47 protein-coding genes, 1 tRNA gene and 1 pseudogene (1 of these 49 running past the window's edge) are annotated in these 57,671 nt (G+C 55.0%); 35 read left to right on the forward strand and 14 right to left on the reverse strand.

The annotated features are described in order from the left end of the window. Positions 1–381 precede the first annotated feature (381 nt). Positions 382–1,116: a murein L,D-transpeptidase family protein gene (locus tag ACIQ20_RS05345; protein WP_395778112.1), complete on the reverse strand. Its 735-nt coding sequence runs from the start codon at positions 1,114–1,116 to the stop codon at positions 382–384. 326 nt (positions 1,117–1,442) lie between these two features. On the opposite strand from ACIQ20_RS05345, the gene ACIQ20_RS05350 reads away from it, so the two are divergent. From ACIQ20_RS05350 to hfaD, 5 genes are all read left to right on the forward strand, one after another. After that, positions 1,443–2,213, forward strand: coding sequence for a hypothetical protein (locus ACIQ20_RS05350; protein WP_395778114.1), 771 nt, complete (start codon positions 1,443–1,445; stop codon positions 2,211–2,213). A gap of 428 nt (positions 2,214–2,641) precedes the next feature. After that, positions 2,642–3,214, forward strand: a complete 573-nt coding sequence (gene hfaA / locus ACIQ20_RS05355; protein WP_395778116.1) for a holdfast anchoring protein HfaA — start codon at positions 2,642–2,644, stop codon at positions 3,212–3,214. Next, positions 3,214–4,224: a holdfast anchoring protein HfaB gene (gene hfaB / locus ACIQ20_RS05360; protein WP_395778118.1), complete on the forward strand. Its 1,011-nt coding sequence runs from the start codon at positions 3,214–3,216 to the stop codon at positions 4,222–4,224. Before hfaA ends, hfaB begins: the two co-directional genes overlap by 1 nt. A gap of 97 nt (positions 4,225–4,321) precedes the next feature. Beyond that, complete coding sequence (locus ACIQ20_RS05365) at positions 4,322–5,353, forward strand: cupin-like domain-containing protein (RefSeq protein WP_395778120.1); 1,032 nt, start codon at positions 4,322–4,324, stop codon at positions 5,351–5,353. Positions 5,354–5,488: 135 nt separating this feature from the next. Continuing rightward, complete coding sequence (hfaD, locus tag ACIQ20_RS05370; RefSeq protein WP_395778122.1) at positions 5,489–6,718, forward strand: holdfast anchor protein HfaD; 1,230 nt, start codon at positions 5,489–5,491, stop codon at positions 6,716–6,718. A 70-nt stretch (positions 6,719–6,788) separates the two neighbouring features. On the opposite strand, the gene ACIQ20_RS05375 is transcribed toward hfaD, so the two are convergent. The 4 genes from ACIQ20_RS05375 to ACIQ20_RS05390 all read right to left on the reverse strand — a co-directional run bounded on the left by ACIQ20_RS05375 (position 6,789) and on the right by ACIQ20_RS05390 (position 10,803). After that, positions 6,789–7,739 (reverse strand): Hsp33 family molecular chaperone, encoded by a 951-nt coding sequence (locus ACIQ20_RS05375; RefSeq protein WP_395778124.1) that lies wholly within the window; start codon positions 7,737–7,739, stop codon positions 6,789–6,791. Further along, positions 7,736–8,668: an ornithine carbamoyltransferase gene (gene argF, locus ACIQ20_RS05380; protein ID WP_395778126.1), complete on the reverse strand. Its 933-nt coding sequence runs from the start codon at positions 8,666–8,668 to the stop codon at positions 7,736–7,738. Before argF ends, ACIQ20_RS05375 begins: the two co-directional genes overlap by 4 nt. Positions 8,669–8,692: 24 nt before the next feature. Next, on the reverse strand, positions 8,693–9,868 hold the full coding sequence (locus tag ACIQ20_RS05385; protein ID WP_395778201.1) for an aspartate aminotransferase family protein: 1,176 nt from the start codon (positions 9,866–9,868) through the stop codon (positions 8,693–8,695). Positions 9,869–9,996: 128 nt separating this feature from the next. Further along, a complete protein-coding gene (locus tag ACIQ20_RS05390; protein ID WP_395778128.1) occupies positions 9,997–10,803 on the reverse strand; it encodes an ABC transporter permease in 807 nt (268 codons plus the stop codon). A 92-nt stretch (positions 10,804–10,895) separates the two neighbouring features. On the opposite strand from ACIQ20_RS05390, the gene folP reads away from it, so the two are divergent. The 5 genes from folP to ACIQ20_RS05415 are packed head-to-tail and all read left to right on the forward strand — an operon-like array spanning position 10,896 to position 14,252. After that, the gene (folP, locus tag ACIQ20_RS05395) at positions 10,896–11,726 is read left to right on the forward strand and encodes a dihydropteroate synthase (protein WP_395778130.1); all 831 of its coding nucleotides are present in this window, start codon (positions 10,896–10,898) and stop codon (positions 11,724–11,726) included. A 54-nt stretch (positions 11,727–11,780) separates the two neighbouring features. Next, positions 11,781–12,587 (forward strand): bifunctional hydroxymethylpyrimidine kinase/phosphomethylpyrimidine kinase, encoded by an 807-nt coding sequence (gene thiD, locus ACIQ20_RS05400; RefSeq protein ID WP_395778132.1) that lies wholly within the window; start codon positions 11,781–11,783, stop codon positions 12,585–12,587. Next, the gene (locus ACIQ20_RS05405) at positions 12,584–13,159 is read left to right on the forward strand and encodes a nucleotidyltransferase family protein (RefSeq protein WP_395778134.1); all 576 of its coding nucleotides are present in this window, start codon (positions 12,584–12,586) and stop codon (positions 13,157–13,159) included. Before thiD ends, ACIQ20_RS05405 begins: the two co-directional genes overlap by 4 nt. Position 13,160: 1 nt before the next feature. Further along, positions 13,161–13,979, forward strand: a complete 819-nt coding sequence (locus ACIQ20_RS05410) for a PhzF family phenazine biosynthesis protein (RefSeq protein WP_395778136.1) — start codon at positions 13,161–13,163, stop codon at positions 13,977–13,979. Between the two features lie 60 nt (positions 13,980–14,039). Then, on the forward strand, positions 14,040–14,252 hold the full coding sequence (locus tag ACIQ20_RS05415) for a DUF3126 family protein (protein ID WP_395778138.1): 213 nt from the start codon (positions 14,040–14,042) through the stop codon (positions 14,250–14,252). Positions 14,253–14,318: 66 nt separating this feature from the next. On the opposite strand, the gene ACIQ20_RS05420 is transcribed toward ACIQ20_RS05415, so the two are convergent. Further along, complete coding sequence (locus tag ACIQ20_RS05420; RefSeq protein WP_395778140.1) at positions 14,319–15,113, reverse strand: PhoH family protein; 795 nt, start codon at positions 15,111–15,113, stop codon at positions 14,319–14,321. 285 nt (positions 15,114–15,398) lie between these two features. Here ACIQ20_RS05420 and ACIQ20_RS05425 point away from each other — a divergent pair, with 285 nt between their 5' ends. Continuing rightward, a complete protein-coding gene (locus tag ACIQ20_RS05425; protein WP_395778142.1) occupies positions 15,399–15,947 on the forward strand; it encodes a gamma carbonic anhydrase family protein in 549 nt (182 codons plus the stop codon). A 76-nt stretch (positions 15,948–16,023) separates the two neighbouring features. Then, positions 16,024–17,094 carry a phytase gene (locus tag ACIQ20_RS05430; protein ID WP_395778144.1) on the forward strand — a complete coding sequence of 357 codons (1,071 nt, stop codon included), beginning with the start codon at positions 16,024–16,026 and terminating at the stop codon, positions 17,092–17,094. 80 nt (positions 17,095–17,174) lie between these two features. On the opposite strand, the gene secA is transcribed toward ACIQ20_RS05430, so the two are convergent. Next, the gene (gene secA, locus ACIQ20_RS05435; RefSeq protein WP_395778146.1) at positions 17,175–19,946 is read right to left on the reverse strand and encodes a preprotein translocase subunit SecA; all 2,772 of its coding nucleotides are present in this window, start codon (positions 19,944–19,946) and stop codon (positions 17,175–17,177) included. A 239-nt stretch (positions 19,947–20,185) separates the two neighbouring features. On the opposite strand from secA, the gene ACIQ20_RS05440 reads away from it, so the two are divergent. Then, positions 20,186–20,965 carry an enoyl-CoA hydratase-related protein gene (locus tag ACIQ20_RS05440; RefSeq protein ID WP_395778148.1) on the forward strand — a complete coding sequence of 260 codons (780 nt, stop codon included), beginning with the start codon at positions 20,186–20,188 and terminating at the stop codon, positions 20,963–20,965. A gap of 84 nt (positions 20,966–21,049) precedes the next feature. Beyond that, the gene (locus ACIQ20_RS05445) at positions 21,050–22,696 is read left to right on the forward strand and encodes a choline dehydrogenase (protein ID WP_395778150.1); all 1,647 of its coding nucleotides are present in this window, start codon (positions 21,050–21,052) and stop codon (positions 22,694–22,696) included. Positions 22,697–22,828: 132 nt separating this feature from the next. On the opposite strand, the gene ACIQ20_RS05450 is transcribed toward ACIQ20_RS05445, so the two are convergent. Further along, complete coding sequence (locus ACIQ20_RS05450) at positions 22,829–24,130, reverse strand: amidohydrolase family protein (RefSeq protein WP_395778152.1); 1,302 nt, start codon at positions 24,128–24,130, stop codon at positions 22,829–22,831. A 212-nt stretch (positions 24,131–24,342) separates the two neighbouring features. Between ACIQ20_RS05450 and ACIQ20_RS05455 the strand changes: the two genes are divergently transcribed. The 4 genes from ACIQ20_RS05455 to ACIQ20_RS05470 all read left to right on the forward strand — a co-directional run bounded on the left by ACIQ20_RS05455 (position 24,343) and on the right by ACIQ20_RS05470 (position 29,439). Then, on the forward strand, positions 24,343–26,256 hold the full coding sequence (locus tag ACIQ20_RS05455) for an alpha/beta fold hydrolase (protein ID WP_395778154.1): 1,914 nt from the start codon (positions 24,343–24,345) through the stop codon (positions 26,254–26,256). After that, a complete protein-coding gene (locus ACIQ20_RS05460) occupies positions 26,257–26,616 on the forward strand; it encodes a hypothetical protein (RefSeq protein ID WP_395778156.1) in 360 nt (119 codons plus the stop codon). Between the two features lie 85 nt (positions 26,617–26,701). Next, positions 26,702–27,112, forward strand: a complete 411-nt coding sequence (locus tag ACIQ20_RS05465) for an MAPEG family protein (RefSeq protein ID WP_395778158.1) — start codon at positions 26,702–26,704, stop codon at positions 27,110–27,112. Between the two features lie 272 nt (positions 27,113–27,384). After that, positions 27,385–29,439, forward strand: a complete 2,055-nt coding sequence (locus ACIQ20_RS05470; protein WP_395778160.1) for a DEAD/DEAH box helicase — start codon at positions 27,385–27,387, stop codon at positions 29,437–29,439. 50 nt (positions 29,440–29,489) lie between these two features. Here the strand turns inward: ACIQ20_RS05470 and ACIQ20_RS05475 are convergent, their stop codons facing one another. Continuing rightward, positions 29,490–30,332 carry an SDR family NAD(P)-dependent oxidoreductase gene (locus ACIQ20_RS05475; RefSeq protein WP_395778162.1) on the reverse strand — a complete coding sequence of 281 codons (843 nt, stop codon included), beginning with the start codon at positions 30,330–30,332 and terminating at the stop codon, positions 29,490–29,492. A 168-nt stretch (positions 30,333–30,500) separates the two neighbouring features. Between ACIQ20_RS05475 and ACIQ20_RS05480 the strand changes: the two genes are divergently transcribed. From ACIQ20_RS05480 to ACIQ20_RS05490, 3 genes are all read left to right on the forward strand, one after another. Continuing rightward, the gene (locus ACIQ20_RS05480) at positions 30,501–32,558 is read left to right on the forward strand and encodes a M13 family metallopeptidase (RefSeq protein WP_395778164.1); all 2,058 of its coding nucleotides are present in this window, start codon (positions 30,501–30,503) and stop codon (positions 32,556–32,558) included. Positions 32,559–32,993: 435 nt separating this feature from the next. After that, positions 32,994–33,836: a MaoC family dehydratase N-terminal domain-containing protein gene (locus ACIQ20_RS05485; protein WP_395778166.1), complete on the forward strand. Its 843-nt coding sequence runs from the start codon at positions 32,994–32,996 to the stop codon at positions 33,834–33,836. Positions 33,837–33,908: 72 nt separating this feature from the next. Continuing rightward, positions 33,909–35,123, forward strand: a complete 1,215-nt coding sequence (locus ACIQ20_RS05490; RefSeq protein WP_395778168.1) for a CoA transferase — start codon at positions 33,909–33,911, stop codon at positions 35,121–35,123. A gap of 54 nt (positions 35,124–35,177) precedes the next feature. Here the strand turns inward: ACIQ20_RS05490 and typA are convergent, their stop codons facing one another. Continuing rightward, positions 35,178–37,043, reverse strand: a complete 1,866-nt coding sequence (gene typA, locus ACIQ20_RS05495; RefSeq protein WP_395778170.1) for a translational GTPase TypA — start codon at positions 37,041–37,043, stop codon at positions 35,178–35,180. 208 nt (positions 37,044–37,251) lie between these two features. Between typA and ACIQ20_RS05500 the strand changes: the two genes are divergently transcribed. From ACIQ20_RS05500 to ACIQ20_RS05515, 4 genes are all read left to right on the forward strand, one after another. After that, positions 37,252–38,217: a complex I NDUFA9 subunit family protein gene (locus tag ACIQ20_RS05500; RefSeq protein ID WP_395778172.1), complete on the forward strand. Its 966-nt coding sequence runs from the start codon at positions 37,252–37,254 to the stop codon at positions 38,215–38,217. A 126-nt stretch (positions 38,218–38,343) separates the two neighbouring features. Beyond that, positions 38,344–38,793 carry a hypothetical protein gene (locus ACIQ20_RS05505; protein WP_395778174.1) on the forward strand — a complete coding sequence of 150 codons (450 nt, stop codon included), beginning with the start codon at positions 38,344–38,346 and terminating at the stop codon, positions 38,791–38,793. A 27-nt stretch (positions 38,794–38,820) separates the two neighbouring features. Continuing rightward, the gene (locus ACIQ20_RS05510; RefSeq protein ID WP_395778176.1) at positions 38,821–40,023 is read left to right on the forward strand and encodes a CsgG/HfaB family protein; all 1,203 of its coding nucleotides are present in this window, start codon (positions 38,821–38,823) and stop codon (positions 40,021–40,023) included. A gap of 120 nt (positions 40,024–40,143) precedes the next feature. Continuing rightward, complete coding sequence (locus ACIQ20_RS05515) at positions 40,144–41,094, forward strand: hypothetical protein (protein WP_395778178.1); 951 nt, start codon at positions 40,144–40,146, stop codon at positions 41,092–41,094. Positions 41,095–41,183: 89 nt separating this feature from the next. Here the strand turns inward: ACIQ20_RS05515 and ACIQ20_RS05520 are convergent, their stop codons facing one another. Both ACIQ20_RS05520 and ACIQ20_RS05525 read right to left on the reverse strand, forming a co-directional pair. After that, positions 41,184–42,377 (reverse strand): aspartyl/asparaginyl beta-hydroxylase domain-containing protein, encoded by a 1,194-nt coding sequence (locus ACIQ20_RS05520; RefSeq protein ID WP_395778180.1) that lies wholly within the window; start codon positions 42,375–42,377, stop codon positions 41,184–41,186. Positions 42,378–42,420: 43 nt separating this feature from the next. Then, positions 42,421–44,475: a prolyl oligopeptidase family serine peptidase gene (locus tag ACIQ20_RS05525; protein WP_395778182.1), complete on the reverse strand. Its 2,055-nt coding sequence runs from the start codon at positions 44,473–44,475 to the stop codon at positions 42,421–42,423. A 375-nt stretch (positions 44,476–44,850) separates the two neighbouring features. On the opposite strand from ACIQ20_RS05525, the gene ACIQ20_RS05530 reads away from it, so the two are divergent. Further along, complete coding sequence (locus ACIQ20_RS05530) at positions 44,851–47,019, forward strand: S8 family serine peptidase (protein WP_395778184.1); 2,169 nt, start codon at positions 44,851–44,853, stop codon at positions 47,017–47,019. 81 nt (positions 47,020–47,100) lie between these two features. Here ACIQ20_RS05530 and ACIQ20_RS05535 read toward each other — a convergent pair. After that, a tRNA-Leu gene (locus ACIQ20_RS05535) sits at positions 47,101–47,185 on the reverse strand. 204 nt (positions 47,186–47,389) lie between these two features. On the opposite strand from ACIQ20_RS05535, the gene ACIQ20_RS05540 reads away from it, so the two are divergent. From ACIQ20_RS05540 to ACIQ20_RS05565, 6 genes are all read left to right on the forward strand, one after another. After that, positions 47,390–48,643: a dicarboxylate/amino acid:cation symporter gene (locus ACIQ20_RS05540; protein ID WP_395778186.1), complete on the forward strand. Its 1,254-nt coding sequence runs from the start codon at positions 47,390–47,392 to the stop codon at positions 48,641–48,643. 18 nt (positions 48,644–48,661) lie between these two features. Next, a complete protein-coding gene (gene map / locus ACIQ20_RS05545) occupies positions 48,662–49,495 on the forward strand; it encodes a type I methionyl aminopeptidase (RefSeq protein WP_395778203.1) in 834 nt (277 codons plus the stop codon). A gap of 12 nt (positions 49,496–49,507) precedes the next feature. Further along, positions 49,508–50,194 (forward strand): DNA repair protein RadC, encoded by a 687-nt coding sequence (gene radC, locus ACIQ20_RS05550; RefSeq protein WP_395778205.1) that lies wholly within the window; start codon positions 49,508–49,510, stop codon positions 50,192–50,194. Positions 50,195–50,298: 104 nt separating this feature from the next. Beyond that, positions 50,299–51,057, forward strand: coding sequence for a hypothetical protein (locus ACIQ20_RS05555; protein WP_395778188.1), 759 nt, complete (start codon positions 50,299–50,301; stop codon positions 51,055–51,057). Positions 51,058–51,081: 24 nt separating this feature from the next. Beyond that, the gene (locus tag ACIQ20_RS05560; protein WP_395778190.1) at positions 51,082–51,438 is read left to right on the forward strand and encodes a hypothetical protein; all 357 of its coding nucleotides are present in this window, start codon (positions 51,082–51,084) and stop codon (positions 51,436–51,438) included. Between the two features lie 147 nt (positions 51,439–51,585). Further along, positions 51,586–52,704: a hypothetical protein gene (locus tag ACIQ20_RS05565; protein ID WP_395778192.1), complete on the forward strand. Its 1,119-nt coding sequence runs from the start codon at positions 51,586–51,588 to the stop codon at positions 52,702–52,704. Between the two features lie 91 nt (positions 52,705–52,795). Here ACIQ20_RS05565 and ACIQ20_RS05570 read toward each other — a convergent pair whose 3' ends face one another. Continuing rightward, positions 52,796–54,907 (reverse strand): ATP-binding protein, encoded by a 2,112-nt coding sequence (locus ACIQ20_RS05570; protein ID WP_395778194.1) that lies wholly within the window; start codon positions 54,905–54,907, stop codon positions 52,796–52,798. 285 nt (positions 54,908–55,192) lie between these two features. Between ACIQ20_RS05570 and ACIQ20_RS05575 the strand changes: the two genes are divergently transcribed. The 3 genes and pseudogenes from ACIQ20_RS05575 to ACIQ20_RS05585 form a co-directional block, all read left to right on the forward strand. Next, positions 55,193–57,022 (forward strand): response regulator, encoded by a 1,830-nt coding sequence (locus tag ACIQ20_RS05575; RefSeq protein WP_395778196.1) that lies wholly within the window; start codon positions 55,193–55,195, stop codon positions 57,020–57,022. A gap of 39 nt (positions 57,023–57,061) precedes the next feature. After that, positions 57,062–57,208 (forward strand): annotated as a pseudogene (locus ACIQ20_RS05580) (integrase core domain-containing protein); the annotation flags it as partial. 343 nt (positions 57,209–57,551) lie between these two features. Beyond that, positions 57,552–57,671, forward strand: partial view of a type II toxin-antitoxin system RelE/ParE family toxin gene (locus ACIQ20_RS05585; protein WP_395778198.1) — the 5' end (the start) only. 222 nt of this gene lie beyond the right edge of the window; the window shows 120 of its 342 coding nt (coding positions 1–120); the start codon lies at positions 57,552–57,554; its stop codon lies off the right edge, out of view.

Below are 57,671 nucleotides of genomic sequence, written 5' to 3' on the forward strand. Positions count from 1 at the left end.
CTCCTATCTTGTTAAAGGAGCATCCATCGTCAGAACCTAAACCCACTTCTTCAATCAAAATCGCAATCAACCCAAATCCATGCCCCCAGCCCATCACGCACAAACCTCCCGCGGAGCGGGTTCGTTCTTTGGTGCAAATCAGACCTAACATAAAAGGCACTCCGCCCTTAGAGTCCTTACTCTAACACCAGTAACTCAAGTCAAGACATGTTCGCCTCGCGGGACAGCAGATAGCGCTTTGCAACCGCCTCGACGACGTCTGTACCCGCATCAAGCCGCAAGTGCGCATAGCGCTCGGTTGTCTGAGGTTTTGTGTGGCCGAGAAGTTTACCGATTATGGCGAGGCTTGCACCATCCGCGACGGCCCAAGAGGCGAGTGTATTACCCTACCACCACATAGCGACTTGAGTTGACCGCCACGATTGGGGGCTTCCCCGTTCGATCAAAGGCGTTTTGGATCGCCATAAGATCGGTCCAGTAAAGCAAATGCTTGCTCTCAGCGAAGCCTGCTAGGGCTTTCTCGCTCAATACACATGGAAAAATATGCACGTCCACCTTGGCTTGGCCGGCTTGATGGGCGGCAGAGACGAGCGTCCAAATATCCTCAATAACCGGGTCGGTCATCGCCAAACAGCCAATGCTCTCGCAGCGGCCATGGATCATGATGAAACTGCCCGTTCGGCCAAGGGATTGGTCGAGCGCATTTGGATAACCGACATTCATTGAGAGATGATAAGAGGAGGCATTGTTCATCGCTTCAGGCGTCACACCATAGACGCCCTCTGGAACTTGCTTGTCCCCTTCAGCCTCCTTCGGACCCAGCAAACCTGAAGCAGCGCAAATCGGCCAACTCGCAAATTCGATAAACCTGCCTGTGCGACCGGGCTGAACATAAAGATAAAGTCGCTTTTCTTGCTTATAAGCCCGGATGAAAACTGGATCGCCCAGGCTGGCACCTAGCGCCCGAAGTCGTTCGGTGACCTTTGGGGCGGCCCGCTCGATGGCGACGGCCGCCCGTTGCGGGCCAGGCAACTCCAATGGCTGCTCACTGCAGGCCGCACCGACAGTGGGCAAGACACATGCGGGAGCCATCAGGGTTTTGCGTCGAGTGATCATATCGAGATGATATGACGTACCACCCAGCCGCGCCAGTACAAAAGTTCAATGCGGCAGGCGAACAATTTGTATTGAATTGAGAAAAAATCCCAAATGATTACGAAATATTTTATTAACTAATTTGTCAACAAAGAGGCCTTAAGATTCTTTATTGTTTATAGATAAAGAAACTCCTATATAGTTTATTTGAAAGTTCACAGATTTCCGATCAGTTACTTTCGCCTTATTTTGCCTTATTTCCCCTGCGGCATGAATTGGCCCTCAGATTGCTCCCCTACCTTCAGAAGCCACACAGGGTTTGAGCTTCAATTCAGCGGGAGTATATCATGAAAAAGGCAGCTATCATCTCGGCAATCGCTCTTGTCACCTCAATTGGTGGTCAAGCATTTGCTCAACAAGCCATCAACGTTTCTCAGTTTATGAACAGCAACATTTCGGCTAACACCGTGGGCATCGCACACAACGTTTGCTGCGCAGTTGGTTTCTCGGCTGTGGCAGGCGCAAACTCCGCCGAAGTCGCTGGTACCGCTTCCAGCGTCCATTGGAACAACAACCAGCAGTTCCGTGGCGATGCCATTGCAACCACTTCTGGCCATGTCGGCAACATTGGTGGCGATGTCACTTTGAGCTCTGCAGCATTCGCAAACAATGCAGCGGGTTCCTTCGCAGGTGCACATGAAGTTGGCATCAATAGCGTCCAGCACAACTGGATCGATCCATCAGCTTACACCACTGGCAATGTGTTCAACATTGGCGGCAATGCCACCGCTTCAGCTCAAGCCAACGGCAACATCTTGAGTGCTTCTGCACCAAACGCAGCAGTCTTCAATGTTGCCGCCCAGCAACATGGCGGCGCTGCAGTCAATGCGGGTGTCAGCCTGACCGCGCAGAACATCACCGGTGACGTAACTGGCAGCGCTCGCGGCTTCGGCAACTCCATGACCTTTGCTGGTGCCAGCAACATGAACATCTCTGGCCAACAAAACATGGTGGCCCCAATCAACACCAACACCTTCATCAGCGCCCACAATGTTGGCGGTTCGGTGTTCGGTTCGTCGGTCTCGATCGGGAACGTGTTCAGCGTTGGCAAGCCTTAAGCCCTAAGGCTTCTAGCCAGTAAAGAGGCCAGGTTCCTTTATCGGTTCCTGGCCTTTTGCCTCTCAAAACCTAGGCCGTTGTTGTGGATATTTTGAAGTGACCAAGTGATAGCCCTTTGGTCCTTATAGTGATCCGCAGACGTTTTCTACAAAAACACAAGTCAACACATTTCATTATTCATGAATTGTCCACGATTTATTGGTTAAGTTGATCTTGTGAGGGGCATCTCAGAACATGCTGGTTACGAAGAGAAACCGGCTCAAATTGAAACAATGACGAATTATCGCCGAAACGGGGAAATCCCGTTTGGCACGAAATGGTTCGCCAAACACGAGAATAGACCTGAATCGAAGGGGCGAATGCCAAATTTGGTTGGCGCCGTGATTGCAGCCCTTGGTGCAGTGTTCGTCCTAGAGGAGCGAAGAATATGAAGGAAGCTCATCCAACTAGCCCAGTAAAGCTTGATGTGAAGCTTGACGTGAAGCTTGATCGCTCTCGCTTTGCCCGTGCCGCTTTTGGATTGTCGGCTGCAACCTTGAGCGTTGCTGCGATGCTTGCCGCCATGCCAGCCCATGCGCAAAGCCGTGCTGGCTATGCCAATGAATTCAGCCGTCCCTATGGCACAAATCCCGGCGACCAAAACCGCCCCTATGATGCCAGCACCCGCGACCTTAACTCCAACCGCGTCATCATCGATGGCCGCATTGTCGTGGGCGATGATTTATCGTCTCTGCCACTTGGCCTCTATAATAGCGGCTCTTCAGGCATGGGCTTCTCCGGCACCGGGGCCGCCATCGGCAACCAGCTCAATGTCAACACCACCGGTAGCTTCAATACCGTGGTCGTCAATTCTACCCAGATCAATAACGGCAACCAAACCGTCATCATCAACGGACAATCCACCTCAACAACAGCGGGCAATACCACAACCGCTGCGGCTTCGGCTGTCCCTTCCACTAACAACGCCCAGCAGACGCTCAACGGGGGGCTCGATTTCTAATGACCCAAACCACTCTTTTCGCTCGCGCTAAATGGGCCAGCCTCGCCCTCGCCAGCACCCTCGCGCTCACCGGATGTATCTCGCCCACCGCCACACCGGCTGGCAATTATGCCCGCCCCATCGGCAATGCGCCTGTAACCGCCAACCCAACCCCTTACTCAGCCGCTCTGGTCTGCTTGGGCAATTATGCCCGAGGCCAGAACATCCGCGGCCCCCGCGTCGCGGTTGGTCGCATCCTTGACTATACCGGCAAGTCCGACTTCGAAGGCGGCCGCCAAGTCACCCAAGGCGCTTCCTTGATGGCTATCTCGGCCTTTGCCAAATCTGGCGCGCGTCTGGTTGAGCGCTTCGACACCTCCGTGTCCGAGCTTGAACTCAAATATGCCAACAACCGTCTGATCGGCGAAGAAGGCCAAGACTTCCGTCGCATCCTCGCCGGCCAAGTCCCAGGCTCTGACTTTTATCTCATCGGCGGCATCACCGAGCTTAATTACAACATCCGCTCCATGGGCACCGACACCTTCATCGGCGACCGTGACCCCACAAATGGCAAGGGCATCGTCAATGGTAAGCTCTATGTCATGAATGTCGGTCTCGACTTGCGCTTGATCGACACCAAGACCCTCGAAGTCGTCGATGTCATCTCTTACCAAAAGCAGATCATCGGGCGTGAAGTCGGTCTGGGTTATTTCCAATTCCTCGACAACATCACCCTCGACCTCGGCGTCGGTGGTCGTAGCCAAGAGCCTGTCCAACTCGCCGTCCGCTCGGTCGTTGAACGCGCCGTCGTTGAAATGATGTCCAACATCTACGGCGTCCCAGGCGCTAGTGCCTGCCAAGGTGCCTTCGGCCCAGGCGGCGACCCCATGGGCCCCATCGGCAACACCGGTGCCTTCGTCCCACGCTCCGACGCCACCGCAGCCGGCGCCGCCGCACGCACCAACCCCAATAACTGGAACGACACCCGCGACAAAAGCCTCTCACGCTCCCTACGCGGCACAAAGAACTAGTCGTACATTCCTAGAGTTATTGACACCATGATAGAGAGCGGCCCATCAAGGCCGCTCTTTTGCTGTGTTCAAAGCGAAACGGATGGGGAAAAGCACCATGGCTGTGGATTGGTCACATTGTAAGCCGGTCGCGACCTATGAAAAGGTTGATTTAGCCCTCTTCCAGAGCACAATCCAACCCGCTCAGAAGCCCGCTATCCTGCGCGGCCTTGTCAGCGACTGGCCGATTGTTAAAGCTGGGCTGATATCCGATCAGGAAGTTTGTGCTTATGTCGGCCGTCACGCTACAGACGCACCGGCCAATTGCTTTTTCGCGCCGCCGGAAATCAAAGGGCGCTTTGGCTACGGGGCGGACCTTCAAGAATTCAATTTTGACGTGCGCTCTGCCTCTGTTGAGACCCTGTTGAACATTCTCCTGCGACTGCGTGACGTTGAAAATCCGCCTAGCATGTATGCAGGTGCCCTGCCTTTCCCGCAATTCTTCCCCACTTTATCGATCGAATGCCCGATGCCTTTGCTTGAACCAAAGGTCGCCACAAAGGTTTCCTTGTGGGTTGGCAACCAGACCCGGACAGCCGCCCACTGGGATCTGCCGCAAAACTTGGCCTGTGTTGTTGCTGGCAAGCGCCGCTTTACGCTGTTCCCGATTGAACAACTCAACAACCTCTATATCGGCCCACTTGATCACACCTTAGCGGGACAACCGATTTCTTTGGTGAACATTACCGAACCAGACCTCACGACCCACCCGCGCTTTACTGATGCGATCAAGGCAGCCCAAATTGCAGACTTAGAGCCTGGGGACGTTTTGTATATGCCCAGCTTATGGATCCACCATGTGGAGTCGAAGACCCCCGTTGGCATGTTGGTGAATTTCTGGTGGCGCGACGGCCCGGAACATTTAGTGACCCCAAGCCTGACCCTTCAACATGCCCTCTTGACCTTGCGCGACCTACCCAAAGCCGAAAAGCAAGCTTGGAAGGTGGTCTTCGACCATTATATCTTCCAATCTGACGAAGACCCCATGGCTCATATCCCGGAATTGGCACGCGGTGTCTTTGGTCCAATCACGCCAGACAGCCTTGAAAAGATCAAGGCGCGCCTGCGTCAGTCGCTCGACCTCGATTAAGTCGACTTCCTATTTCCCGCTTTAGGAGAATTCTTAAGTTCAAACTCCCTTCGTTGGCACGAAACCCGCAATCCTACTCCCAACACCGGCCGAGTGTGCCGGAAAGAGACAGATCTCAAGATCGTGGAGTAGAACATGGCACAGGCAAAATATCTTATCGCAACTGCAGCCGCTTTGGCGTTCATCCCAGCAATCGCCAGCGCCCAGCATGCGTCTTACGAAGTCCTGAACGGTCAAGTTCAAATGAGCGATGTCGTTGCTACTCTGAACGTCGAGTTCCAAACCAGCCATGGCACTGCTTCCAACAATCTCGCTGCTGGTAATACCATGTCCGCGAAGGCAGTTGAGCAGAGCATGAATGTATCCAACACGCAAACATTGCGCGGCACCGTCTCAGCCATCAATTCGGTAACCGGCCAAAACGCACGAGGCGTGACCCAAAGCACTGCTGTAGCGCACGGCAATGCGGCCCAAGTTGAAGGTTGCTGCGCCTCTGTCGGGATCAATTCGACCCAAACCGCACAAGCTGGCACAAAGATCACGGCCAAATCGACGATCAATGTTGGCTCGGCTGACTTCATTGTTTCGGGTGCTCAAGCAACTGCGAACAGCTTCGGCAGCTTCACCAAGAATGGCTACACCCAAGGCAAAGTCACCCAAACCAGCGCTGCAAAAGTAGATGCATCCTCCAAAGTTACTGCGTGCTGCAATAACGGTGCGATCTCGTCCAATGCCATCGGTGCTGCAAACTCAGCGCGTTGGGAAGGTGAAGCTGCCACGATTTTTGCTGAAGTTGATCAAAAAAACTCTGGCGAGGTCGCTACGACTTCGACTGTTGATGTCAAAAGCGCAACCAACGTCTCGAGCGGCGCAGCTGCAGCAGGCAACTTGGCCGAAATCCAAAACAAATGGGGCTATGCTCAAATGAGTGGCTCGCAAAACAATAGCGGCAATGTTTCATCGAGCTCCGTTATCAATTTAGACAATTTCGAAGGCTTTGCCATGTCGGGTTCCAATTCGGTTGGTAACTCTGCTTTGCTGTCGAACTTGGGCTCAGACGTTTCGATGTTCATGGACCAAAACAACACGGGCAACGTCTCGGCGACAACCAGCTTCTCCGGCGCATCGGCTAATGGCGGCGTGGGCCAAGCGACGTCGTCGGCAGTCGGCAATTCAATCACCGCTTATTCCTGTGCTTCTTGCGGCAATGAGAGCGTGTTGGTTGAAGGTCGTACGAACCAGACCAACACCGGCAACGTGACCGCGACCACCAATTTCAACGGCGGCAACATGGGCATGATCTCTGCCAGTGCTTCGGCCATTGGCAACAGCGCGACCTTCGTTGCTCAACGTAGCAGCCACTAATTCAAACGCTCTCTCAGACGACAAAGGCGGCCTAAAAGGCCGCCTTTTTTGTGTCTAGATTTGCTCAAGCTCAGAGCAATTCTTCTGGGCGAACATCAAAGCTCTTGTTACAATACTCGCAACGGACCCGGATGAAGCCGTCGGCTTCAATCATGTCAGCCGCCGCCTCTGCCCCAAATTGCTTGAGCAAAGCAAGGATGCGATCACTGGAGCATGTGCAAGCTGTTTCGATCGGTCGCGCCTCAAACAAACGCACGCCATCTTCGTGGAACAATCGAAACAGCAAATCCCCCGCAGACAGTTCGGCATTGACTAGCTCTCGGTCTTCTAGGGTTTCAAACAGGATCGAGGCATGCTCCCAAGCCATCGACGTGTCGCCGCGCGCACTGTCACCGGCAACCTGCTGGATCAAAGCCCCACCTGCCCGCCATTGTGACCGGCCTGCTGGGCCATGGGTCTCTGCGCAAGCGATACGGATGCGGGTCGGGATTTGTTCGGACTGGGCGAAGTAAAGTGCCGCTGCCTCGGCCAAAGTATCACCTTCTAGCGCGACTGTGCCCTGATACCGGTCCATGTCATCGCCTTGATCGACCGTCATGGCGAAAAGCCCAGGTCCAATCAGCTCGGGCAAGGTCGGCTCAGAATTCTGCGCTAACAGCTTGGCCAATGCCACGCCATCCACATTGGCGTAGCCGCGCAAGGCACCATTGGTGCGATATTCAGCCACGATAAAACGGATCGGCCCTTCAAGGCCATTTTCGCCCTGCACTTGAATGATGAGCTTGCCATCGAATTTCAACGAAGCCCCGACCAAGGCTGCCAAAGTCAACATTTCGCCCAAAAGGCGCGCAACGCAATCGGGATATTTGTGGCGTTGCAGGATCTCATCGACCGTTGCGGGCCCCAGCCGCACAATACGTCCGCGTACAGGCTCACCATCAATTTGGAACGCCGCTACAATATCGTCGGCTGCGGCCATCAGGTCCGCATCGGGATCGGAAGGATTGGCATCATATGTCATTGGCCTGCCCCTTGCCCCAAGCACCAAGTCAGGACAGCTTTTTGCGCGTGAATTCGGTTCTCAGCTTCATCAAAAATACGACTCTGAGGGCCATCCATCACAGCATTGGTAACCTCTTCGCCGCGATGGGCCGGCAAGCAGTGTAGGAAAATCGCCTCCGGCTTAGCTTGTGCCATCAGCTCTTCGTTCACCTGATAGGGCCCCAGCGCCTGCATGCGCTCACCAACATTGGTATCGCCCATCGAAACCCAAGTATCTGTCACCACACAATCTGCGCCTGCAATAGCTTCTGCCGGGTTATCAAACACCTCAACAACAGCCCCTGCTGCGCGCCCAGCCGCTAATACTTCATCGGAAGGCCGGAAGCCTGCTGGGCATGCTGCAGCCACTTGGAAGCCCAGTTTTGAGGCCGCATGGATAAAGCTGGTCAGCACATTGTTCCCATCACCCGCCCAAGCGATCTTCGCACCCTTGAGCGCGATGCCAGCCTCTTCCAAGGTCATAAGATCGGCCAAAATCTGGCATGGATGGGAAAAATCCGTCAGTGCATTAATGACAGGGACAGTCGCATACTCGGCCAATTCCAACAGACTGGCGTGACTATTGGCGCGCAAAGAGATCACATCGACCATGCGTGATAACACCCGCGCGGTGTCTACAATCGACTCCCCACGACCCAATTGGCTGGTGGCAGCATCCATCATCAACGTCTGCCCACCCAATTGCCGCATGGCCGCATCGAAAGACACACGGGTGCGGGTTGAGTTTTTCTCGAAAATGGCGGCCAGCACATGGCCAGCCAGCGGTGCATCGGCATCGACCTTGCCTTTGGGCCAATTTTGGCGCGCGCGCTTGCGGGCATGAGCTTCATCAAGAATAGCCCGCACTTCCTCAGGCGCGAGGAGATCAATATCGATAAAATGGCGCATGATGAAACGTCCAGTCAGGCCGGCTTAGGCGGCTGCATTGACCTCTGCTTGGGCTGCAGCCAAGGCTGCGTCCAAAATCGAGATGGCTTCAGAAACATCGTCTGGCGACACGATCAAAGGTGGGGCCATCCGCAACACATTTTGGCCAGCAGTGCCAACCAACATACCGCGCTCAAAGCACAACTGACGCACTTTCAGGGGGTCAATTGTCAACTTCAATCCGGCCAACAACCCTTTGCCGCGCACATCGACCACGAGGTCTGGGTAGCGGTCTTTTAGGCCAGCCAAGGACTGGTGCAGCTGATTGGAGATATCGCGCACATGCTCAAGGAATTCAGGCTGGCTGATTTCGTCAAAGGTGGCATGGCCAACAGCCATCGCCAGCGGGTTGCCGCCAAAGGTCGATCCGTGAACGCCGCGAACCATCCCGGCGGCGGCTTCTGCCGTGGCCAGACAGGCACCCATGGGGAAACCGCCACCCATGCCTTTTGCAACAGCCATTACATCGGGGGTGATGCCAGCCCATTCGTGGGCAAAAAGCTTGCCAGTCCGCCCAGCGCCCGATTGCACTTCGTCAAAAATCAGCAAGATGTCATGTTCGTCGCACAAAGCGCGCAGGCCCTGCAAACATTCGTTTGGCACCGCGCGAACGCCACCTTCACCCTGGACAGGCTCCAGGATAATGCCAGCGGTTGTGGGGCCAATGGCCGCTTTTAGCGCTTCATGATCGCCGAATGGCAATTGGCGGTAGCCCGGCAGCGGCGGGCCAAAGCCCGCCAAATAATTTGGGTTAGCAGCCGCATTGATGGCACCATAAGAGCGGCCGTGGAAAGCCCCTTCAAAGCCCAAAATCTCAATCCGTTCCGGATTACCTTTGGCTGAATGATATTTGCGGGTCAGCTTCAAGCAGGCTTCAATCGCCTCAGTCCCGGAATTGGCGAAAAACACCACATCCGCGAAAGTAGCATCGGTGTATTTCTGCGCCAGCGAGCGTTGAAGTTCAGTTTGGTACATGTTGGACATGTGCCAGATTCTATTGGCCTGCTCCGTCAAAGCCGCCACCAGCTTAGGATGGCAATGCCCCAGACTGTTGGTGGCAATACCAGCAATGAAGTCGAGATAGCGCTTACCCTCAGCCGTAAAGACTTCAACGCCTCGCCCTTGCACGAAATCGGCTGGAGCGGGGGAATAGACGGGCATTAACGGGGCAGCGCTCACAGATCACTCTCCAAATCATGGGTTTCAACCGATAAGACCAAACGAAAAAGGGCCTAGCTGCTGCTAGGTCCCTCGTTCGAAACCAAGTCGGACTGGGTCCTTTTACAGCCTTATGCGCGCATGCGCCACCCCGTCTTGAACACCCGCCAACAGGCAAAAACCAACATGAGGCTGATCACACCGGTCGACACAGCGCTCGTCATGACATCAGCATCGGCATGGCCGGTAAATCCGTAACGGAAGCCATCAATCAGATGGAATACCGGGTTCCAAAGCGACAGCGTATGGAAGGGTTCAGGTAGCACTTTGATAGAATAGAAAGTACCCGACAGGAAGGTCAGCGGTGTGATCAAGAAGCTGGTCACAAAGGCCAGATTATCAAACTTATCCGCCCAAATGCCGCCCAAGACGCCAAAGGCGCCAAACATGATCGCCCCGGTCAAACCGAAATAAAGCGTCCAGCCGATATGCTTCGGCATCACATTGGCAAAGATCGTGATCGATACGGCCATCGCCAAAGCCACCAACAGCCCACGCGTTGTCGCTCCGGCAATAAAGCCCGCAGTGAGTTCGCCTGCTGACAAGGGCGGCATTAAAAAGTCCACCGTCGTGCCTTGGACCTTCGCAACGATCAAAGACGACGAAGAATTGGCAAAAGCATTTTGTATGATCGACAACATGATCAGCCCGGGGGCCAAGAAGTCCGCGAACGGGATCCCGCTCATCATCCGCTTGTCGGCACCAAAAGCCATGACAAACACCACCATCAACAGCCAAGTTGAGACGACAGGGCCGAAAATCGTTTGAACAGCCACTTTCCAGAACCGACGCACTTCGCGCTGATAAAGCGTTTGCAGGCCGATCCAATTCAAAGCGCCATAGGCGCGCGGTGCGGGGGGAGTCGCGGGTTGGGTCATGTCTCTAGTTTGACCTCCCCGCGCTATGAAGGAAAGGCCTTTCGCACACCAAACCCTGTCCTTGGGCGGCAAACTTGCTTAGTTTGAGCATTATGAATCCATTCTCCGAAGCTCTCACCCGCCCAAGCCGACCGCTGCTTATGGGCGTTATCAATGCCACACCCGATAGCTTTTCCGACGGCGGGCAGTTTGTACACATAGATTCCGCCCTGCTGCAGGCGCGCAAACTGATCACGCAAGGCGCAGATATTCTCGATATTGGCGGGGAAAGTACACGCCCCGGCGCTGAATCTGTCGATACACAAGAAGAGCTCGCACGTGTTTTGCCGATCATTGAGGCGATCCGGCGCGCCAGTTCGGTTGCCATTTCCATCGATACCCGCAAGCCTGAAGTGGCACGCGCAGCGATCGCAGCCGGCGCCAATTGCTGGAACGATGTCTCGGCGCTGACCTTTGCGCCCGACTCTATAGCCACGGCTGTAGACCTCGATGTGCCTGTTGTGTTGATGCATGCGCAAGGCGATCCAAAGACCATGCAACTTGACCCTCATTATCGAGATGTGACTGGGGACGTCCTAAACTTTCTGGTTGGGCGGATTGGACAAGCGATCCAAGCTGGTGTGAAACTCTCCAACATCATCGTGGATCCGGGCATTGGATTTGGCAAAACGCTGGAGCACAATCTGACTCTGCTGCGCGATTTGCCCCGTTTCGTGGCTCTGGGACGTCCGGTTCTGGTTGGGGCCTCTCGCAAGCGCTTCATCGCCGCCCTCGACCAAGGGGCGGAGGTAGGTGATCGCTTGGGCGGCTCTGTGGCGGCGGCTTTGTTTGCAGCCCAACATGGTGCGCAAATCCTGCGCGTTCATGATGTCACTGAGACGCGCCAAGCCCTGACCGTGCAAACAGCTTTGATAGACTTCTAGGCGCATGGGCTTGGCCTATTTATTCCTCCAATCAACCTAGCGAGAGGCAATTTCATGACGAGCGAACCCAAAGGCCGCGTCCTGATCGTGGCTGGCAGCGACAGCGGTGGCGGTGCTGGCATTCAAGCCGATATTAAAGCGGTTACAGCGCTGGGTGGTTTTGCCATGACGGCTGTAACAGCCATCACCGTGCAGAACACGCTTGGCGTTTTTGATGTTCATCCCATCCCCTTAAAGGTCATTCGCGATCAAATCTCTTGCGTGGCAAGCGATCTGGGTGTCGATGTCGTCAAAACAGGCATGTTGGGCAGCATTGAAACCGTGGAAGTTATCGCCGAAGCCCTAGATGCTTACACCAAGTCCGTACCCCGTGTGATAGATCCCGTCATGGTGGCCAAAGGCGGACATCCCTTATTGGAAGACAAGGCTGTTGCTGCCGTCAAAAGCCTGATGATTCCCCTAGCAGGCCTTTTGACCCCCAATGCACCGGAAGCCGAACGCCTTGCCGATGTTTCGGTTGATGGCATCAATGGGCAACGCCGAGCAGCAGAGCGCTTGTTGCGGCTGGGCGCAAGTGCGGTGTTGGTCAAAGGCGGCCATATTCCGGGCGCGCGCTTCACCGACGTGCTGGCGACGCACAAAGGCGAGGTTTTCTTTGAGGCTGAGCGCATCGATACCACTTCCACCCATGGCACCGGTTGTACCTTGGCCAGCGCCATTGCTGCCCTCCTCGCTCAAGGCGTCGAACTGGAAGAAGCGGTTGAGCGCGCGCGGGCCTATCTGGTCGAAGCCATCAAACGGGCACCCGGCTTTGGCAAAGGCCACGGCCCCCTGAACCACGCTTGGCCCGTCCAGAAATGAGCGAAAATCTAGAGACCAGATTGATCGATATGGTGCGGGCCAGCCCGAAAGTGATGGAGGTCCTAAGGCTGGTTCGCGATGCCAGTTTGCCAGACTGGCGCCTCGTGGCGGGCTCCATCTATGGCACGGTTTGGAATGCGTTGACTGGCAGGCCAGCCGATTATGGCATCAAGGATTATGACATTTGCTATTTCGATCCCGATACCTCTTGGGACGCAGAAGACCGAATTATCAAAGCGGTCGACCACTTGTTGCCGGAGTCCTTGAAGCCCTTGGTTGAGGTCCGCAATCAAGCCCGTGTGCATCTTTGGTTTGAGCAACGCTTTGGCAGCCCCTATGCGCCGCTGAGCTGTACGGACGAATCGCTTGAGCGCTATCTGTGTTTTAGCGATGCCGTTGCTGTGCGCCTTGAAGCAGATGACAGCATCACTCTATCAGCACCTTTTGGGCTGGAGGACGTGTTTGCTATGATCTTGCGCCCGAACCCAAAGCGGGGGGCGACCGGCAATACCAAAGTCAAAGTGGCTGGCATTCAAGCCCGCTGGCCTGAAGTCCAATTTAAGGAAGCTTGATATGCGCCAGTTTCTGGTCGACGCCTTTGCCTCAAAGCCTTTCACCGGCAACCCTGCCTGTGTCGTCGAACCCTTTGACCAATGGCCAGATGCGGCTTGGATGCAGACTTTGGCGATGGAGAATAATCAAGCCGAGACTGCCTATCTGTTGCGGACAGATGATCCTGCGCGTTTTGGCCTGCGCTGGTTTACCCCTGCTTTGGAAATCCCCCTCTGCGGTCATGCGACCTTGGCCTCGGCCCATGTCTTGCTCAGAGAATTGGGCGTTAAGGCATCAAGTCTTACCTTCGATACGCTGAGTGGTCCCTTGACGGTGCGCACGCTCGAGGACGGTCAGTTAGAGCTTAACTTCCCCGCCAATCCCCCGGTTCAAATTGCCACCCCAGACGGATTGGCAGAAGCCCTAGGCGCTGAAGTGGTTGAAACTTGGGTCGGCAATTATGCGGTCGCGATCGTCAAAAGCGAGTCCGTCGTTCGGGGACTAAAGCCCAATCTGGCAGAGATTGAACGCATTTGCACTGAGAAGTTAGAGCGAAATCGGGGCAATCTGATGGTGTCAGCTTTGGCCGATCCAGATGCAGATTATCACGTGGTCAGCCGCTTCTTTGCGCCGGGTTCAGGGATTGCGGAAGACCCGGTAACAGGCTCTGCCCATTGCATCATCGCGCCCTTGTTTGCTGACAAGATTGGCAATGCCTGCCTTACCTATTTCCAAGCCTATCCAGGACGGGGCGGCGCTTTGACCTGTGAGGTCGTTGGCGACCGGGTACTCTTACGCGGCAATGCGGTGACTGTACTCGATGGCCAATTGCGGGTTTAGCCCCCTTTCTTGTTCCCTCACGAACCCCTAAACCCGTGGTCAAATTCTTGGAGAAAAATCATGGCAAATCCTGAGTGGAAGCGCGTCGAAGCGCATATGAACCGGGTCTTCCGCACAAAGGACGTGACCTTGAAGCCACGCGCCGGCGTGAAGGATTCGATGGAAGTGTATCTGGGCCCTGAGTTCTTGGGCACTGTCTATATTGACGAAGATGAAGGTGAAACCTCCTACATCTTTGAAATGGCCATTCTGGATATTGATCTGGAAGACTAATAGACGCACCAGCCAGACATGATAAAGCCCGCCTCAGAACTTCTGTGGCGGGCTTTTCTTTTGATTTTACAATACGCTCAGCATGCTGGCGACCAAGGGATGGCGCACGATATCGACGTCGGCCAGCCTGACCACTGCGACATCGTCGAGGCGGTCCAGCGCATCTGCAATTTGGCCAAGCCCCGATAGCTCAGGCAAGAGGTCAGTCTGGGCTGGGTCGCCAGTAACAACCATAGTGGAATGCCAGCCCAAGCGCGTCAGGAGCATTTTGAGTTGGCCGTAGGTGCAGTTCTGCGCCTCATCAATCACCACAAAGGCATTGTTCAGGGTTCGGCCACGCATGAAACCAATTGGCGCAATTTCGATCAGGCCCTCAACCATCATGGTCTTTAGGCGCTTTGGGCTCAATCGGTCAGAAAGCGCATCCATCAAAGGCCGCAGATAAGGCGCGAGCTTTTCTTCCATATGCCCGGGCAAGAAGCCGATCGATTCGCCAGCCTCCACCGCAGGTCGCGACAAGACTATGCGCGACACGCGGCCAGCTTCCAAAGCTTCTACCGCCTTTGTAATCGCCAAATAAGTCTTGCCGGTGCCAGCTGGGCCGATGGCCACTACAAGCGGGTTTGAATCGATGGCATCCATCAATTTTTCCTGTCCAGCGGTGCGGGGCTTTACCTTTTTGAGGAAGCTCTGGTCGCGGTCTGGCCCGTCATCCTGTGCCGTTGGGTTCCAGCCAAACAGCGCCCGTACATTCGACTCTTCTTGCACGTAAGAGCCATGTTTCGACCCCCCTAAGCTGTGCGATTGACGCGACTGCTCTGCTTGATCACGGGTGCGACGGACTGCTGGGCGTTTAGCCATAGACATGCTCCTTCAGGACGGACTTCATGGAAACAAAAAACGCCGCAGACCTTGAGGGCTGCGACGCACAAAGAATTGTTGAATGCCAACAAGACGCTTAGAGAGCCGACCAAAAGGCCGGCAGGGTCTGGATCATAAATGGTCGCGTATGCGATCACTAAGCCCCCTAATCGCGGGAGTATCGAAGACCTCTTCGACCTTGCCGCGAATCTCTGTTGCGATGTCATCCTAGCAGAGTAAATGAGGTGTTAACGTCACAAAATCTTGTCGGAAGGGAACTTTTTTATGAACTTTATTCTAGGTGCCTATTCTTTGGGCGATGCGACCCCCACGCTGCCGGCTTCGGGCGATTATTGGATCGCACCCAATGCGACCGTGATTGGTAATTGCATCCTGCATCATAACGCAAGTGTCTGGTTTAATGCTGTTTTACGTGGAGACTGCGACCCAATTACGATTGGCGAGAACTCCAATGTCCAAGACGGGGCAATACTTCATACAGACATTGGCATCCCGCTTACGATTGGGAAAAACGTCACGGTCGGCCATTTGGCCATGCTTCATGGGTGCGAGATTGGCGATAATAGCTTGATCGGCATTGGTGCCGTGGTCCTCAATCGGGCCGTGATTGGCAAAAATTGTATCATTGGGGCCAAAACGCTGATCCCAGAAGGCAAAGTGATTCCCGACAACTCCCTCGTGATGGGCGCACCTGGCAAAGTGATTCGCGAGGTCACCCCAGACCAAGCTCAATTCCTAACCGGCTCTGCCTTGCATTATGTCGAGAATTGGAAACGCTTTCACGCAAGTTTGAAGCCAGTGCCTGCATCATAAGCCCTATCGTCATAAGGTTGGAATGAAACTAGGCTATCGCCCTAGGAAGCGAACGAACCAGTGGAGAAGAATTGTGATGCGTGTTGCTAAATTTGTTCTGGTGCCTGCTTGTCTAAGCCTTTTTCTTGGTGGGTGCGCGACAGAGCTGCCGATTGGGGAACGCATTGCGCGGGCAACGCCTGCTGTAAACGTCGTAGCTCGCGGCGAAACAGTTCCTGTTGGCTCTGTCAATCAAGATGCAGCCGATGATCCAGCTATTTGGCGTAACCCTGCCCGCCCTGAAGCCAGCTTGATCGTGGGCACGGACAAGAAGGCTGGCCTTTATGCTTACGGATTGGACGGCCAAATACGTGATTTCTTCGATGCTGGTAGGGTGAATAATGTGGACCTTCGGGCCGATGTCTTGGTCGCTGGCACACCGCAAATTGTCGTCGCAGCCAGCGACCGCAACGACCTAACCCAAGCCAAAGTGGCGCTATTCACGCTGGACCCCATCTCCGCCAAACTGACTCCACTCGGCACCGTTGCTGCGGGGGCTGGCGAGGCTTACGGCATCTGCCTCGCGCAAACCGAGGGCAAGTTTTTTGCCTTTATGGTGCTTAAGGACGGCACAATCCATCAGGTGGCTTTAGATTTGGCCGGCCAAACACCGTCTGGCCAAATTGTGCGCACGATGAAGCTTGGCACCCAATCGGAGGGCTGTGTGGTCGATGAGAAGACCCAGCGCCTCTATGTCGCCGAAGAAGACGTCGGCCTCTGGCGTTTTGATGCCCGACCGACCGGAGCCCTCACGCCATCCAAGATTGCCCCCGCCGATGGCAAGAACATCGTGGCGGACGCCGAAGGTGTTGCCTTGGCAGAAGGCCCGGGCGACGCGCGCTATATTCTGGTCTCCAGCCAAGGCGACAATGCCTACACCATCTATAAGGCGAGTGATGAGAGCTATGTGGGCCGGTTCAGGATTGCCGCCGGGACCTTTGGCGCAACTGAAGAGACCGATGGCATAGAGTTGATTGTCGGCGACTTTGGGTCTGCCTTCCCGGGTGGGCTATTTATCGCCCAAGATGGCATGCAAGCCGGGGGTGCACAAAACTTCAAATTGGTGGCTTGGGACGATATCAAGGCGGCCATCGGCCTGCCCAATTAAGACCAAATGCTATAAAAAAACAAGCGCTTGACTGAAATCAAGCTCTTGTTTTATTTGTTCAATTCCACGAACAGGCGACCTTAGAGCGCGCCGTGGCAAGCCTTAAAGCGCTTGCCAGATCCACATGGGCAAGGCGCATTGCGTGGCGTATCGAGCCAAGCGCGCGGCATTTCACCCAATGCGGACGGCACCAAATCATCTGCAGCAGCGCCCATTTCATCAAGCCCGGTTGCTGGCAACGGGTGGCTGGACAGCCAATTCGGGTTAAGACCTAAGCCATCACCAATGCCAGCGCCAAAGCCACTGTCAATGGTTGCCCTGCTAGGGTCAAAGTCAGCTGGCACCATCGGCTGATCAGGCTGAACCAATTGCACGTTCATGAGGAAGCGCGTGACATCGGCCCGCAAGTCCGTCCGCATTTTCTCAAACATCGAGAAGGCGTCAGTTTTATATTCGATCAGCGGATCGCGTTGACCATAGCCACGCAAATGGATGACCGAACGCAGGTGGTCTACTTGGGTCAAATGTTCACGCCATTTGAGGTCGATGGTCTGCAACAAAACTTGCTTTTCGATGTAGCGGGATTGTTCCTCACCCATCATGGCGACTTTCTCGGCCCAAACCTTATCCGAGGCCTCGATGATGGCTTGGCGGATGTCGTTGTCATCCACGCCTTCCTGCGCCGCCATGTCCTTAGCAGGAATGGTCAGCCCCAAAACATCTTGCACTTCTACTTCCAAGCCATTGGTATCCCATTGTTCCGGGAGCATTTTTGGTGGCATATATTCTTCGCACAAGGTGTCGATGACTTCATGACGCATGTGCTGGACGGTTTCTTCAACGTCTTCCGTGCGCATGAATTCCTTGCGCTCTTCAAAGATCTGCTTGCGTTGATCATTGATCACATCGTCATATTTGAGCAGATTTTTGCGGATTTCGAAGTTGCGGGCTTCGACGCGCTTTTGGCTGATTTCCATCGCCTTATTCATCATGCGTTCTTCGATGGGCTCGTCTTCATCCACCTTTAGAACACGCAAAATGCCGGCCATACGTTCACCGCCAAAGATGCGCAGCAGATCATCATCGCAGGAGATGTAGAAGCGGCTCCTGCCGGGGTCGCCCTGACGACCGGTGCGCCCGCGCAACTGATTGTCAATCCGGCGGCTTTCATGACGCTCGGTACCCAAGACATAAAGGCCACCCAGCTCCATGGCTTTGGCCTTTTTGACTGCAATGTCGGCCATGATCTCGTCATGCAGGCTCTTTAACTCGGCCTCAGTCAGTGCCCGACCCCAAGCAGCCTCGCGGGTGCGACGCTCCTTTTCGAGGCGCATTTCTGGGTTACCGCCCAACTGAATGTCTGTCCCGCGACCAGCCATGTTGGTGGCGATGGTGACAGCTCCAGGTACGCCAGCCTCTGCAACGATTTCGGCTTCCTCGGCGTGCTTGTGCGCGTTCAGAACCGAATGGGGAATATTGTCGGCTTTCAGCAATTCAGAGATCGTCTCTGACTTCTCAATCGAGGCGGTACCCACAAGGATTGGCTGACCGCGCGAATAGCATTCGTGGATATCGCGCATGATGGCTTTGTTCTTGCCAGCTTCGTTTTGATATACGACGTCGTTCTCATCGATCCGCGCAACCGGCCGATTGGTCGGGATTTCCACGACTTGAAGACTATAGATATCCTCAAATTCAGCCGCTTCGGTCTGGGCCGTCCCGGTCATGCCGCCCAGCTTCTCATAGAGCCGGAAGTAGTTCTGGAAGGTGATGGAAGCCAAAGTTTGGTTTTCAGGTTGAACTGTAACAAGTTCTTTGGCTTCGATGGCCTGATGTAAGCCATCGGATAACCGCCGACCCGTCATCATCCGACCGGTGAATTCATCAATCAGCACGACCTCATCGTTTTTGACGATATAGTCCTTGTCGCGGGTGTAGAGCACATGGGCGCGCAAGGCTTGGTTGGCGTGGTGCACGATGGTCGTATTGACGGCCTCATACAGAGCGCCCTCAAGCAAGCCGCGCTCCCGCAGCAAATCTTCAATATGTTCAGAGCCCTGCTCGGTATAAACCGCCGAACGCTGTTTTTCGTCATGCTCATAGTCGTCTTTGTCGAGCAGATAGATCAGCTCATCCATCGCGCGATAGAAGTCTGAACGATCGTCTGTCGGGCCGGAAATGATCAAAGGCGTACGCGCTTCGTCGATCAGAATAGAGTCAACTTCATCAACAATCGCAAAATGGTGCTCACGTTGGACCATTTCATCGAGCGTATATTTCAGATTATCGCGCAGATAATCAAAGCCAAATTCGTTGTTGGTGCCATAGGTGATGTCTTTTGCGTAATTGACCCGGCGCTCACGGTCGTCGAGGCCAGGAACGATCACGCCGGTCTCCATGCCAAGGAAGCTATAGATGCGGCCCATCCATTCGGCGTCGCGTCTCGCCAGATAGTCATTGACCGTTACAACATGTGTGCCTTTGCCCTGTAGCGCATTGAGATAAACAGGTGCGGTCGCGACTAGGGTTTTGCCTTCACCCGTGCGCATTTCAGCAATCGCACCAGAGTTCAGAACCATCCCTCCAACCAATTGCACATCATAATGACGCTGCCCAATGGCGCGGGAAGCAGCCTCGCGAACAACGGCGAAGGCTTCGTCCAAAATATCATCAAGGGTAGCGCCGGCCGCCAGCTTCGCTTTGAACTCGTCCGTCTTGCCACGAAGATCGTCATCACTGAGTGCTTTGATGCCCGCTTCTAGCGGATTGATCCGCTGTTCCACCCGCTGGATGAACGACTTCACGCGGCGCTCGTTTGAGGATCCAAACAGCTTCTTGACGATATTCAACATGAATTTCCGGCCTGACCTGTGCCGGAAACCCCGGCAATAATGGAGCCCTACATATCTGATTCATCAGACCTGTAAGGGGCGCGAAAGCCGCGCCAAAGCAACTCGTTTGGTCCGTGAGGTAAGAACGCGGCGAAAGCATGTCAACGCGCGTCCATGCACTGCAGAACAAAAAGGTGCTTTATGGTCTTCCATGCCAGCGTTTGCGTGCTAGGTCATGAGAAAAAATCAGGGAGAGAAACATGTCTTACGAGTTTTGCAGCACACAGATCGAAGGCCGTGTCCTAACGGTCACCATCAACCGTCCTGAAGCGATGAATGCGCTGCATCCCCCTGCCAATGCAGAGCTGGCGGAGGTGTTCGACGGATTTGCCGCCAATCCAGATTTGTGGGTCGCGATCATTACCGGCTCTGGCGACCGTGCATTTAGTGCGGGTAATGACCTCAAGTACCAAGCTTCTGGTGGCAAGATGTACGTGCCGGATAGCGGCTTTGCAGGCCTGACCAGCCGCTTCGACCTCACAAAGCCAGTGATTGCCGCCGTCAACGGCATTGCCATGGGCGGCGGGTTTGAGATTGCTTTGGCTTGTGACTTGATCATCGCCTCCGAGACTGCTGTTTTTGCTCTGCCAGAACCAAAAGTCGGCCTTGCAGCTCTTGCTGGTGGCTTACATCGCCTTCCGCGCCAAATCGGCCAGAAGCAAGCAATGGGCATGATCTTGACGGGGCGCCGGGTTGGTGCCGAAGAAGGCAAGAGCTTGGGCTTCGTGAACGAGGTAACGACACCTGCTGACCTTTTAAAACGGGCACAGGCATGGGCAGATCTGATTGTTGACTGTTCCCCAACGTCCATCCGGGCATCGAAAGAAGCCGTCTATCGCGGTCTGGATGAACCTTCGCTCGAAGCAGCCTATCGTGGCCAGTCCAAATATGGCGAAATCAATGCCATGTTTAAGTCACCCAATATGATCGAAGGCCCCATGGCATTTGCGCAAAAGCGCAAGCCACAGTGGACAGGCTGAACGCTATTTTCACTTGCCCAGCCAGCGGCTTCAAGCCAAACACAAGTCCAATAACGAGTAAATCTCACGACGGGGAGTTATTAAATGGCCACAGCGTCAGCTGAAGACCGGTTCGACTATATCATCATTGGCGCGGGCAGCGCCGGCTGTGTGCTCGCCAACCGATTAAGCGAAGACCCTTCAGTCCGCGTTTTGGTGCTGGAAGCTGGCGGGCGGGACAACTCGATGTTGGTTCGGATGCCTGCGGGCGTTGGCACCCTGATTAAGGGCAAGAATGCCCATAATTGGGCATTTACAACCGAGTCTCAAACCAATCTCAATGGTCGCCCGCTCTATTGGCCACGTGGGAAGGGCTGGGGTGGATCAAGCTCGATAAATGGCATGATCTATATTCGTGGCCATGCCCGCGACTATGACCAATGGGCCCAAATGGGCCTGAAGGGGTGGAGCTTTTCCGAAGTCCTGCCTTATTTCAAGCGCTCAGAAACCTTGGAGACGGGCGGCGACGCATTTCACGGCTCCACCGGTCCGCTGCATGTCTCTTGGGGCAAGTCGACCAATCCGCTTTACCACGCCCTCGTTGAATCCGCTGTGCAGGCTGGCCATAAGAAGTCTGAGGACTTCAATGGCTATGACCAAGAAGGCTTTGGTTCCTATCAGCTGACCGTCAAGGACGGCGAGCGCTGGTCCGCCTCGTTTGCTTACCTCAAGCCCGCCTTGTCACGTCCAAATTTGGCCGTGCGCAGCCACGCCCATACAACCAAGCTTTTGTTTGAAGACAAGGTCTGCGTCGGCGTCGAATACGCCCACGATGAGAAGTCACCCCGCTCCCGCGTTTATGCCAACAAGGAAGTTTTGGTATGTGCTGGGGCCGTGCAATCGCCGCAAATCCTAATGGTATCGGGCATTGGCCCAGCGGAGACACTGCAACGCGTCGGCGTTGAAGTTCTGGTTGATAGCCCGGATGTGGGCCAAAACCTACAAGACCATTTGGACGTGTTGCTCCTACAAAATTGCACCCAACCCATCACGGCTTTCTCGCTGAACCGGGGCCTAAAACAATATCTGACCGCGTTGACCTATTTGTTCCGCAAGGAAGGCCTGGGCCGGGAAAACTTCCTCGAGTCAGGTGGTTTTGCGAAATCGCGCGAAGGCCTCGACCGGCCAGACTTGCAATTCCACTTCGTCAATGCCTTGGTGCAGGACCATGGCAATGTCGCTGCTACCCAAGACGGCTTCTCGCTGCATGTCTGCCAGTTACGGCCCGAAAGTCGTGGTTCCATCAGCCTATCAAGTGCCAACCCCTTTACAGCCCCAAAGATCGACCCGAATTATCTTTCCACCGAAGAAGATCGCCGCGCCCTGCGCGAGGGTTTGAAGATTGGCCGCAAGGTATTGAGCCAACCTGCCTTGTCCCCTTATCGCGGGGAAGAATTTAAGCCCGGCGCGCACGTTCAATCCGATGACGAGATTGACGCTTATATTAAGGCTACAGCTGAGACGATCTATCACCCCATTGGCACCTGCCGGATGGGCAGCGATAAGGACTCCGTCGTCGATAAGGATTGCAAAGTACGCGGCGTGGAGAACCTCCGCGTCGTCGATGCTTCGGTGATGCCGACCCTGATTGGCGGCAACACAAATGCCCCGACCATGATGATCGCCGAGAAAATCTCCGACCACATTCGCGGAAAGAAATTCTTGCCCGCAGACGAGGTTGCGGTGGCGTAGTCAGCGTTTTTGCCTGCAAGTGATTGCCGGGATTCTATCTGGAGCAGCTTGAGGCATAGCCTGGAGCAAAGACTTTCCAAATCAATTGGCTCTCTCCCCTCTCCTTCTGGGAGAGGGGCTTTGAAGGCACCCCTACTCCTTCGCGATCCGGCCACCCATCATCACAAATTCAATTTTTCGCAGGAGGGAAATATCGGTCAAAGGATCGCCCGTCACGGCGACAAGGTCTGCGGCTTTACCCGGTGCCAAGGTGCCAATCTGATCGGACAGGCCAAGGTGAGTAGCCCCGCCGACTGTCGCGCTGCGTAAGGCTTCTGTTGGGGTGAAGCCCGCTTGGACCATCAGCTCAAACTCGCGCGCATTGTCGCCATGACGAGAGACGCCAGAATCGGTGCCGAACACCACGCAGACGCCCGCTTCACGCGCCTTGCTGAGCATACTGATCATCAGTGGGCCGACGGTCAAAGCCTTGGCAGCCTGTGCCCCGGTCAATGTACCGCCCGCTTTGGCCATTTCGGTTACGGTCGTACCGGCCAATAAGGTTGGCACCACACAAGCATTCTTGGCCTTATAGAGGGCAAAAGTCTCCGCGTCCGCATAGCTGGAGTGCTCAATACTATCAAAGCCAGCGCGGAGAGCGGCCTCGATCCCGCCTTTGCCATGGGCGTGGGCGGTCGCGGTTTTGCCGAGTAAATGCGCGGTATCGGCAATGGCCTTGAGTTCATCATCGAAAAATTGTTGGCTAAGGCCGCTGGCCGTGTTGCTCAACACGCCACCGGTTGCGGTGACTTTGATGATGTTGGCACCGGCCTTGACCTGTTCGCGCACGGCGCGGCGGCAATCATCGACGCCATTACACACGCTTTCAGGACCCAGCACATGCATAATATCCTCCCGGAAGCCATGCACATCCCCATGCCCACCGGTGGGGCTGAGTGCAGCCCCTGCCGCGAGAATACGTGGGCCCATCAAACGGCCGGAAGCAAACTGATCGCGTAGCGCGAAGATCGTGTGATCGCCATCTGCACCCAAATCCACAACCGTTGTGAAACCAGCCTTCAAAGACTTCTGCGCATTGACCAAACCGTCCAGGGTCAGGTCGCTTTCCTCCTTGGTCACCTCATTCAGACGACTATTCGGCGATAATTCGGAGAGCAGATGTACGTGGCTGTCGATCAGCCCGGGCATCACCGTTTTGGCCTTCAGGTCGACCAGCTTGGCACCAGCCACCGGGGCAAAATAGCCGTCGCGGATGGCTTCAATCTTGCCATCGCGCACGATCAGGGTCTTGGCTGTGGTTGGCGCAGTGCCGGGCTCCGCAATCAGGCGACCGACGTGGATAAACGTGGCAGGCGACGCTGCTGGTGGAGTCTGCGCATGGGCGGCACCCACAACAACACAAGCCAAAACGGTCGATAAAAATAGTGAACGCATAAGAGCCCCCCAGAGCTTGATTTTCCCCTACCATGCGACTGACCGATGCGATTGGCAAGCCAATGTTGAGATTTCTCGAGGTCGAAATTGTGACGCTAAGGTCGCGTCAGCACCCGGGATTGCCTTAGCGGGAAACATATAGCAGTCTGGCGTCATTGGAGGTGTGCATGCGAACAAATAGGCTCTTAGGTCTTGTAACAGGATCAATTTGTATGGCGCTCTCATGGCCAACCTTGGGCTGGGCCAAAGCGCCACCAGCCACGGCCGAAGCCTTTGCCGCCGCCCCCGTTATTTCAAGAGTGGCCATTTCGGCCGACGGCAACCGGATCGCATTTGGCTACACGACCGCGACCGGCGAAAGCCAAGTCCGAGTTCTGGATGTGCCCACAAATAAAACGATTGGCGTTGACGTCGGGACCAATAAGCTGCGCAGCATCCAATTTGAGGATGGCGGTGACGTCCTGATTACTGCCAGCGATACGTTGCGGATATTTTCTTCTAAGACTGAGTTCTATCGCACCTATTCCATGGACTTTGAAACAGGTCGGATCCGCAATCTGCTGACCTCCGGCGACAGCGTCCGAATGTATAATTCGGGTGTTTCTTTGATCTCCATTCTGCCCGATACGCCCAATCGGGTGATGATGGCCGCTTTTGATGAAACCAATTCTAGTTTTTTTGCGCTAAACCTGTTTGAAGTGGCAACAGACGGCAAGCAAGTTTTTACCCGCGCGCTGGGTGCTGAGCACACCTATGATTGGATTACAGATCGTGCGGGCAAACCGCTGGCACGGGTCGATCACGACCCAAAAGCCATGACGACAAAGCTGTTTCTGGCCGACGAAGGCAAAAAATTCAAAGAAGTCTTGCGGCTAGATGACACGCCCAGTCGGGCCATTTCCCTGATGGGACTGTCTAAGCAGGGCAAGATCATCTTGAGTAAACGGTCCAAGTCGGAATTTGGCGAGCTGTTCGCGATGGACCCCGTCACCGGCGCGACGACAACCTATCTGCGGGCTGACGGCGTGGAACTTGAGTCGATTTTCAAAGACCCATGGTCAGAAGTCGTTTTTGGCGTTTCACTGGGCGGGTTGGAGCCTGTCGACCAAATGATCAGCCCCGATCTGCAAGAAGCCCAAGCCACGTTGGAGGCCACCTTTCCGGGGAAAATTATCTCGATCACCAGCTTTACCCGTGACCGCAAAAAGATTGTCGCCAGAATGGAGACGTCTAGCACGCCACCAGAATATGTTTTGCTGAACCTCGACGGCCCCAAAATTAATCGCTTGGGTGACGCCTATCCGGGTCTTAAAAATGTTCCGATGGGCCGCCTGCAGGCGACGACGTTCAAATCCCGCGATGGCGCAGAAATTCCCGTCTATGTAACCCTGCCGCCGGGTGATCAGGATATCAAAAACGCCGCAACCATTATCTTCCCCCACGGCGGACCCGAAGCACGCGACGAGCCGCGCTTTGACTATTGGGCCCAGTTTATGGCGACGCGCGGCTATGTCGTGATCCAACCACAATTTCGCGGCTCCACTGGCTTTGGGCAAGCGCACGCAGATGCCGGGCGGCGGCAATGGGGCAAGCGGATGCAGGATGATGTGACCGATTCCGTCGCTTGGGCTATCAAACAAGGTCTAAGCGACCCCAAGCGCGTTTGCATCGTAGGGGCGAGCTATGGCGGATATGCGGCACTGGCAGGTGCCACCATGACGCCAGACCTTTACCGCTGTGTCGTTGCGGTTGCTGGGGTCTCTGATTTGCCCAGAATGATCATTCAAGAGAAAGATGACGCTGGGGCCTCTAGATCTAGCTCTGTCAATTATTGGGTGGAACACATGGGAGCGGACGATCGCGACACGATTGAGGCCGCCTCCCCACGCCGCTTGGTCAATAGGGTAAAGGCCCCAATCCTGCTCATGCATGGGCGGGATGATACCGTGGTGCGCTTTGAACAAAGTTCGAGCATGGCCAGCGCCTTAAAGTCTGCCGGGAAAAATGTGAAACTAGTTGAGCTACGTGGGGAAGACCATTGGCTCTCGAAAACCGCCACCCGCCAGCAGATGCTGACGGAGTTAGAGGCTTTCCTGCAGGAGCATTTGGGGCCGGGGGTGAATTAGGTGGACAGGCGCGACTTATTGTTGATTTGCCTGATTTTGCTTAGCGGCCCGTTAAGTTGGGTCGGAGGGGTGGTCAATTGGGTTCATGGGGAATCTGAAAATGACCCGGTGCACATCTTAGGCTACTTGATCCCTTATATTGCCCTGATTTTAAGTACAGCGATGCTTATCTTCTTGTTCTTTGTGGCAGCTCGCGATCGGCTTTTGAACAAGCGGAGCAGCGATGCTTTTAAAGCGAAGCTTTGGACACTCCCCGTTTGTGTGCTTGGGCTGTTCTTCATTGCGATTTCCCAATCGATTGGTTCGGTCGACATCACCGTCGAGCTCCCGCCCTCCAAAGTCCTTCCCGGGGTGAATTAGGCCGCTTCTGCGACCCCACCTTCCCATTCCACCAATCCCATCTTAGAGTGGCGGTTATACAATAATGCTCTGGGGAGGGCCTGCGATGTTACTACCAATTTTGACGCTGATTGCGTGGACCATGGTCATGTGGGTGTGGATGTATGCCACCCGACTACCAGCTATGCAAAAACACAAGATTGACCCGCAAGGGGCAGCAAAACCGGGTAGTTTGGACGCTTTACCGCTAAAAGTGGCGCAAATCGCGCATAATTATAACCATTTACACGAGCAACCGACCCTGTTTTACGCGCTGGCTTTGACCGCGCATGTGGGAAATTGGGCCGATGGGCTTTCAATTCAGCTCGCTTGGGGCTATGTAGGCCTTCGTGTACTGCATTCGCTGGTGCAAGCGACCGTTAATTTGGTTGCTGCGCGCTTCGCGGTGTTTGCCTTGGCTTCACTCGTTTTAATGACACTATGTGTGAAAACGATCCTGGAAGCACTCGGCAGCTAAGTCAGGTGTGAGGGGCTTCTGCCCCCCCGATCTGCCCGAGTTTAAGTGCACGTCCCACATCAGAGCCACAATGGCTCTTTCATCGCTTTCCGCCGTCTGGGCGTTGCAAGTGACCGTGTCTAGTTTCGCGAGGTCACACCGGGCGAAGGTAAGCCCTATTTGGCGCGCCTGACTTGAAGCAACTCAAGGTCAGGTCCGTCCCAGACGCGTGTGCGCACCCCAAATGACGGGGGCGATACCGCACGCTTTGACGTGTGAAAGACGACTAAACCATGACTACTTTTGCCGATTTCGGCTTTGCTGAGCCTATCTTGAACGCCATCGCAGGCGAAGGCTATGAGCACCCCACCCCTATCCAAATGCAGGCGATCCCGCCCGCCATGCAATCCCTCGACATTTTGGGCCTCGCCCAAACCGGCACTGGCAAGACCGCAGCCTTCGCGCTGCCCTTGCTGCACCATTTGAGCGAACGGCGCATTCATGCTGGCGCTCGTGCTTGCCGCGCGCTGATCCTGTGCCCAACCCGTGAATTGGCTGGCCAGATCGCCGACAGCTTGCGCACTTACGGGAAATTCGTCGGCCTGTCCGGCGCTTTGGTCTATGGCGGCGCTAACATCCGCAAGCAGATCCGCTCGATGGAGCGTGGCGTCGATATCCTGATCGCCACTCCAGGCCGCTTGATCGACTTGATGAAACAGCGCGCCATCCGCCTTGATATGGTGGAACATCTGATCCTGGACGAAGCCGACCAAATGCTGGACATGGGCTTTATCAAGCCTATCCGCTTGATCGTTGGTGAAATCCCTAAGGCGCGTCAAACGAGCTTGTTCTCGGCCACCATGCCGAAGGAAATCGCCCACCTCGCCGAAGAATTGCTGACCGACCCAAAGCGCATCCAAGTTGCGCCTTTGTCGTCGGCCGCAGAGCGGGTCGACCAACGCTTGATCATGTCCAGTCAAGTGAACAAGCAGCCATTGCTGGAATCCATTTGTCATGAGCCTGAAGTCAAGCGCGCCATGATCTTTGTGCGCACCAAGCATGGCGCTGAAAAGGTTCTCGACAAGCTAGAGCAACAAGGCATGTCGGTTGATGCCGTCCATGGCAATAAGAGCCAGAATGCGCGTGAACATGCGCTGGAGCGCTTCCGCAAAGGTCACACCCGTCTGTTGGTATGTACCGATGTGGCTGCACGCGGCATCGACGTAGATGGCGTCACCCATGTGTTCAACTTTGACTTGCCAGATGTGCCTGAAGCCTACGTCCACCGGATTGGCCGGACTGCGCGTGCCGGTGCCGAAGGGATCTCGATCTCCTTCTGCGCGCCCCACGAGCGGGACAATTTGCGCCAGATTGAGCGCTTGATCAAAAAGTCCATCACCAAGATGGACCCAGCGAACTTGATGAAGGCACCACGTCCTGCGGCCCCTAAGCCTGCTGAAGTTCAGTATGACGAAGATGGTGAAACCATCTTTGTGGAAACCGTTGGCGAAGCCTCCAACACGCTGAGCGCACCTACCAATGCGCATGGCGATGTGATCGGCGTGCTGCGTCGCACAGGGCCTAAAGAAGCGCTGTACGAGCCACGCAACGATCCCCGTCGCGATGGCAAGTTCGGTGCGCGTGATGGTGGCCGCGAAGGTGGTCGTGGTGGCCGCCCAGGCCCGCGCGGTGGTCAATATTCCAACCGCGACCGCAGCGATGACGGCGACCGTCGTCCACGCGCTGGCAACTTTGCGACAGGTTCTGTCTTCAATGAAGGCCGCCCGCAACAACGCGAAGAAAACCGCTTTGGTGCGCGTGCACCTGAAGCCGCTGAACGTCCAGCCTATGTGCGCCCGGTAGCCGATGCAGGCCGTGAAGAGCGTCCACGCTTCGACAAGCCGTTCCATTCAAAGCCACGCGAAGAGCGCAGCTTCCAAGATCGTCCACGCAACGATCCCCCCCGCGACGACCGTCCCCGTGATGATCGTTCCTTTGGTGATCGTCCCCAAGCAGACCGTCCTCGCGATGATCGTCCGCGCGACGACCGTCCTCGGGGGGATCGCCCGCAAGGCGATCGCCCACGCGCCTATGAAGCGCGCAGCGAAGCCTTTGGCCATCGTAATGGCCAAGGCCAGCGCGATTATACCCCACGCAAGGGCCCTGCCCCACGCGGGGAAGCCCGCATTGAAGGCCGTTCTGATGATCGCAAGTCGGGCAAGCCAGTAGCAGGCAAGAAGACCTTCGGCGGTAAGCCCGTCAGCCTCGGGCGCTCTGGCGCACGTGGTGGCGCTAATGTCGGTCGCGGGGGTGACAGCACCTTCGTGCCCCGTCGCGGCCGTTCGTAAGATACCCGCTTCTACCCCTTCAAGTCTTCTGGCTTGAAGGGGTATTTGGTTTAAGCCTCATCGCCTTCGCGCGCCCAAAAGCGCGCTAAGGCCCCCTCTATCGCTTCCGCGCGTGGCCTAGCCACTTCGGCAATGTCGTTGCCATGGGTGAAGAGGAAGAATTCTTCCGCTTCAACGCCGCGCAAGATACGCTCTGCCGCGACATTGGCTGGAAGACCCGCTTGGTTCTCGCGCCCATGCGCCGCATCTAACTGACGCGGCCCGCCGAACTTCTCGTGGCGATTACGAAACCCATTCCAAATTTCTGAGACTACAAGCCCAGGACATAGGACTAAGACCGCTACGGGCGTGTCGACATAGTCGCGCGCCATCGCCTCAGCGAGGCCCACCAAGGCGTGTTTTGACGCGGTATAGGGCGTCGCTTGCCCACCGCGCCCCGGCAAGCCCAAACCATGCTCTGAGGCCGTTATGACCAGACGCGAAGGGATGTCTTGTTCAATCAGGCGCGGCGCAAAGGCGCGCACGCCATCAATTGTTCCCATCACATTGACCTCAAACGTCCAAGCAATGTTGGCACGTGAGGCTTTGTGGATGGACCCGCCAGCGCCAATACCCGCATTTAACAACACCAAAGTCACCCGGCCAAAGCGCTCAAACGCAAAGTCTGCCAAGGCTTGGTTGGACGCTGGGTCCGCCACATCAACAAAACAGCCAAGTGCTGCCCCGCCCTGATCGCGGATCGCTTGGGCGGCAGCTTCGGCCTTTGGCCCTTCAATGTCGGCCAGCACAACCGCCGCGCCCTTTGCGGCAAGCGCTTGGCCTAAAGCTAAGCCAATACCGGAGGCCCCACCCGTGATTACGGCAACATCTGCTGGTCCTAAGGTTTGTGACATGGCTTTACCTCCGTGAATGCGCGCTGCATCAGGTATTCACCCTCATCGTCGCCCGACTGGACTTGTTTGGCAAACCTTGCTGCAAGTTAATTCGACAATTTGACAGGCACTGTCAAAAACGACAGGCTGACTTAAACGAGTTTCCAAAATCAATGCGGGGGCAGAACAATGAATAGACGTGGGTTTCTCTTTTCCAGTGCAGGCGGCATGGGTGTCGCGATCGCCATGCAGGCAGGCCTATCGGACTCGGTTTGGGCGGCTGCCAATAAGCCAAAGATCGGAACCTTCGGCTTTGACATGGCTGGTCGGGATTTGAGCGTTAAGCCGGGTGATGATTTCTGGAACTATGGCGGTGGCACCTTTATGAAGAACAACCCCATTCCCGAAGACCGGGTCCGCTGGGGTGCCTTTGATCAGTTAGCCGCGAAAGCCGAAGCTGACGTCCGCGCGATCATTGACGAACTTGCCGCCAAAAAGAGCGCGCCAGGCTCTATCGAGCAAAAGATTGGCGATTTCTACCGCTCCATGATGGATACAGCCGCCATTGAAGCGGCAGGCCTCGCCCCTATCCAGCCTGAAATTGAGCTGATCAATTCGGCAAAGACGCATGAAGATATTGCGGCCCTTTTTGGCAAGATCGATCTACCCACGCCAGCCCCGATTGGCTGGGGTATTGGACCAGATGCCGGCAATCCAGACCGCTATCTTGTCTCAATCGGCCAAGGCGGCTTGGGCATGCCAGAGCGGGATTATTATTTGAAAGACGATGCGCGTTTCAAAACGCTGCGCGAGAAATACCCCGTTCACATCGCCAAGATGCTGAGCCTCGCCGGACAAAAGGATGGGGAGGCCAAAGCCGCCTCAATTATGGCCTTGGAAACCGAGATTGCCAAACTTCATTGGAATATCACCGATCGCCGAGACCGCACCAAAACCTATAATTTGAAGACCCGTGCGCAATTGGAAGAAATTGCGCCAGACTTCCCATGGGCCGTTGGCCTAGGTGCGGCGCAACTCAACGACATCCAAGAGTGCGTCGTCCGTGAAGTGTCCGCAATTGGCCCCTTGGCGAAATTGTTTAAAGCGACACCCGTTGAGACTTGGCAGGCTTATTTGACCTATCATTTGCTCTCCTCGAGCGCGAGCGTGTTGCCTAAAGCGATCGATGATGAGCGCTTTGAGTTCTTCGGAAAGACGTTGAATGGGCAACCCGTTCAGCGCGAGCGTTGGAAGCGGGCAACTCAAGCCATCAATGGGGCGTTGGGCGAAGGCGTTGGTCAAGTTTATGTGGCGCGCCACTTTAGCCCATCGGCCAAAGCGAAAATGCTGGTGCTGGTCGAGAACTTACGCAAAGCCTTCAAAGTTCGCATCGAAGGCCTGACTTGGATGTCGCCGGAAACCAAAGTGAAAGCGCAACGGAAACTGGCGACCTTCAATCCCAAGATTGGCTATCCAGATAAATGGCGCGATTATAGCGCCTTGGAGATCAAAGCAGGCGATCCGCTGGGCAATGATCGCCGCGTGCAAGCGTTTGAAATCAAAAATGACCTCGAGGATCTGAAGAAGAAGACCGACAAGACGCGTTGGTTCATGACGCCCCAGACGGTGAATGCCTATTACAATCCCAGCTACAACGAGATTGTGTTCCCCGCAGCCATTCTGCAACCGCCCTTCTTTGACGAGTTTGCAGACCCCGCGATCAATTATGGTGGCATTGGCGGCGTCATTGGGCACGAAATGGGCCATGGGTTTGATGATCAGGGTGCTAAATATGATGAGAATGGCGTCTTGCGCGATTGGTGGACACCAGCCGATGTGGCTGCGTTTAAGGCTCTTGGGGCAAAAATGGTGGCCCAATACAGTGCCTTTGAACCTTTGCCTGGGCTAAAGCTCAACGGTCAACTAGGCTTGGGGGAAAACATTGGCGATCATTGCGGCGTGATCGTGGGCCATCAGGCCTATAAGCTGTCGCTCAATGGCAAGAAAGCGCCTGTCTTGGAAGGTGTTACGGGCGATCAACGCTTCTTCTTGGCTTGGAGCCAAGTTTGGCGGGCGCTGCAACGCGAAGAAGCCCTGCGCAACCAAGTCCAAACCGGGCCTCATTCGCCGGCACAGTTCCGCGTCAATGGGGCGGTGCAGAACTCCGATGTTTGGTATCAGGCGTTCAATGTGAAGCCAGGCGACAAACTCTATGTCGCGCCAGAGAACCGCGTCCGAATCTGGTAGCCATTTAGCCCCTCCCTCAACTGGGGGAGGGGCAAATCGTTCATTGTGCGGCCAAGACTGAAACACTGAACGTGGCCAAAATGCCGATCTTGCCCAACGAAAGCTACCTTGCACCTCGCGCTGAAGCATACGGATCGGTAAGGGCTGGCCGTGCCCCTTTTGTCGATGGACTTCTTGAAAATGCTGAACCGAGACAGGCAGCTAAACCCGCGGCGGGCCAATACAAGCCTGTTCTGAGGCTGCGAGACTCTTTCAGATGGACGGGCTCCGGTTCTCTAAAAACGTCCACTTTCCTTGGCTCGAAAGGCTCACACCAAGCCGTCCACAGAACGAAGTGCTGGCAAGTTGTGCCTTGTGCGAGGCCTGCGGCCATGATCTCTGGTTTGTGAACGCTGCCGCCTTTTGTTGGAACAGCTTTCCAACGGGGGCGCGGTGATGACACAAGAACCCATTACAAACTGGCTGGGACGACAGGAAACACTTGAAGAAATACTTGCCCCCGGCCCAGCTCAAGGGCTGGCGGCAACCTTAAATTTGGACCCGGCAAACTTTGCTGCAGAGGGGGCCATTCTACCGCCTGTGTGGAATTGGCTCTATTTCCTGCCCCGTGCTCCCAGTAGTCAAATCGGGCCGGACGGTCATCCAAAGCGCGGTGGATTTTTGCCGCCGATCACCTTGGCCCGGCGCATGTGGGCTGGCAGTCGCTGCACCTTTCATCATGACCTGCATATTGGTGACCGCGCGACAAAGACCTCGACCATTTTGAAGATCAACGAGAAACAGGGGCGCGCAGGCACCATGTTTTTTGTCACGGTCCGTCATGAAATTCGGGTCGGTGCGAGCCTTGCTTATGAAGAAGAGCAAGACATCGTCTATATGGATATTCCCAAGGTCTTCACCCCGCCAGAGCCCGTGCCATTGCCAGCCTGTACTTGGCACCATGAAGTCCCGCTGGACCCCGTTCTTTTGTTTCGCTTCTCCGCGCTAACATTCAATGGCCACCGCATCCATTATGACCGCGATTATGCAATCGGAGTTGAGAATTACCCGGGCCTTGTCGTCCATGGACCCTTACAGGCTATTCTGGGCTTTCATTTTGCCTGCTTGGAACAAGCCGACCGAAAGCCTCAGGCTTTCCGGTTCAAAGGCGTCCGCCCCTTGTTCGATTTTGACGCTCTAAGCTTTAATGGCGCGCAGTCTGAACAGACAAACACCCAGATTTACGCCGCCAATGGCACCCAAGCTGTCACCATGGAGGCCCAGATGAACTGGGCCTGAAGGCGACCACACCACAAACAATAAAAAGCCGACCTAAACCAAAAGCCTAAGATGGTCGGCGGGGGAAACAATATGAATAGAATATTGGACGGTATGCGTGTGGTTGAAGGGTCAGCTTTTGTTGCCGCCCCCCTAGCTGGCATGACTTTGGCGCAAATGGGTGCCGATGTGATCCGCTTTGACCGCTTGCAAGGTGGTCTTGATGCCGAGCGTTGGCCGATCACCAAATCTGGGAAAAGCTTGTTTTGGGCAGGCCTCAATAAGGGCAAGCGCAGTCTAGCCGTGGATATGACCACGCCGCAGGGCCGCGAAATCCTCACCCGATTGATCTGTCGCCCCGGAGAAGACGCGGGCATCTTCCTCACCAATCTGCGTCTGCGCGGCTGGATGTCGTACGAGGGGCTCAAGCAACATCGTGAGGATTTGATCATGATGGCGGTGTTGGGCGATCGTCACGGTGGCCCGCAAGTAGACTATACGGTCAACCCCGCGGTCGGCTTCCCCACGGCAACAGGGCCTGAAGGCTCATCAGAGCCAGTGGGTCATGCGCTGCCAGCGTGGGACTGCATCACCGGGCAGCAGGCCGCTATGGCGATTATCGCAGCAGACCGCCATCGCCGGAAAACGGGCAAGGGTCAGTTGATCGAATTGGCTTTGAAGGACACCGCACTCGCCATGCTGGGCAATCTTGGGATTATTGGGGAAGCCAGTATTAATGGCAGCGACCGACCCAAAATGGGCAATTCGCTGTTTGGGGCCTATGCGCAGGATTTTGTTTGTCAGGATGGTCAGCGGGTTATGGTCGTTGCCCTCACCGACCGGCAATGGCGCAATCTAAAGGCCGCCACGGGCACAGAAGCGGAGATGGCAGACCTCAGCCAGCGCCTCAATGCCGATTTAGATCAAGAAGGCGAACGCTTTATCCATCGCCACGCCATCACCGCGCTGCTCAAGCCCTTCTTTGCAGCCCGCACATTGTCAGATGTCGCAACCAGCCTCGCAGGGTCTGATGTCACATGGAGCCAGTATCGGACATTCAAGCAGGCCGTGGAAGAAGACCCCGATTGCAGCCTCGACAATCCGATGTTTGCGATGCTGAACCAGCCAGGCATCGGCAGCTATCTGATGCCCGGTAGCCCGATCCACTTCATGGGTGTGGACCGCCTAGCCCCCGCACCCGCCCCGATTTTGGGCGAGCATACGCTCGAAATCCTCACCGAGATTGGCTTTTCCAACACCGAGATCGCCTCGCTACACGACACAAAAATTGTCGCAAGCCCCAAATGAAAAGGGGCCTGAGACGTCTGCCTCAAGCCCCCCAAACTCATGTTTTTGATCGGATCAATCAGCCTTAGGTTTACGCTTGCGGAAGGCTGGATTGAGTTCCATTTTGCGGATGCGGATCGACTTTGGAGTGATTTCCACCAATTCATCGTCATCAATCCATGCAATGGCTTGTTCGAGTGTCATACGACGTGGCGGGGTGAGGCGCATGGCCTCATCCTTGCCTGACGAACGCACGTTTGACAGCTTCTTTTCCTTCAGCGGATTGACGTCCATGTCTTCGGGCTTGGCGTTCTCGCCAATGATCATGCCTTGATAGACGTCTTCGCCACCATCAATGAACAACACACCGCGCTCTTCAAGATACCACAGCGCGTAGACCACCGACTTACCGCTGTCATTGGCGATCAATGCGCCATTGTGACGGCCATTGATATTGCCTTTCCAAGGCGTCCAACTGTGGAAGATGCGGTTCATAATGCCAGACCCGCGCGTGTCGGTCAGGAATTCTGAGTGATAGCCGATCAGACCACGTGCAGGTGCCAAGAAGGTGACGCGCGTCTTGCCGCCGCCCGAAGGACGCATGTCTTGCAACTCGCCCTTGCGGAGCGACATTTTCTCAACCACGACGCCAGCATATTCATCATCCACGTCGATGACGACTTCTTCTAGCGGCTCCATCTTCTGGCCCGTATCTTCGTCCAGCTTGGTCAAAACGCGTGGGCGCGAGATCGACATCTCAAAGCCTTCACGGCGCATGCCTTCCAACAGCACGCCGATCTGCAATTCGCCACGGCCTTGCAGCTCATAAGCGTCCTTGTCGGCGGTTTCGGTGACTTTGATCGCCACGTCGGTTTCAGCTTGCTTCAACAAACGGTCGCGGATCACGCGGCTTTGCACTTTGTCGCCATCGCGACCAGCCAAGGGGCTCGAATTCACCATAACAGTGACCGACAAGGTTGGCGGATCGATTGGGGTTGCGTGAATGGCTTCGGTGACGTCCATGTCGCCGATCGTGTCTGCCACAGTGGTGGTGGATAGACCAGCAATAGAGACGATGTCGCCAGCTTCTGCCTCTTCGATCGGCTGACGGCGCAGACCACGGAAGGCCAACACTTTGGAAATGCGCGACCGTTCGATTGTCTTGCCGTCAATGCTGAGGCCCTTCACAACCGTACCAGCCGTCAAGCGCCCACTTTCAACACGGCCCGTCAGAATACGACCCAAGAAGGGATCGGAATCCAACATGGTCACCAGCATCTTGAATGGCTCGTCCCGGCGAAGGGCCGCATCAGGAGCAGGCACATGTTCAATAATGGTCTCAAACAGCGGGTTCAGATTTTCGCGCGAGCCATCCAGCATCAGTGAGGCCCAGCCATCGCGGCCAGAGGCATAAACCGATGGGAAGTCCAATTGCTCATTGGTGGCATTTAGCGCCATGAACAGCTCAAACACTTCATCGAGAACTTCGTCAGGACGCGCGGTTGGGCGATCAACTTTATTCAGTACCACGATTGGGCGCAGGCCAAGAGCCAAAGCCTTCGTCAGAACGAACTTCGTCTGAGGCATTGGGCCTTCGGTCGCGTCCACCAAGAGCAGACAGCCATCGACCATCGACAGAACGCGCTCCACTTCGCCACCAAAGTCGGCGTGACCTGGGGTGTCGACGATATTGATGCGGACTTCGTCAGCGCCTTGGCCGAACACAATGCTGGTGCACTTGGCCAAAATCGTGATGCCACGCTCTTTTTCTTGCGGGTTAGAGTCCATTGCGCGTTCGGCGCGGGCTTCATTTTCGCGGTAAGCACCGCCTTGAGCCAACAATTGGTCGGTTAGCGTGGTCTTGCCATGATCAACGTGGGCGATGATCGCAATATTGCGTAGCGCAGCCGATGAAACTGGCGCGTCAGAAAGGGTGGTCACGGGTCATGCTCCGGGAGGAAATCTGCAGTGGAGGCCCCATCTACCCATGATCGAAATCAGGTGGCGGAGGCCTTAGTGTGCCGGGCCTATAGCAGCAAGGTGGGGGGTGCGGCAAATCGACCGCTGCGTTAAGCTGATTGGGTGTCCCAAACGCTCGACAAACAAGGTCCTGTCAGACTATGCCGATGTCGAATTGTAGGGGAAAACCATGTCCAATGATGTGATCGTCGTGTTTGGTGGCTCAGGCTTTGTCGGCCGCTATATTGTACGCGCGCTGGCAAAAGCGGGCAAACGCGTGCGCGTGGCGATGCGACGTCCTCATTTAGGGCAAGATTTGCGGGTTATGGGTGATGTTGGGCAGATACAGCTGGTTCAAGCCAATGTCCGCAACCCCGAAAGTGTAGCCCGCGCACTGGAGGGTGCCACTGGGGTCATCAATCTTGTTGGCATCTTGTATGAGACGAGCAAGCAATCCTTTCAGGCCACACAATTGGAAGGCGCGCGGATCGTTGCAGCCGAATCAGCCAAGGTCGGCATTACCCGCTATGTTCACATGTCCGCATTGGGCGCTGATCCTGCATCAGCTTCCAAGTACGGGCGCACCAAGGGTGAAGGCGAGTTGGCCGTGCGCGCGTTGATCCCGCATGCGACCATTCTTCGCCCCTCGATTATCTTTGGACCAGAGGATAATTTCTTCAACCAGTTTGCCGCTATGGCACGCATGTCACCTGCCCTGCCCTTGATTGGTGGTGGCCACACCAAGTTTCAGCCGGTCTATGTGGGCGATGTTGCTGAAGCGGCGGTCAATGCGCTCGACAGTGGCGGCGGCACCTATGAGTTGGGCGGGCCACGCGTCTATAGCTTTAAAGAAGTGCTGCAATATATCTTAAAGGAGATTGAGCGGCCGCGCTTTTTAGCACCTCTGCCATTCTTTATCGCGCAGCCTTTAGGCGCCGTGCTGGATGCGGTGTTCAAGCTCTATCCTTTCGCCGGCCCACCGCTGACGGACGACCAAGTGGTCATGCTGAAAACAGACAATGTGGTGAGTGCTGGTGCCAAGACTTTAGCCGATCTCAGGGTAACCACCTTAGAGAGCGTTGAATCAATCGTACCCACTTATCTGTACCGTTTTAAGCCATACGGTCAGTTTCAGGTAAAGCGCAAGGCCAGCTAGATACAGATTCTAACTGTAACTAAAGTGTAACATAATTAAATATATGATTTAATTGAATAAAAATTCTGGCATAGCCATTGCTTTCTATCCTATTACCAGAGCGTTAATAGGATAGGATGTTCCAGAATGGTACACGCTACAGAGCCTCGGGGTTTCAGCAAGAAATTCCTTGGGATGTTTGTGATCGCGATAAGTTTGGTGCCAAGTTTTGCGGCGGCCCAACAGCAGGGTGCCGATCAAATGCGTCGGACCTACGGCGTCACACCCGATGTTGAGGCAAGTCCTTATCGGTTCCCAAGCCGCGATCAAAATGGCGTTCGCTTGATCGTGAACGGTCGTCCAGTGGACCTCGGCGGTTCCCGTTCGGCAGGACCTGCTCGACTGGCCGATCCTAATGGGGGGGTCGGTGGACAACTCTCGACGTCCACGCGTTCTGGTCGCCTACCTGGCTCAACTCTGACCAACACAACGGCCGTGGGCAACATTGTCTCCATCACCAACGTCCGAAACTCCACAATCTCGATCACTCAAATCAATAATGGTCGTGTGACTGCGACCACAAACGCGCCGCGATAAAATCGCGCGCCAGCATTGGTGAAACCTATGTCCCGTACCTATCGAGCTACCCGTGCCCTTTTGATCTGCACCGCCCTGAGCACCTTGCTGGCGGGATGCGCTAGCACTGGTGCCAATGAAGGCCCCGTTGCACCAGTTGCAACCTTGAAGGGTAGCCCGGTTGCCACCACTCAGACGGATTATACGCCTGCTCTCAGATGCGTTGCCGATATTGCGGGGAGCCAAGACTATCCCGCTCCGCGCGTCGCCGTTGGGCACATCACCGATATGACCGGGGCTGATGACCTCTATTTGGGTCGCCGCTTGACCCAAGGGGCCACGTTAATGGCTATTACTGCGGTTTCAAATGCCGGGATGCGGGTCATTGAGCGCTTTGATACTGGCGTAACCCAAGTTGATCTCGACTTTGCCAACAACCGGCTCTTACGCGATTCAGCCACCGTGATCCGGACACCGCAGGAGGGCCAGATCCAAGGCGTCGACCTCTATATCGTCGGCGGCATCAGCGAATACAACCACAATCTTGTGTCCCGCGGCCAAGATGCTTCCTTCAGCAAATCTGGCAACAAAGGCGGCTCAGCTTTTGCCACCAATGGCGACTATGTGGTCGATGTCGGGATGGATTTGCGCTTGATCGATGCGCGGACCACCGAGGTAATCGCCGTCAAATCATACCGCAAGCAAGTCCGCGGCCAACAACGCGAACTGGGTGCTGTCTTGGCGTCTGGCGCTGATACCATCGACATTGGTATCGGCGGTCGCAAGAATGAGCCGATCCAAATGGCCATTCGCAGCATTATTGATCGCTCGGTCTTTGAGTTTACCGCCGGACTTTATGGCGATGATGCTGCGCCATGTTTCTCCAAGACACGTCAGTTTGCTGATATGCCACAAAGCGCGCCTCCGCGGGCAATCGCCCAAGCTGCTCCGGCCCCACGTCAAACGAACCAATACGCCAACACAGCACCAGCCGCTTTTGCATCGCCTTCCGTCCCGCTTGCGCCTTGGCTGCAAGAATCACGGATGGGTCAAGGCCAGCAGCAGAACGTGCCTTCACAACAAAGACCCCAGTCGCCGCAATCGGCCGACGGTCAAACAAACTTCGGGCAGACTCAAATGAACGCACCTTTGCGGGGGCTTCAGGCAGGTCAATTAGATCAACCCTTCGCGCCCGGGGGCCGGTCCAACAATGAGACGATGCAGGAACGTCTGCGTCGAGAAGGGAATTAGCGGCATTGTTGAACTATTCGCGTCGAGGTTAGGGCTAGACCCACTAAAACCCGCCGAAATTGTTAGTAACCAGTCAGTTGGAACAAAAGGTCCCAGCTGCATTCAAGAGGGAAGCATCCAGTGAACAGAAAATCACTCTTCATCACCGCAGCAGCCATCGCTCTTAGCGCTTCGGTTGTTTCGTCGGCCATGGCGCAACGCACCGTGATCAACACCAACCAAAACAATGTTGCGCGAGCGATTGCCGAAACCAATGCTGGCATCACCCGCACGAACGCAAGCCTCGGTGGCACCGTTACAGCAACGGCAGCAGCTATTGGCAACACGGCATCGATCGATGTTGGCCGCGTTGCAACCGTCAACAATATACAAACCAATAATGCATTGGTTTCGTCCGCTTTGAACCTGACTTCCGTAACCAATGTGAAGGACGTGACCGCAACTTCGGCCGCCATCGCAAACTCGGCTACTGTGAAGGTTGCAAATACTGCATCGCCTGAAGCAATCAATCTCACCAACACCCAACGTGCTTGGGGTGGGGTTCAATCTCGTCTGAATAGCAGCATCTCTGGTGTCACTGGGAAGGTTGAACAAACTTCTGCTGCCATTGGAAACTCGTTCTCTGCTGAAGTCAGCGGCCCAGTCAGCTCAATCAACACCTATCAAGCCTATTGGGGTGATGTGAGCAGCCAATTGAACACCAATGTGAATACTGTCAGCGGTGATGTCACAGGCACCTCAGCTGCAATCTGCAACAGCGGCACCGTTAAGGCGAGCACTGCTGCTTCAATCAGCTTGAACAACACCCAAGTCTGCAACATCGACCCAAGTGCCACCACCAACGCGATAATCCAGAACGTTGGCGGGAAGGTCAGCCTCACGACGGCTGCAATCGGCAACACCTTCTCGTTGAACGCATTGCCAACGTCCACGCTGTCGTTGAACAACTTCCAAAACAATGGTGCCATCAATGTAGCTACGGCTAACTTGGCCTTGACAAATGTGGCTGGTGACGTTGCCTTGACCACAGCTGCCATTGGCAACAGCTTCACCGTCTCTGGCGGCAACTAAGATACTCGCGGGCTGATTTTCAGCCTTGTAAGCAAGACTTTGAGGCCAATCTGTTATACGATAGGTTGGCCTTTTTCTTGGCCAGAGATCTATGCGGCTTCAAACTTCTCTACGGCAGTCATCAGTGCGCCAACCAGATGACGCTCTTCCTCGGTCAAATCCGGATGCCAGATGTTGAAGATGAGGACGACGCGGGTGCCCTGCCCTTGATTTCGGGCTTCGTGTTCGATGGTATCGTCAAACACCCACGCTTTGCCGCGCTCCCACAAGCGGACCTGATTGCCGACGCGGAACCAACAGCCATCTGGAACCAACAAGGGCAAATGGCACACCAAGCGCGAGTTTAGAAAGCCCGTATGAGGGGCAATCCAGGCGCCGGGAGTCAATCTAGAAAACAAAACAAAAGGCGCGCGGCCTTCAATCGTCTCAAGCGGCACCTCGTCCAGCGCAGCAAGTGTCTTCTGGCAGCGCTCGGCCAGCGGGGCTTGAAGTTTGCCGTCGCGGATCAAATAGGCCGCAGTCCAATCTTCAGGCGATGAGACTAGCTCCTTGCCAGAGCTTGCAACGACATGAGATGATTTTTCGGCTTCGACTTCGATATAAGGCCCAAAATGAGTGCCTTCTTCAAGGATAGGCATAAGTTCTGAATAGATTTCATCGGTTGCGGCTTCAACGGGGTCAAGCCATGCAAAGCGGGCGCGGTCATAAAACTCAATCGCTGGCAATTCCGGAAAGAAATAAGCCCGAGGGGTCGGCACATAACGCTGTTTTCGGCCCGTCAAAATGTCGAGACTATCGCCAAAGCGGCGGCTTGAGTGTGCTGGATGAAAGCCTGCTTTCTCCACTTCGGCCAGAAGATAATCGCTGAGGCCTTGCTTCAGCTGTGCGTGGGCTTGCCGCGCCCGGTTGAGTTCGCCAGCAATTGCGGGCGGCAACCCCTCTGTCACCGGCACCAAGACCTCCAAATGCGCATAAAAGCCCATAGCTGCCCGCTTGCTCCCGAGGGCGACAAGTGCATCGGCTTTGATCAAATTCGCGCGGATATTGTCCGGGTCACGCTCCAGCACTTGGGTTACTGCGGCAATCTCGCTTTTCGGGTCACCTGACGCTTGATAGGCCATCGAGAGAGCCAGCCAAACAGCCGTGTCTGCCGCCCCAGCCGCGACAATCGACTGAAACTTAGCGATGGCTGTGGCAGGATCGCCAGCCCGTAAGGCGGCCATTCCCGCCTGCCCCGCCGCGTCAACCGCAGCTGGGCTCATTGCTGCCCCAAATGTCGTCATCTGAACCTTCCTCGCACCTAAGGCTTTGGTCGCATTTTAACCCTTACTTGCCACCAGCCGGAGCATACGTCGCCACCCACTTCTTGACTTCTTCATACCAGAATAAGGAGTTCTGAGGGCGAAGAACCCAATGGTTCTCGTTGGCGTAATAGATCAAACGCGACGGCACGCCCTTCTTCTGAAGGGTGTTGAACAACTCAATCCCGTGATTGACAGGCACACGCAGGTCCAGCTGACCATGAATGACCAAAGTGGGGGTTTTAAAGTTGGCAGCCAACATGTTTGGGCTGGTTGCTTGAAACTTTGCTGGGTCCTCCCAAGCTTCGTAATAGCGGTTTTGATTGGCCCCATAATCGGCCCCGATCTGGGTGTATTGATTGTAGACCGGTGCATGGGCTACCAGCGCCTTGAAGGGGTGAGGCCGCCCGAGCAGTACCGTGGCCAGATAGCCGCCATAGCTACCCCCAGAGGCGACCATGCGTTCCGAATCCACCCATTTCTGGGCTTTCAAATAGTCAGCAGCAGCCAAAGTATCCTGATACGGCAAAGTGACCCAATCTGGCTGGATGGCATCGGTGAAGGCGTCGCCAAAGCCGGATGAACCATGGAAGTTATGCCACGTCGTCACATAGCCCCAACCCGCAAAGACTTGTGCGTTCCAGCGGTAAGACCATTGATCAGTAATGCCGACATGGGGTCCACCATGCAGCAAGAACATTACGGGATACTTTTTCGACGCATCAAAGCGGGGTGGTTTGACCACCCACATCTGGATATCGGCCCCATTGGCACTTCGATAACTGACTGAATCCACCTTGCCCATTTCGACATTGGCAAGCAGGGCGTCGTTGAAGCGAGACAATTGGGCAGTTTGGCCAGTTGCGCTGTCAATAGCCACCAAGGTAGCGGGGCTGGAGAAGCTGGCCCGTAAGCCAACCAAGCTGCGCCCCGCAGCAGCAATACCTGCAAAGTCGCCATCCTTAGTCACGCGGCGAGGTGTCGCCCCAGTCAGATCCATCTTAAACAAGCGCCGCGTCGGCCGATCTTCTGCAATCACCCACAAGGACTTGGAATCTGGTGCCCAGGTGACTTCTGCGGCAGACCAGTCCCAAGTCGCCGATAGATCACGGGGAGCTGCATCGGTAGCTTGGCGGTCTAACAGCATCACCCGCTGACGATCAGAAGCCGCAACGATGACATTGGAACTCCAGGTCAGATATCGACCATCTGGGCTGTAATGCGGCTCGCCATCGCCTGCCAGATTGGCGGCAGTGAGATTGCGGACGGTGCCAGCGGTCAAGGATAGCGCAAAGATATCAGAATTTGGACGTGTACCATTGGTATCGCTTTCGCCGACAAAGGCGATTTCTTGGCCGTCGGGAGCGATATCATAATCTTCAGACCCTGGTGTGCGGAACTCAATGGCAATGCCAGCCGGGCCTGTTAACGCAACTGGGTCTCCAGCATTGATCGAAATGGCATAGAGATGGGGCTGACGCTCATCGAGAAAGCGATCCCAGTAGCTGATAGGGGCCTTGTCCCAAACGCGGGCCTGCATCGTGGTGGCAGCGCGATCTTTTACGCGTTGGCCCTGTTCGTCCCAGCTAATAAGGTCTGCCCAGACAGAGCTGATGAAAGCAATCCTTTGACTATCGGGGAACCATTTAGGGGCCGACACCCCCGTTGGCACGCCTGTCAGTCGACGAGCCTCGCCCCCATCAGGGGCAATCACGTAAAGCTGGTTCGCGCTGTCGGTGCCACGCTTTGAGACAAAGGCAATCCACTTGCCATCCGGACTCCAGACTGGAGAAATGTCATTGCCATCGCCACTGGTGAGTTGGCGGCTCGAGCCTGTCTCATTGGAGACCACCCATAGGGCTGTGAAGCTGCGGTCACTTTCCGCGTCAAACCGCGTAACCGTTACCACCGATAACTTGCCATCGGGCGACAGGCTGGGTGCGCCAACGCGTTGCAATTGCCACATCAGTTCTGGTGTCAGCGGTCCCTTGGCGGTGTTGGTTTTCGCAGAAGATTGACTCGCCCAAGCCAAACCAATCGCCACCAGGCCAGCTAAGCCCCAGTTTCCTAATTTCCCCACGATTGCCACTCCCATCCAGATTCTCGTGCGACCTTCTCTAAGCTGATCACGCTTGAAAGCTAGGTCGGCGCCCATTTCGTGAGAAGAATTTTTACACAATGGTATGGCAGGGCGTGGGCAAAACGCGCATGACTAGGTCGGTTTTCAGCGTCAAAGATCGCTAGAACCGCTTAAGCTCATAAAAGATTTACTTCAAATACCTGCGCGATACCTTGAATTAGCTTCGACAGGTCCCGCGTAATCAACCAAATTTGAGCTATCTTTGACTAAAAAAGCCATTCTGAAGAGTAGAAATTCTACGCCTTGTTTCAAAATTCCGCTTTAAACCTTAGTATTTATCCGGTCCCTCAGCTTTTTCACGTTCAGGGACTAATAATGAAAACTATCCTTCTTTCTATGACTGCTGTTGCTGGCCTTCTGCCTTGCAGCGCGGCGCTCGCCCAAACTGCTAAGCTGCCAACTGGTCAAGAACTGGCGTGGTCGTCAGCGGCATCGCGCGTGGGTGCCTTTAAGCCGCGCCCTTGGGCAGCGCGGGGCACAAACGTCACCATTGCGATCATCGATTCAGGGATCCGCCGCGACCATATCGACTTTGCCGGTGCCATAACTGGCGGTTATAATGCTTTCACCAATCTGGCCGGGACGACAGCGGTCAATGATACCAGTGGCCATGGTACGCATGTCGCCTCTCTGGCAGCGGCGCGCGCCAATGGTGTTGGCATGGTGGGGATTGCCTCGAACGCCCGGATCCTGCCAATCCAAGTTTTCCAAGGCTCCTCAACCTCGGACTTTTTCGTCGCCCGCGGAATCAATTACGCGACCAGCCAACGCGCCTTCGTGATGAACTTAAGCTTAGGCGGGTCAAGCATGAGCCCGACCATTCGCACCGCCCTGCAGGGCGCGCAGGCGGCGGGCCTTTTGATGGTGATTGCGGCTGGTAATGAAGGCCTTGCTAATCCATCTTTCCCCGCCCGCCACGCTTCAGAGGCTTGGGCCAAGGGTCAGATCATTGCGGTTGGCGCAGTTGACGCAAATAATGTCATCGCCAGCTTTTCAAATCGGGCAGGTGACGCACGTAACTTCTATTTGGTGGCACCTGGCGTCAATTTGATCGGGGCCTTTCCTTCTGCCCCTAACGCCTATGCGTACATGAGTGGCACGTCGATGGCCGCTCCTGTGGTGGCAGGTGCGGCTGCTGTCGTAAAAAGCGCGTGGCCTTATCTGACGGCACCGAAGGTCGCTGAAGTCCTGTTCGTGACGGCGACAGACTTAGGCGCAAAAGGGATCGACCCAGTTTATGGCCGCGGTCTCCTCAATCTAGAGAAGGCACTTCTGCCAGTCGGCACCGTAACCGCAGTCAGCTCTGCCGGCACGACGCCCCTCGCCCTTGCGCCTGCTACCAGCGGTGGGGTGGCCATTGGTGCGAAGTCGTTTGCAGGTGATGCCGGTGCCTTTGAAGGCGTGGTATTTGACGCGTTTGGTCGCGACTTTGCTTATGATTTTGCCACCAAGTTAGAGGATCTTCGGCCAGATTCAGTCTCGATCCTCTCGTCGACCCTTTCCAATCGCATGCAGGCGACCTTGGCCAGCGTAGCAACCCCCAGTGGCACCTTGTCCTTGGTCGCAACACCTGCGCAATCCGTAGGCGGAGACACCAGTGGCGGCCTCCACTTTGTCGGCAATCAAGGCCAGTCATGGGCCGTCGCCATCGGCCAAGCCTCCCCCATCTTGGGTGCGAGCTTAGCCACAGGTGCCGCGCCAACCGCGCGCCTCTTGGGCTTTGCCGATCACACCGCCCTGTTTGAAGGCACCACCGCCAGCGTGGCCAGCCTGCGGACCTTTGACAATGGCGTCAGCCTAACCTTTGGCGCGCGTATGCAAGGTGAGCAATATAAGCGCCGCGGCCTGAATTGGACGCCAAACGCGACCAGCCAAGCCAGCAGCGTGGAAGCGGCCCTTAGCCGTCAGTTTGACCGCGTGAGCTTTGGCGCAAGCGTGGTGGGCATCCAAGAGAGCCAAGGTCGCTTGGGCGATGTGGATAGCGAGCTCTTTGGCTTGTCGGGCCCTGCCCACACCTTTGCGGTGCAAACCGATCTGGCTTGGGCCTTGTCTGACAAAGCCTCGCTCAGCGCACGGATGACCCATTCTCAAACCGCGTCGCAAGTGGGTGCGGGCACCAGCTTGGTGAGCTCGATCAGCGCAACCGAAGCAACAGCTTACGCCTTCAACTACGCCCAGCGTGATTTGTTGGCCAAGGGCGACCAACTCGATCTGGCCATCGGTACCCCGCTGACCAGCCGTAGCGGCATGATGAACTTGTTCTTGGCGACAGGGGCAGATGCTGAAACCGGCGCGCCCATCATGACGCGCCGCGCGATCAGCCTCGCGTCCCAAACGCCAGAACAGCGCTTTGAAGCCGTCTATACCCGGACCTTAAGCCAAGATTCCGCCCTCGCGTTCGCTGTGATGGCGCGTCAGAATGCGGACGGTATCTCGGGCAAGGAAGACCAAGCCATGATGGTTCGGTATCAGACCAGCTTCTAAGGTTCGCTCAGCTCGTAAGTTTACAGACCCTGTGACTGGCATACCCAGTCGCAGGGTTTGTTCTTTTTAGGCTGGAAGGATTGGTAGGGACGGCCGGACTTGAACCGGCACGGATTGCTCCAACGGATTTTAAGTCCGGTGCGTCTACCTATTTCGCCACGTCCCCATCTGGCCGCTTTGTGCGGCAAACGGACTTTTTGAGCAAGAGTGTCGTGATGTAATCAATCGGCTTTCTGCACGCCTGCTTGTGTGACCTTGCAGCGAAATGCCGGGGTTTAGGCGGGTGCCCTGCTTGCAGTGCTAACAAAGCTCAGCCAGATTGGCCGCTCAGGGCCAATTAGTTGGCCGATTTGGTTGAAAGCATTGCCTCATGTCGAAAGCCCTCATCATTCTTGCCGCACTCATTTTCGGGCTTTTGGCTGGAATTTGGCTGGGTGCGAGTGAGGCGATCAATGCAACAGCCGATACAATCGGCTCTGTCTGGTTAAATGCGCTGCGCATGACGGTGGTGCCGCTGGTCGTCGCCCTTTTGATTACAGGGATTGCGCAAACGGCTTTGGCGGCCCGCGCAGGCCGGCTTGCCGCCCGTGGGGTGGGGACCATGCTGGTGATCCTATGGTGCTCGTCCATCATGGCGGCCATTATGATCCCGGTCATTCTTGGCGTCTTTCCGATGCCGGATGGATCGGCTGACGCCTTGCGTTCGGCCTTGAGTATTACAGAAAAGCCCGGGCCCGTGCCGCCTTTGGGTGATTTCTTGCGCGCCATAATCCCAACAAACCCCATCGCAGCAGCAGCCAATGACGCCATTCTGCCCTTGATTATCTTTACCGCCGCCATTGGTTTCGCCTTGACCCGATTGCCACTGGAAAAGCGCGCACCGGTGACAGGCTTTTTCGAAGCTGTCGCAGAAGCCATGATCTTGGTGATTGGCTGGGTCCTGGCATTGGCTCCCATTGGCGTGTTTGCTTTGGCCTTTGTTGTTGGGGCCAAGGCAGGGGCAGAAGCGTTTGGGGCGTTGGCCCATTATGTCGTCGTCTTGTCCGCCCTTGGCGTCATCATTTGGATCGCGTCCTTTGCCTTGGCCGTCTTTGGAGCCAAGCGCGGTTTAGGCGAATTCTTCAAAGCTGCCATTCCCGCCCAAGCAGTCGCCATCTCGACCCAATCCTCGCTCGCGTCTTTGCCTGCCATGCTCAAGGGCGTGCAGGCCTTGGGCGTTCCAGCCGCTAAGGCAGACGTGATCTTACCGATCGCTGTTGCGATCTTCCGCGCAACAGGCCCTGCCATGAACCTCGGCGTCGCGCTTTATATCGCTCATTGGTTTGGAGTGGAGTTAGGGCCTGCCCAAATTGCTTTGGGCATTGCAGCGGGTGCTACCACCACCTTAGGCGCGGTCAGCCTGCCGGGCTCCATCAGCTTTATCAGCTCCATCGCGCCCATCTGTTTGGCCCTCGGCGCACCGGTGGAGCCCTTGGCCCTGTTGATCGCAGTCGAAACCTTCCCCGATATCTTCCGGACTTTGGGCAATGTCACCATGGATATGGCCGTGACTGCCACAGTCGCGCGCCAAGATGACGACGCGGCAGAGCAAACCACATTAGACCCCCTGCCCAAAAGCCAATAGGAAGGCTATATGACAGGGATGTATATCGACGCAGACACCCTACCCGACAGCCGTAATGACCATGCCATCAAACTGCATGGGCCAGAGGCTTTTGCTGGCATGCGCGCCGCAGGCCGTGCGGCAGCTGAGGTGCTGGATATGTTGGTCGGCGAAGTCAAAGAAGGCGTCACGGCTGAGCGGATTGACACGTTGGCGCGCGACTATGTGCTCGATCATGGCTGGATCCCGGCCTGCATGGGCTATCGCGGCTATAACCACACAACCTGCATTTCGCTAAACCATGTCGTTTGTCACGGGATCCCAGGGCCACGCCAGTTTCGCAGTGGCGACATCGCCAATATCGATGTCACCGTCATTGTGAATGGCTGGCATGGTGACCACTCGCGCATGTACGGGATTGGCGATGTATCCCGCAAAGCGCGCCGCTTGATGGACGTCACGTGGGAAAGCTTGCAGCGCGGCATCCAAGCGGTGAAGCCGGGTGCTACTTTGGGCGATATTGGCCATGCCATTCAAAGCTTTGTGGAAGCCCAGCGCTGTTCTGTCGTGCGCGATTTCTGCGGCCATGGCCTAGGCCGCGTTTTCCACGACAATCCCAACATTGTCCATTTCGGCAAGCCGGGCCAAGGCCCTGAATTGCGCGCCGGGATGTTTTTCACCATTGAGCCGATGGTAAATTTAGGCAAACATTCGGTTTCGGTGCTGCCTGACGGGTGGACCGCTGTTACGCGCGACCGTTCCTTATCTGCGCAGTTTGAACACTCGATTGGTGTGACTGAGGACGGATGCGAGATTTTCACCCTCTCCCCCCTTGGCTTGGACACACCCCACACGCTGTCTGATCCAGTTTGAGGGCCAAAGGGAATAGTCAACAAGTCGAATGCCCATCTTGATGGCCATCGCGAACGCTTACGCGACCGCTTCTTGCGTGCGGGCGCGGATGGTCTTGCCGATCACAAATTGCTGGAATTGTGGCTGTTTGGGGTCATTAAGCGGCAAGACACCAAAGTCCTAGCGCGCAACTTGATCACGCGCTTTGGTGGCATCAATGAAGTGTTGCAAGCACCCTTTCATGACCTTTTGCAAGTTGAAGGCGTTGGCCAAGTCGCAGCCATCCATCTCAAGTCGATCCACGCCATTCAAGTTCGGGGCAGCCAGAGTGAGATTCTGAACAAGCCCGTCTTGGGCTCTTGGTCGAGCGTTTTGGCGTATCTGAAGCTGAACCTTGGGGGTGCTAAGCGCGAGGAATTCCGCGTCCTTTTCTTGGACAAAAAACTACGACTCATTGTCGATGAAAAGATGGGCGAAGGCACGGTCGACCACGCCCCAGTCTATCCGCGCGAGATCGCGCGCCGCGCGCTGGAACTATCAGCCAGCTCTTTCGCTCTGGCCCATAACCACCCGTCCGGTGACCCAACCCCGTCTAGCGCCGATATTGCGATGACACGAGAAATCATTAATGCACTTAGTCCCTTAAAAGTAACCGTCATAGATCCTATAATTATTGGAGCGCAGTACACACAAATTATTAAGGCTCTTTTTATAACATAGTTACAGTATAGCTTTATTATATACGTATTAGTATCCGCCAAATAATCAATGATATGACTAGATAATTCTATGTATCTTAAATTACTCATAGGGAATTTTTCTCTATGACTATGCATTCGCGCACAATGAGTAGCGGCAGCACTACTGGTGTTCGCAGTTTGGCGGCTTTGGCCAAGACCTGTTCGACCAGCCGTGTCTTGAATCTAAATGCGACACACAAGGCAGCACTTCGGGCTACCGAAAAGCTGCACACGCCACTTTTCCAAGACCAGCTGCTGAACTGTGCGATCATTACCAAGCATCGCCCCAGACCGAATGAAATCGAATGTTTCCACGAAAATGTTCCGGTCGCGACTAAGATCATTTTTCCGATTGATAATCTTGACTTGCGGGTGGGCGGGCGCTCTGTCTTTGTCAATCAGATTGGCTATCTCAACGCTTTGTGCGACTTCTTTGGCAAGGATCCCATTGCTCTGGATGCTGATTTGACGGTCCTCGAACTTTTAAATGAACTGCCATCTTTGGATCCGTTCTTGGTGCGCGAACAACTCAAGCACCATAATTTCTCACCCTCAGACGATTACTTTGCCGTTACGCCAAGCGGCACCGCCCGTCTTGAGAAATTTGCCTATAACGAAATCCGCGAGCTGTTCACCCTCGCATTCCAATCATGGGCCGAGGCCGGCGGCGAATTGGTCAAGCGGATGTCAAACGCCATTCTGGCTACCAATGCGGATCACCGTTTAGCCCCTTTGCAAACGACTTTAGGCCTTGAGGGCGAGCAATTTCAACGCGGTATTTATAGCTGGAGAGGCTTTTTGTACTACAATTGGCAATTCCAAGAAACCAAGCCAGAGCTCTAAAAAGTTGTTGCGCAGATGCAGTCGATGAAGATCCGTGGTCGTGTTGACCCGACTATCGGCTATTTGATCGGCACGGTTCGAGGCTCAATTAAGGGGCGCATCCACGACGCGATTGAGCGAACCGGCGACATTTTGTCCTTGTATGACGATGGGCTTGCGGGCCTTGGAAAGAAGGGTAATGCTGCAGAGTTCTGTAGGTTCTTGTTGGAGGCACCAGGCCTTTTCATTGAATTAGGCAATGCCATGGGCATGATCTCCCACATCGTCTCGTATTGGCATTATCAATTTTGGCCAAGCCAAAGCGAAGTTACCAATGTTGAGGAGTTTCTTGACCTATTGAAAGACTTCGATCTCAGTCTTTTCCCTAGTGGGAATAGGTAGTTTGCGCAATTTGTCCTATTTTCTAAGCAGTTTGCCTGCACAAATGTAACCAAGGTTTACGAAATCTCAATTGGACTTGACCTACCAGTAGCTCGCCGAACAAATGCGTTCTTGTGCGCGCCAGTTAGAAATTTGGGGTGAGTATCCATGAGTGGCGTGAGAAGCTTAGCAGCACTAACAAACACGGCCTCAACGAGCCGGGTGCTGAATCTGCATTTGATCACCGTCGAGTTCGCTGATGATATGGCACGGGTCAGTGCGCCCTTTTTCTTCGATGCGGTTTTAAATCGGGCGATCATCATCAAGCACCGGCTGCGTAGTGATGAGACCTATCTGTTAAGCGATGGCACAGCGGTTGCCACCAAAATCATGTTTCCGTTGGATCGGTCAGATTTAAAAGCAGGTGGCCGCTCCATCCTAGTCAACCAAACGGGGTGGCGCGCCACTTTGTGTGACGTGTTGGGCGCGACTGAAGCAGAGCTAGAGAAGGATTTTGAGATCCTTGAGATGCTCAACGAATTGCCCTCGCTTGATCCATTCTTGGTACGCGAACAATTACGCCGCTTTCACCATCATCCTGCCGATTGCTATTTCGCTATTTCACCGGCCGATAATGCGCGCATGCAGACTTTTACCTCCAACGAGATGGCACCGCTGATTGCTATGGCGTTTGGCAGCAAGGATGGGGCCATTCCGCCAGAACTGGTGAAGAAGTTGGCCGATGCGCTCTTGTCGACCAATGCAGACTCCCGCCTTGATCCCCTGCGCATGACACTTGGTCTTGAAGGCGAGAAGTTCACGCAAGGCATTTTCAGCTGGAAGGGCTTCATTTATTATAAATGGCAGTTCTCAGAGACCTTCCATAAACTGACACGGATCAGCACCGAGATGGACTCGGTCAAGATCAAAGGCCGGATCGATAAGAATATTCGTGAAGAGATGGACGATCTAAAAAAATCGATCCGTGGCCGCATTCGCGACAGTGCAAAAGGCTGCCAAGCTGTGTTGTCGCTTTATGACGATGCTTTCCGCGACTTGGTTGAAAAGGGCAATACGGCGGCATTCCGTAAATTCCTGCTAGACGCACCTGTACTCTTCATTGAACTCGGCCATTCGATGGGCATTATGTCGCATATCTCGTCCTTCTGGGCCTTTCGGTTCAACAAGGACAAGGAAAAGAATGTTGAGATCCAAGAATATCTCGACATCCTGCGCGAGTTTGAAAATGGCCTAGCCCCCAAGCGCGCCACTATGGTGACGTGGTAGTCCTGATGGACGGCCTTTGGGGCTTGCCGACACCCCTCACACAGACAAAACGTGTCCGGCCGCCCACCTCAACAGCAGCTTTATACTGCCATCATCCGTGGGCTCGGGTCACTTTTCCGTAAGTGGCGAGAGCTGTTCGTAATGCATCCCCAATGGCCTGTTGCGTCACAGGCTTCACGACATGCAAATCGGCACCCGCAGCCAAAGCCTCGCGCCGATGGTTTTCACCAGCATTGGCAGTCAACATAATGATGGGCGTGGGCTTTACCCCCGTCATCGCTTCAAGCGCGCGGATTTCACGGGAGGCAGCTAGGCCGTCCTTAACCGGCATTTGCATATCCATGAAGATCACGTCGAAGGTTGCAGTCTCAAAAGCTTCCACGCCCTCTGCGCCATTCGTTGCCGTAAAGAACTCGGCCCCAAAGGGCTCCATCATGAACCCAAACACCTGCTGGTTCAGCAATTGATCTTCAACCAGCAAGACACGCAGATCTTTGGGGATGTCGCGACAAATCTCCGCCGGGTCCTCACTGATATCCGATGGCACCACGGCCCGATCGAGGGGTAGCGGCAGGTCAAGCGTGAAGACCGAGCCAACTTCAGGGGTTGACTGGGCCCGGATAGTTCCGCCCATCAATTCGGTCAGGGATTTTGTGATGGCAAGTCCAAGTCCGGTCCCTCCAAATCGGCGGGTAATCGAACTATCTGCTTGCGAGAAGCGTTCAAACAGTTTCTGGCTGTGCGTCTCGTCAAAGCCAATACCCGTATCTTCGACCTCAATCACTAAGCCAGGGCCCATAGAACGCGGAGATGCGGTGACCTTTACTCGGCCGACAGACGTAAACTTCACGGCGTTTGACACGAGATTGGTGATGACTTGGCGGAGGCGAACTGGATCGCCAAGGAAGAGCTGCTTTGTTGGCACAGTGTTGTCGAATGCAAGGTCAAGCTTCTTCTGCGCGCAGGCGTTTGCCATCAAGGCAACGACTTCTTGAATAATGAGAGAGACATCGATTGGAACCGCTTCCAATTGAAGCTCTCCAGCTTCCACCTTGGTCAAATCCAAGATGTCGGACAACTGGCGCTCCAGATCCTTGCCTGAAGTGCGGATCAACTCAACCATACGCTTCTGACGATCGTCTAAAGGTGTATTGGCCAAAGCGGAAGCAACCCCGACAACCCCGTTCAAAGGCGTACGCAACTCATGGCTCATGTTAGCTAAGAATTGGGTCTTCGCGGCATTGGCAGCGTTGGCCTTGACCGACAAATCTAGCAAATGCGCTTGCTGAGACTTCAAATGGGTAATGTCTGAGAAAGTTGACACTACAAAGGAGGGTGTATCCTCAAAAGGTTCAAAGAGTGGCCTTGCCGAGAGATTTAGCCATTTGGTGCCACCTTCGGCATCTGGCATGCCTACCACTTGGTTGCTGATTGGTGCGCCGCTACGCAAAACCTCAATCGCGGGCACCTCATTGGGCAAATAGGGTGTGCCGTCTTCGCGCAAGCGTTGCCAACGCGGATCGTTTGGCATCATGCCTAAAAGCTGATCCCGCGGCAGACCTAAGATTCGACAGGCGCTATGGTTGGCTTCGACAACCTTGCCAATTCGGTTTTTGATCAACACGCCTTCCGACATGGTTTCAAGAATGACGCGCGCATGGTCTGCTTCGCGGTTCAGGGCTTCATTTGCCTCCGCCATCGAAAGTGCGTCGCGGGTGGAACGTGTAATTTCAAGCTGGCTAACAACGATCTTTGCCAGCGCCTTCATTTGATTGATTTGCTGATCCGTGATGCCTCGCACCTTTTGGTCAATCGCGCAAAGCGTCCCCAGTCGCAGGTCTGGTCCAACGATCAAAGGAAAGCCAAAATAAGCACGAATCTTCGGTTCGCCCAGAACCAACGGATTATTCGCAAAGCGTTGATCTTCTAACGCATTGGCGACGATCAACGGCTCATCGTCCAAAATAGCGTGCGCGCAAAAGGCACTCTCGCGATCTGTCTCGCATGCGTCCAAGCCCACGCGTGCTTTAAACCATTGTCGTTCTGCATCTACGAGTGAAACCAGCGCGATGGGAACATCCATGATGCTTGAGGCTAAGGCGACAATGGCGTCCAAAGACGGATCGGGCAATGTATCGAGAATTGCAAAATCCAGCAACTCAGCGAGACGCTGGGCTTCATTGTGGGGCGTTGGCGCAGCCATAATCCATCCTCAAAAACTCAGATCCCAAGTATCTCACAAACTTTTTAAAGGAGTCTTAGTATGCCGATCAGAAGTCTAATTGCTCACGTGTACTGGCAGCCATTGAATGCGATTAAAATCATGGTCATTTAGTTGATAGATCGCCATTTTTTGTAGCAAACAAAGTTAAGCTAAAAGATTCGACTTATTTTCACTAGCCAATTCTTTAAAGGTTCACCTTATTTTTACTAGGCAGTTCTATGGTGCATGCTGGTACTTTACCCGACAAAGAATTGGTCCGAGTTGATGGATACTCACATAGCTGGATTCGCAGAGGTCGGCCTTAACCGGGCAAAGGAGCTGAAGACGCGCCTTGCGGTTGCGGCGTTTCTAGCGCTTGCGAGCTTTTTTATTGTCGGTGGCTATGAACCTTTTGTTTGGCTGGCAATCGTGGTTCTGGGCCAAGCGGCGGACTGGTACACTTTTAAGCCCTTACGCCTGAACCCTGAGAAGGTCGTATCAGAGGGAAAGAAGCTCGTCTGCATTGCCATCGTGTCCCTTAATGCTTTGGTTTACAACGGCATTGCAGCCATTCTCTGGGCCGAAGGTGGCGAGGCTGGGCGTATCTTTGCAACTCTGATTATTTGTGGTGCCCTGCTTCATTCTACCTTGCATGCGGCCCGTTCGACGGCCTTACTGGCCGCTTCAACTGTTCCGATGTGTCTCTATCTGATTGGCTTGCCGATTACGTCTTGGGCCTATTTCAAGATGGAAGCGGCGACTTCGGCTGTTATCCTGATTGGATCGCTCGTTTTTCTTGCGCATCTGGCGATCATTATTCGCCGCTCCTTTGAATCTACCGACCAGCTCGTGCGGGCAAATGCGGAAGCACAGGACCAAAAGAGGCGGGCCGAGGGCGCCAGCCAAACCAAGTCAGACTTTCTCGCGACCGTGACGCACGAAATTCGCACGCCGATGAACGCGGTTATGGCTTCTGCCATTTTGTTGCGCCAAACGAAATTGTCCAAAGTCCAGAGCGAGCACGTCGATATGCTCAACGACGCGGTCGATACCTTGCTTGCACTTTTAAACGACGTCCTTGACATGTCTAAGATCGAAGCAGGAAAAATGACGGTTGAACGGGTCGACTTCCCGGTTATCGATGAATTGCAAGCGGCGGTCCGGATTTGGGACCCACGCGCATCAGACAAAAGCCTAAGCCTACGGTTTAAAGCCGCTCCGGATTTCCCGACCGCGATCAAAGGTGACCCTCTACGTATCCGTCAAATTTTGTTCAATTTGATCTCTAACGCCGTAAAATTCACAGAGACAGGCTCTATCGACGTTTCCGCGCGAACTGGCCTCGATGCCAAGGGTCGGCGCGCCATTGTGCTGGAAGTGGCGGACACAGGCTGCGGCATTTCTGCTGGGACGCTCTCGCGCCTCTTTGTCGAGTTTGAACAAGGCAATCAAATGATCGCGCGGAAAAAGGGTGGAACGGGTCTGGGCCTTGCCATCAGCCGACGTTTGGCTGAACTGATGGATGGTTCACTGGATGTCCGCAGCCTCGAGGGTGAAGGTTCTGTCTTCACGGTAACCCTACCTTATGAACTGGCCGACAGCCAAAGCGCGCACGACGAAACCGAAGATGTTGAGGTGGACATGCGTCCCTTGCGCATCCTTGTGGCCGAGGACCATCCAACCAATCAAAAGATTGTCAGCCTCTTTTTGTCGACCATGGGCTGGTCACTCGCGATGGCCAATGACGGTGTTGAGGCGCTCGAAATGGCAGGGCTGGAGGAATTTGATGTTATCCTGATGGACATGCAAATGCCCAATATGGATGGCCTTGAAGCGACCCGACGGTTGCGCGCGTCAGCTAGCTATACCCAGTCGGTGCCCATTATCGCCCTAACCGCAAATGCAATGGATCACCACCGCACAGCCTTTATGGAAGCGGGTGCGGACGCCTTTGTGCCTAAGCCCTTGGACCCCAACGTCCTCATTCAAACGATTTTGACCTGTGCGAAGGCCAGTATGGCTGACGTGACCCACACCAACACGCAGTCCTTAGGGCCCACTCACCCGCCAAATTTGTCTGCGCCAGCTTGGCAACTAGACCAAAACCTCGCTTAAGAGGGCAGGTATTTCCTGACCTTCTGGGCTTGAATCGCTCACTGGTTCTTGTCTCTTGCGGATGCGAAAGAAAAGTTGGAGACTTACCGCAGATACTACAACGAGGTCAGGCCACATAGCGCCATCGGCAACAAAGTCCCGATCTCATTGACAAATTACGTTGGCGATCCCAGCCCGCTAACGTGACTTAGGCCGGGAAACTCTAACTCCCACTGGCCCGAACAATTGGTGCACCTCAGCAAGGCCAAAGACTCTAGGCCAAAGCGGCCCAACGATAGGTAGTAGAGCACGCTTGAACGACCGAGGCGGCGTAAGAACCCTCCCACCCACTATTGGGGTCACGTTGGCTACAATTTTCATCCGACTCCCGACGCCGGATTACATGATCCGTTGGTGTCAAACGTTGGCGCCTCTGAGAAGGTGCAGTCCTGAGGAACTACTCGCTAAGGCGCGATGTGCATTGCTGGGAAACGCCCGGTAAAATAAGTACGCCATTGACATATACGTCATTAGCCTATAATTCCACCTCATGACCGCTCCTCAAACCGTTGTCGAACTGGCTATCTTCGAGAGGCAAGCCAAAGCAATAATGTCGGATGAGGAACGTGCGGCCATTGTCGATTATATCGCGGCCAACCCAGAGGCTGGC

Origin of the sequence: Aquidulcibacter sp., from assembly GCF_044346625.1 — a bacterium.
GTDB lineage: Bacteria > Pseudomonadota > Alphaproteobacteria > Caulobacterales > Aquidulcibacteraceae > Aquidulcibacter.

Bases quoted from the DNA above. Each gene is read 5' to 3' on its own strand.
- ACIQ20_RS05345 (WP_395778112.1), bottom strand. From the start codon at position 1,116: ATGATCACTCGACGCAAAACCCTGATGGCTCCCGCATGTGTCTTGCCC.
- ACIQ20_RS05350 (WP_395778114.1), top strand. From the start codon at position 1,443: ATGAAAAAGGCAGCTATCATCTCGGCAATCGCTCTTGTCACCTCAATT.
- hfaA (WP_395778116.1), top strand. From the start codon at position 2,642: ATGAAGGAAGCTCATCCAACTAGCCCAGTAAAGCTTGATGTGAAGCTT.
- hfaB (WP_395778118.1), top strand. From the start codon at position 3,214: ATGACCCAAACCACTCTTTTCGCTCGCGCTAAATGGGCCAGCCTCGCC.
- ACIQ20_RS05365 (WP_395778120.1), top strand. From the start codon at position 4,322: ATGGCTGTGGATTGGTCACATTGTAAGCCGGTCGCGACCTATGAAAAG.
- hfaD (WP_395778122.1), top strand. From the start codon at position 5,489: ATGGCACAGGCAAAATATCTTATCGCAACTGCAGCCGCTTTGGCGTTC.
- ACIQ20_RS05375 (WP_395778124.1), bottom strand. From the start codon at position 7,739: ATGACATATGATGCCAATCCTTCCGATCCCGATGCGGACCTGATGGCC.
- argF (WP_395778126.1), bottom strand. From the start codon at position 8,668: ATGCGCCATTTTATCGATATTGATCTCCTCGCGCCTGAGGAAGTGCGG.
- ACIQ20_RS05385 (WP_395778201.1), bottom strand. From the start codon at position 9,868: ATGCCCGTCTATTCCCCCGCTCCAGCCGATTTCGTGCAAGGGCGAGGC.
- ACIQ20_RS05390 (WP_395778128.1), bottom strand. From the start codon at position 10,803: ATGACCCAACCCGCGACTCCCCCCGCACCGCGCGCCTATGGCGCTTTG.
- folP (WP_395778130.1), top strand. From the start codon at position 10,896: ATGAATCCATTCTCCGAAGCTCTCACCCGCCCAAGCCGACCGCTGCTT.
- thiD (WP_395778132.1), top strand. From the start codon at position 11,781: ATGACGAGCGAACCCAAAGGCCGCGTCCTGATCGTGGCTGGCAGCGAC.
- ACIQ20_RS05405 (WP_395778134.1), top strand. From the start codon at position 12,584: ATGAGCGAAAATCTAGAGACCAGATTGATCGATATGGTGCGGGCCAGC.
- ACIQ20_RS05410 (WP_395778136.1), top strand. From the start codon at position 13,161: ATGCGCCAGTTTCTGGTCGACGCCTTTGCCTCAAAGCCTTTCACCGGC.
- ACIQ20_RS05415 (WP_395778138.1), top strand. From the start codon at position 14,040: ATGGCAAATCCTGAGTGGAAGCGCGTCGAAGCGCATATGAACCGGGTC.
- ACIQ20_RS05420 (WP_395778140.1), bottom strand. From the start codon at position 15,113: ATGGCTAAACGCCCAGCAGTCCGTCGCACCCGTGATCAAGCAGAGCAG.
- ACIQ20_RS05425 (WP_395778142.1), top strand. From the start codon at position 15,399: ATGAACTTTATTCTAGGTGCCTATTCTTTGGGCGATGCGACCCCCACG.
- ACIQ20_RS05430 (WP_395778144.1), top strand. From the start codon at position 16,024: ATGCGTGTTGCTAAATTTGTTCTGGTGCCTGCTTGTCTAAGCCTTTTT.
- secA (WP_395778146.1), bottom strand. From the start codon at position 19,946: ATGTTGAATATCGTCAAGAAGCTGTTTGGATCCTCAAACGAGCGCCGC.
- ACIQ20_RS05440 (WP_395778148.1), top strand. From the start codon at position 20,186: ATGTCTTACGAGTTTTGCAGCACACAGATCGAAGGCCGTGTCCTAACG.
- ACIQ20_RS05445 (WP_395778150.1), top strand. From the start codon at position 21,050: ATGGCCACAGCGTCAGCTGAAGACCGGTTCGACTATATCATCATTGGC.
- ACIQ20_RS05450 (WP_395778152.1), bottom strand. From the start codon at position 24,130: ATGCGTTCACTATTTTTATCGACCGTTTTGGCTTGTGTTGTTGTGGGT.
- ACIQ20_RS05455 (WP_395778154.1), top strand. From the start codon at position 24,343: ATGGCGCTCTCATGGCCAACCTTGGGCTGGGCCAAAGCGCCACCAGCC.
- ACIQ20_RS05465 (WP_395778158.1), top strand. From the start codon at position 26,702: ATGTTACTACCAATTTTGACGCTGATTGCGTGGACCATGGTCATGTGG.
- ACIQ20_RS05470 (WP_395778160.1), top strand. From the start codon at position 27,385: ATGACTACTTTTGCCGATTTCGGCTTTGCTGAGCCTATCTTGAACGCC.
- ACIQ20_RS05475 (WP_395778162.1), bottom strand. From the start codon at position 30,332: ATGTCACAAACCTTAGGACCAGCAGATGTTGCCGTAATCACGGGTGGG.
- ACIQ20_RS05480 (WP_395778164.1), top strand. From the start codon at position 30,501: ATGAATAGACGTGGGTTTCTCTTTTCCAGTGCAGGCGGCATGGGTGTC.
- ACIQ20_RS05485 (WP_395778166.1), top strand. From the start codon at position 32,994: ATGACACAAGAACCCATTACAAACTGGCTGGGACGACAGGAAACACTT.
- ACIQ20_RS05490 (WP_395778168.1), top strand. From the start codon at position 33,909: ATGAATAGAATATTGGACGGTATGCGTGTGGTTGAAGGGTCAGCTTTT.
- ACIQ20_RS05500 (WP_395778172.1), top strand. From the start codon at position 37,252: ATGTCCAATGATGTGATCGTCGTGTTTGGTGGCTCAGGCTTTGTCGGC.
- ACIQ20_RS05505 (WP_395778174.1), top strand. From the start codon at position 38,344: ATGGTACACGCTACAGAGCCTCGGGGTTTCAGCAAGAAATTCCTTGGG.
- ACIQ20_RS05510 (WP_395778176.1), top strand. From the start codon at position 38,821: ATGTCCCGTACCTATCGAGCTACCCGTGCCCTTTTGATCTGCACCGCC.
- ACIQ20_RS05520 (WP_395778180.1), bottom strand. From the start codon at position 42,377: ATGACGACATTTGGGGCAGCAATGAGCCCAGCTGCGGTTGACGCGGCG.
- ACIQ20_RS05530 (WP_395778184.1), top strand. From the start codon at position 44,851: ATGAAAACTATCCTTCTTTCTATGACTGCTGTTGCTGGCCTTCTGCCT.
- ACIQ20_RS05540 (WP_395778186.1), top strand. From the start codon at position 47,390: ATGTCGAAAGCCCTCATCATTCTTGCCGCACTCATTTTCGGGCTTTTG.
- map (WP_395778203.1), top strand. From the start codon at position 48,662: ATGTATATCGACGCAGACACCCTACCCGACAGCCGTAATGACCATGCC.
- ACIQ20_RS05555 (WP_395778188.1), top strand. From the start codon at position 50,299: ATGACTATGCATTCGCGCACAATGAGTAGCGGCAGCACTACTGGTGTT.
- ACIQ20_RS05560 (WP_395778190.1), top strand. From the start codon at position 51,082: ATGAAGATCCGTGGTCGTGTTGACCCGACTATCGGCTATTTGATCGGC.
- ACIQ20_RS05565 (WP_395778192.1), top strand. From the start codon at position 51,586: ATGAGTGGCGTGAGAAGCTTAGCAGCACTAACAAACACGGCCTCAACG.
- ACIQ20_RS05570 (WP_395778194.1), bottom strand. From the start codon at position 54,907: ATGGCTGCGCCAACGCCCCACAATGAAGCCCAGCGTCTCGCTGAGTTG.
- ACIQ20_RS05575 (WP_395778196.1), top strand. From the start codon at position 55,193: ATGGATACTCACATAGCTGGATTCGCAGAGGTCGGCCTTAACCGGGCA.